Raw genomic sequence first — 55081 nt, 5'->3', positions numbered from 1 at the left:
ACAGCTTGATTTTCAATGCATGCTCAAGGATCTGGATCTGCTCGGTCAGCGGCGGTTGCGACATGCCCAGGCGCTTGGCCGCACGGCTAAAGCTCTGCTCCTCGGCTACCGCGAGGAACAGCCAGAGATGCCGGATCAGGCGGAAATTGATCATGGTTTTTCCATAGGTTGGACGTATGAAAGCCTTAGGTTAATAGGAATATACCTATGGAAATCCCCTGTCGATACTCGGGCCTCCAAACCACCAGGTCCGCTTCCCATGAATGCATCCACTCCCTTGAATCGCTTGTCCGCGCTGGACACCAATACGGTGTCCGACGCGCTGGATTTCCTCGGCCTGCCCGGTGCCACCGTCGGCCTGCGGCCGCTGTGGAACTGCCCGAAGATTGTCGGCCGCGCCAGCACCGTACAGCTGGCCCGCAAGCAGGACGCAGCGCCCACGGTGCATCTGATCACCCCGGTGGTGGCGCGTATCGAGACCGTTGACCGCGTGCTGGTGATCGCCGGAGGCGTGGATGGCATCTCCAGCTGGGGCGACATCCTCGCCAACGCCTCGCGCCAGAAGGGTATCCGCGGCTCGGTGATCGACGGTTTCAGCCGTGACATCAAGGGCAGCGAAGACATCGGTTACCCGGTATTCGGTCGCGGCATCACCATGATCAGCGCGCGCAATCGCCTGGTGCAGGTGGATGCCGGCTGCGCCGTGAGCATGGCTGGGGTAACGGTCAAAGAAGGCGACTACGTGATCGCCGATGAGTGCGGCACTGTTTTCGTGCCGGCCGGGGCCATCGACAAGGTCCTCGATCTGGCCGAGCGCATCGACCGTCGCCAGGCAGGGATGGTTGAAGCCGTCCGGGCCGGACGCTCGGTGGAGAGCGTGATGCATGACAGCCAGTTCGAAGCCATCAAAGCGGAGCAAGCCTGATGAATATTGAAGACAGAGATCTGGTCGCCCTGTTCGCGGGCCTGGATACCCCGGCCGTGTCCGATGCCATGGACAAGCTGGGCCTGCCCGGGCAGTGCCTGGATATCGCGCCGCTGACCGATTACCCGCAGGTCACCGTGGGCCCGGCATTCACCGTGCAGTACGTCAGCGCCAGCACCCCGCCCGGCACCGTAGGCGACTTTATTGATGAGGTGGCACCCGGCGACCTGGTGCTGATCGCCAACGGCGGGCGCAGCGACTGCACCGTATGGGGCGACATCATGACCCAGTACGCCCTGGCACGCGGCATTGCCGGCACCGTGATCGACGGTGTCTGCCGCGACGTGAACAAGGCCCTCGGCGAGGGATATCCGCTGTTCACCAAGGGCCGTTTTATGCGCACCGGCAAGGACCGCGTCGAGGTGGTGGCGGTGAACCAGCCGGTGAGCATCGGCGGCGCGCGTGCCTGCCCCCGCGACATCGTGGTCGCCGACGCCAACGGCGTGGTGGTGGTGCCGCGCCAGCGGGCTCGCGAGGTGGCCGAATGCGCCCACCAGATCGAGCAGGTGGAAGCGCAGATCCGCGAGCAGATCGCTGGCGGCAAGACCTTGAAAGAAGCCCGGGCCGCGCTCGGTTATCACGACCTGCAGAGGAAAGCTCAATGAGCCTCTACAACATCGAGGCTGTAGCCCCGCGCGCCAAGGCGCTTGGCAGCTCCACCCTGTACGAGGCCTCCGGCCTACCGACCGCCGTGGACCCGGCGATCCGTCCGATCTGGCGTGGTGCCTTTATCGCCGCGCCGGCCTACCCTTTGGAGTGTTCGCCGGGCGACAACCTGGCCCTGCATCTGGCCCTGGAGCGAGCGCCGCGAGGCAGCGTGCTGGTGGTGAGCACCGGCAACTTTATCGCCGGCTATTGGGGCGAAGTGCTGACCGTCGCCGCTCAGGCCGCAGGCGTGGTCGGTCTGGTGATCGACGGCGGAGTGCGCGATATCCAGGCCATCGAGAAACTGGGCTTTCCGGTGTTCTCCCGTGGCGTATCGGTGAAGGGCACGATCAAGGCCACAGCACCCTCGGTTGGTGAGCCCATCCCCTTCCACGGTGCCCAGGTTGTTGCTGGCGATCTGCTGGTGGCCGACGACGACGGTATCGTGATCATTCCCCAGGCCGAAGTGGAGCGCACCCTGGCCGATGGCATGGCTCGCTTCGACAAGGAGGCACGGATGATGGACGCCCTGCGCGAGGGCCGCACTACGGTCGAACTGATGGGCCTCAAGCGCCAGGAGGTGGCTCAATGAGCCGCGACTTTCAGAGCCTTAATCGCTGCCTTGCGGCTGCTCAGCCCTCAGCAACTTATCGAATCATTGATCGTGTCGCCGCACGCCGCGCAGAGGGAGCAAGGATCATCTCACTGTGTGCCGGAGAGCCCGACTTCGACACCCCGCAGCACATCCGCCAAGCCGCCATCGCCGCAATAGAGGCCGGCCACACCCGCTACACCCAGGTAGCCGGGCTGCGCGCCCTGCGCGAGGCCGTCGCCGCCAAGTACCGCGACGAAAATGGCCTGGCAGTGAGCTGGGAAGACACCCAGGTCAGCAGCGGTGGCAAACAGGTGATCTACAACGCCCTGGCCGCCACCCTGAACGAGGGCGACGAGGTCATCATCCCCGCGCCTTACTGGGTCAGCTATCCGGAGATGGTGCAGCTCTGCGGCGGCCGTTCGCGCATTGTCAGCTGCGGAGCCGACAGCGGCTTCAAGCTGACGGCAGAGGCATTGCGCGAAGCCATCGGCCCGGATACCCGTTGGCTGATCCTCAACTCACCGTCCAACCCCACCGGTGCGGTGTACAGCCGCGAGGAGCTGCGCGCCCTGGCCGGGGTGCTGCTGGAGCATCCTCAGGTGCTGATTCTCTCCGACGACATCTACGAGCACCTGATCTTCGACGGTCAGCAATTCCACACCCTGGCTCAGGTCGAACCACGCTTGGCCGAGCGCACCCTGACCATGAACGGGGTGTCCAAGGCCTACGCAATGACCGGCTGGCGCATCGGCTTCGCTACCGGCCCGCGCTGGCTGCTGGAGGCCATGGAGAAGCTGCAGGGCCAACAGACCTCCGGTGCCTGCTCCATTTCCCAGCATGCGGCGGTGGCCGCCCTGAGCGGGCCGAAGGACTTTCTTCATGAGAGCCGCGCGGTGTTCCAACGCCGCCGCGACTTTATGGTGGCCATGCTCAACGACACCCCCGGCCTGCACTGCGCACAGCCTGAAGGCGCGTTCTACGCCTTCGCCGACTGCTCAGCGTTGCTCGGCAAGGTATCGCCAGGCGGCCGTAGCCTGAACAGCGACGAGGACGTGGCCCACGCCCTGCTGGATGAAGCCAGTGTGGCGGTGGTGCCGGGTAGCGCTTTCGGCCTGGCGGGCTATATACGTATCGCCTATGCGCTGGATGATGCGTCGCTCAGAAGCGCCTGCGTGGCGATCCAGCAGTTCTGTCACGCCGCTCGATAGAGGGTAAGGGGCATCTCCGCACTTCAGAATGCATGGGGTGCCCCTTAAATGATGTGGATCGTAATGGCCTCTTGAACCACTTCAGATTCAGCAGGGAGCCCTGAATGTCCACGTCTGGCCGGTTTCTGCCAGTTGGCAACTGGTCGCTTCGGGTCGCCCCTTACCCTACGGATAAATCAACTCATCCCGCAGAATTTGAATCGTCCTCGGCGCATCAATCGAGACACGTACATTGCCATGCTCCACGCGATTGATCTCGACAGTGATGCCATCACGCAGGAGCTGATGCAGGGCTTGTTCGGGATCAGCACCTGGAGCGACGTTGATCACAATGGATTGGCCGACACGACGAGTGAGTATTAGATGGGACATGGCATTACCTTCCTTGGTGGTGAAATCCATTTCAGCAGGGTCAAGACCTCACGAGGCCTCCGCTTCCCGATGCACTCGAACTGAAGAGATATCCAACTCCTCCACAAGTGCTTCTTGGTCCCGCTGGCCGGTTAGTTGACCTACCAGCTCCCACTGCTGATCGAGCTCTTCATTGATAGCCTGCATGCGCTCGATCATGCGTTTGGCTGAACTCTGCAGTATTGCATCCTGGCTTCGAAGCTGTTCGAAGGCCATAGCGGTAATGGATGCGGTCATGTGGGTCATGCTGCGAGCCATGAGGCCCAGCAACTGTAGCAACTGCTCTTCCTTGGCAGACATGGCGTACTCCTCCAGAGCCTCATTACCAGCGTAGCTGATGGTTTCGCTGATTAGGGAGGCAAGGCTGTAAGCCAATAGCCATAGATGGAGTGAGACCTCTACCCAACTACCCCATAAACCGCAAGATTGAGGTGCTCGACACCTCACCAACTACGCCACAGTAGGTTGCCATCCTGAAACCCTCGGGCTAGAGTGCGCCCGTCGTGGTAAATCCCACGGCCGGGTGTAGCAACCTGATTCGTTCGAGGCGCGGTAGCGCCATAGTTTGAGTAGCCAGCGCTTGATGTGCTTGGTTGCTTAACTTCTATGGCGGACCGTGTGGGGCAGGCTTTTGCCTGGCCGGTTCCCTCGGACGCCGGTTTGCTACCCCCGCACGGTCCGCCTCCATTACCGTGTAGCAACGGCGGTAGGCGGCTCCTTAATCGTCTGAGGAGCATAAGGAAAATGCGCTACCCCCTTTTTACCCGAGAGCTCCGCCTTGGGCTTCAGGTCTTGTTGTTCACCTCTGATCTGGAGGTGCGCCATGGCTGAGTTCGAATCCTGCGTTGTACCTTTCCCGTTGCAGCGAAGCCCGCTGCATGAATCCGAACGCTCTCCCCTACCCTCTGAAGCTGCCGCTGAACTGCGTGGCGTCATGCTCGGCAATCTGCTTGATCAGCTGGCTGAACCTGAAGGCTTGCAGCCCGCGGATCTGCGCGTGCGCATCGCTGCTTATTCAGCGCTGGCTCTGCTCGATGAAATGGTCGTGCTCTATCGCCGCGCCCTCTCTGATGTTCGAGGAGGTGCCAGATGAGCAAGGGTGTCATGACCTACCTACCGCCTCACGACGGCCATCCAGGTATGGAGATCACCTGGGCTGCAGATTGCAGAGAGGCATTCGACCAGGGCGTGAAGCTGGCACAGACCTGGCTCGACAACGCCCGCAGTGGATGGCTCTGGGCAGTGATGATCGCGGAGCGCGATCTGCTGCCCTGCGCTATTGAAAGGCGAGCTTTTGAGGTGGGTTTCCTGAGTCGCATCCACCAGCGTATGTGCTCGCATCTTCGCTGCGGTGAGCAGGCCGAGATCTATACCGCGGGTGATTGTTTTGGCCACAGAAAGACCCTGACGCTCGCCGAAGCGAGCTGTCAGGGCTGACCTGAGCCATGGCAAATGCCAATGAAGTGGTCTGTTTACACAGACCAGGAAGGAAGGTTCTGAGCTAACGGGGTGCAGGGTCAGAGTACTGACTGTTTGCACTTCGTTAGCCCAGAGACCGGAGAATATTTCGGTAGCGGCCGTCTGCCAATCGTTTTGATGGGGCACTGGCTATAAGTGGCGTCCAGCCTCGTTCCTTTCTCGTTGCTGGTGTAGGCCATATCTGCAGTTCTACTGCTCGCCCACAGCACCTACGTGCATCTGTCGCTCGGACAGCAGAGCCTGCGCGCTGCGCTTGCTGGTGGCGTCTGTGAGATCGGTGGAATGGCGGTCTTGCTGTTTCCTCTCACCCTATCACGGCGTTCTCGCCGTCAAGGGCTGCACGCGCTTCGCGCATTTGCGGCAAGGCCGGCTATCGCCCCCTGACTGCTGCGCTGCGCCGTGCTTGGCCGGTTCCGGGCAATTCCGCCCGAGCAACTGGAGCACGATCATGTCGCAGCTTTCTTTCGCCTTTGACGCTTCTCTGATGATTCGCGACGAGCAAGGTCGCTATCTGCCTGCCACTGCAGAACAGATCCTGGACGCTGCTCGCAAGGTGATCGATCAGAAGGTTCAGCGAGGCTCAGCCTTCACGTCTTCGGAGCTGGTCAAGGAGTACCTGATCGCGAAGCTGGGTGGCTTTGAGCACGAGGTTTTCGCAGCGCTGTTTCTGGATGCCAAGCATCGCCTCATCCAGTACGTCGAGATGTTCCGCGGCACCATCGACAGTGCATCTGTTTACCCGCGCGAGGTGGTCAAGGAAGCACTGCGCCTGAATGCTGCGGCAGTGATCTTCGCACACAACCATCCAAGCGGAAATCCAGAGCCAAGCCAGGCTGACAAGGTGCTAACACAACGCTTGAAGGAAGCATTGGCGCTGGTCGATGTTCGCTCGCTGGATCACGTCATCGTGGCAGGCCAACGCACCGTATCTTTCGCTGAGCTTGGGTTGCTGTGAATCAAGGGGGCTGAGCCCCCTTTTTGCTGCGCCCTTCAGGCGTGCGCAGCATGTTCAGCTGGTTCCTCTTCCTTGGCTGCCAGCCCCACCGTCCAGTGCCCGCCATTCTCTTGAATCAGATGCAGCAGGTCGTAGGTTCTGATCATGTCGAGCAAACCAGAGTGGCCGTAGGCGTTTGGCGAAAATGCCGGATCGGTACGCTTGAGGTACTGCCCAAGGGCGCTCAGGGTGACCTTGCCTTCGCTGGTTCCGCCTGCAAGCAGGGATACGGCATCCACCACGAACCGGGGCCGCCGTTTAACGACCGGCTTGCTGGGTTCAGGCTTACTGGTTTCCTGCTTGCAGCTCGACTCAGCCTTGGTCGCAGGCTTCTCGGTATGCTCCGCAACAGGTTCCTGGAAATGCTCCTCACGGCGCCACTCAAAGAACTGGTCACTGGCGTTGCGCAGTGCATCGGGGGTCTTGGGTTCACCGACGATGCAGACGGTAGCGCCGCGCTCCCTGAGCTTGCGGCACAGGTAGGCGAAATCAGAATCGCTGGTCACCAGGCAGAACGTATCCGCACGGTGATCGAAGAGCGCCTCCATTGCATCCAGGGCCAAGGCGATATCGGAGGTATTCTTGCCGGCTGCATACTGGTACTGCAGGCATGGCGTGAAGGCCAGTCGAACCAGAGCCTCCTGCCACTTGTTCGCCAAGGTGCCGTGATTGCCATACCCCCTTCTCAGGACGACACGTCCGAACTGGGCCACAACGCGCAATGCGTGCTCCAGAATCTCGGGCGATACGTTGTCGCAATCCACCAGAACAGCTACACGCGTTTCTCCAGCCGGAGTGAAAACTCCCATCCCTGCTCCTATCGATTGATCCCAGGTGAGCCAATAGCATCACGGCTACTGCCGGCACGGCAATCAAAGATTACATTGAACACTAGGTACGTGCCGCCAGCGAGGCTGGTGCTTTGCTAGAACCACGATCAACAGGCAAACTGCCTTATCGATAGGGAGCTTGGTGGTTTTCATGGAAATAGCAAAAGTGTTCCAATCACTGCTTGCAGGGGGATTTGTCTCATACATAGCTGCAGCAGTGGCGCTGGGGAGTGTGTTTTTTAAAGTGCTAACTGCGCTGTCAAGGACGCTGGAGTTTCACGACAAACACTTCGTCAGAAAACCTATTGCACGCCTCAGAGCATTGCGGCAAGCGGTATCGAATACACCGGAACTGGTAGAGTTCTTCGATAGCGCGATTCAACAAGAGGCATTCCGTCTCGCCACTCGTATAGATACCAGCAGAGTGAAACGCGAGTACCTGCTTGAGCTTGATAGCAGAGGAATCTGGAGCCGCAATCAGCTGCGTAGTGTCTCTAAATTTCTGCTGATGCCCCCGAATCAAAAAGCCCCTGTGATAACCATTACCCGCCTCGACACAGCAGGCGCTTGGTTCAGCGTCTTTGCCGTATTCGGAACCATTCTTGTCGGGGGCGCCCATAGCCTCCTGCTGATTTTTACTGGTGATCCGTTCTACGTGTTAGCAGGCGTACTTACCGCCTGCATGTTCCTTTTGGCCGTAAGATTCTTCGCAACAGACTTTACCGACTGGTTGATCGCCAAACGCGTACAAGCGTTCCTTGCCTCGGAAGCAGTCAGCGTGCGATAGAAGTAGCCTCGGTCAGCCACCACGGAAAGTTTCTGCGCTAACGACGTCTGGGTGGATATCGTTGACCTCGGGTTCGACGCGGGCGTGCGATTAAGAAATGCGGTTCCCGCTGACATGATCGCGGTCCCTCTCAGCCCGCCAGTACGCTTCCTCACAGTGGCCTCCCCCTCCTATCTGGCCAAGCGGCCACCGGAATCTCTACGGGATCACGATTGTATTCGTCACCGGCTTCCCAGCGGTAAGCGCTACCGATGGGAATTCGAACGGAGCGGCGTCGACGTGGCAATCGACGTGCCAGGGCAACTTACTCTCAACAGCAATCGGCTTATGGTGAAGGCAGCAATCCAAGGTATGGGCATCGCCTATGTTCCAGATTTTTATGCTGAAGCAGCTATCAAAGACGGACTACTTGAAACCATCCTGGGGGATTGGTGCCCAGCAGAGCCGGGGCTAGCGCTTTACTATTCTGGTCATAGGCAGGTGCCAGCCGTACTTCGGGCATTCATAGATTTGCTGAAAGAAACCCAACGCTCACCCGTTGAAATCCAAGAGCAGTAACGACAGGCCGCAAGGTACGCCAGCGGCTACCCATCCCGAACACTGTTATTCAGCGTGCTCGACGACAGCCAAACGCCGAATGGCTATCAGCGGCCTTCATCAACTATCCCTAATGCGCGCGCCCTGCGCCGGAGAAAATAATCGCTGTTGCGCAACCGTAACGCATACCCATCGACCGCGCTTTGCCGGAATCATCCAAATAGGTCTCAATCATGAAAGCGACGGTTGTCCCGGAACAGTTTGCCCGCTCGTCGGCATCTGGCCCGCTCAGCTCCAAATGGAACTGCCCTCCAGGCAACGAACACACTGGCGCTTGGTACCCCAGCTTATGCCTTCATACCGGCTTTCGTCATAGCTAGGTGGCATCTGGGCTGACATCCAATCGGAGCTCCATAAAACACTGCTTGAGTCTACTGCCCGCCATTCTTTTAGCACTGGCGGCCGTCGCCATCGCCTGCAGCCTACTCTCGCTGGTTCTGATTCACCTGGTTCCTGAAATCGTCCCGCTGCCCCCTGTCTAGCACCAAGCCTTGGCGGTATCGAAATCATCAAACAAGGTGCCGAAATTCAGCATCGCTGGATCAACAAACGCGACCATACCCCCAAGCTCACCATACCGCATTCTTAGCGCACCGCCGCCCCCATCTCTCGTACCAGTTGCCAGAACCGAGGTGGCAACTGATCGGGGTCAAGACCGTCAAGCAGGTTCTTTACACCCAGGCCCAGGTCAGTGTCGCCCTCAATCACCAGACGTCGACGGAAGAACAGAGTGTCAGGATCTTCCTGACGGCTCGCCAACAGCAAAAAGTCTCGCCACTGCCCGCGGATACACACGTCCACTGCATCGCACCGGCCCACGCGCAGCTGCGAGTCCTGACAACTCAAGCACCAGGTCAGCCCAAGATCGCTGACCTCCAGGCGTAGCCAACGACCGTGCAGAAGGTCGAAGGCCCCCTCGGCCAGCGGCACGGCAAATAGCCGGCTGGCCGCCCGCTCGATGACCAGGCGCTGCATGACGAAGGGTACGTGCCGTCCATACGGCAGCAACGGCTCGCCGAATTTCACCAGCCACCGCGCCATACTCATAGGCCCACAGCCTCGATCGTCAGCATGCCAGGTCGGCCATGCCAGTAGCCATTGCAGCCACTGACCGCCAGTGGTGGTAGCGCCCCGTCACGCACCGCGGCGAAGTCGTCGATCACCTGCCCCATACCCTCGCTGCGCGGGCTCAGGCGCAGCACATCCACGCCACACGTGGCAATGGCCTGATAGTCGGCCAACAGGTTTCCGACCTCGGCGGACATGGTCTGGATGCCGTTGAGGGTAAACAGCGCCTGCCCCTCCTGACTGAGCAGCGGAATGCCCTCAGGGTAGTTCTGGCAGCAAAACTGGCAGTCGTCCTTTGGCCGGTTCTCAGCCCGCGCGGTGAAGCAACGCGCCGAGTAGGCCAACGGCAAATGGCCATAGGCGAACAGTTCCACTTCAGGCCGACCGACCTGCAGGGCATCGAGTTGCTGCAGGCAGTCCTGCAGCAGGAGACCGGAACACTCCACCGGTGGCACCCAGCGCTGCAAACCACACTCCAGCAGCTCGTGCAGGGCATGGGCGTTGTACAAGTTAAGCGCCGGTCCGGCGACGAAAGGCCGGCCGCGCTCGGCGAGCAGTTGTACCGCGCCCATGTCGTTGGCCTCCACCAGCAAATCGCCGTTGTCGCACAGGCGGCGAAGGCTGGACAGCTCGGAAGCAGCCTCGACCAGCGCCAGTCCGGACAGCACCAGCTCGGCGCGGCTGCACTCGCGCAGCTCGCGGGCAAGTCCGAGCCAGTCGTCCAGCGACAGGGCACGGCGCTTGGAACAGACGGTTTCGCCCAGGTAGATGATGTCAAGCGGTTGAGCGGCCATCTCGGCGTAGAAATCCAGCAGCTTGCTGCGGCTCCAGTAGAACAACACGGGTCCCAGGCTCAGTTTCATAGGCTCCTCACTGCCAGGATCGGTGATATGCACCGAGGGTCGTCTGGCTGCCTTCAGACAGCCCTGCCAGGTCCTTGCGCCAGCGCTCCTGCACGGCAAAACGACCGCTGGCATGGGCATCCAACGCTTCGCGCCAGACCCTCGTGACCTGCTCGACATAGGCTGGGCTGCGCTGGCGCCCCTCAATCTTCACTGCGGCGATGCCTATCTCGGCCAACTGCGGAACCAAGTCGATGGTGTTGAGGCTTGTCGGCTCCTCCAGCGCGTGGAAGCGCTGGCCGTCCACCAAAAAACGGCCCTTGCACAGGGTCGGATAGCCGGCCGGTTCGTCTGGCGCGTAGCGGTCGATCAGTACGCCGCCCAGACGCGAGCTGAGGCCCTGGGCTTCCTCCTGCCAGCGCACCGCCTTAGCCGGCGAACACACCCCGCAGAGGTTGGGCGACTCGCCGGTAACATAGGACGACAGGTGACAACGCCCCTCGGCCATGATGCAAAGGCTGCCAAAGGCGAATACCTCCAGCGGCACCGTGCTTTTCTCGGCCACCTGGCGCACCTGAGCCAGCGACAACACCCTAGGCAACACGGCGCGCCGGATGTTGTAACGCTGCTGATAGAACGCCAGGGCAGCGACGTTGGTGGCCGAGCCCTGCACCGAGAGGTGCAGGTTGAGATCGGGATGCCGCCGGCTGGCGTAGGCCAGCACGCCGGGATCGGCAGCGATCAGAGCATCCACCCCTAGTGCGGCGGCTTGGTCCACCGCGCGCTGCCAGCGCGCCCAGCCCTGGGGCTGGGCATAGGTGTTGACGGCAACATAAAGCTGTCGGCCACGCTTACGGATCAGGTGCAGCCCCGTCTCCAGCTGCCGCTCGTCCAAATTGAGCCCGGCGAAATGACGGGCATTGGTGTCATCGCGAAAGCCAACGTAGATGGCGTCCGCGCCTTGCTGCAGGGCAGCCTTGAGGGCGGGTAGACTGCCCGCCGGACAGACCAGATGCATGAATCGACTCCTACTTCAACGACGATGCGCCACTCTAGGCGTCGTGAACCTGAACGCCTTGATTGTGGTCAAGCCACTCATGCCAGCAGGCTGTCGAGCGCCAGAAACCCCACGGGCTCGCCAGCGCGCAGGGTACGCCCCGCCTCCACCACGGCCAGGCCCTCGGCCCAGCTCATGGCACTTAGCATGGCCGAGCCCTGCTGGGCATGTGGCACCACACGCAGCTCACCATCCCTGACCTCGAGACGGGCGCGCAGGTACTGGCGCCGCGCATTGGCCCTGGGCCAGTCGAAACCGGCGGGCAATGGCAGTGCGCGTGACGACACGTCGCTGCGCCCCTGTGCCGCCAGCAGGAAGGGCCGCGCCACCACCAGAGTGGTAAGCAGCGCCGCCACCGGGTTGCCGGGCAGGCCGATCCACGGCGTACCACACACCCTGCCGAAGGCGAAGGGCTTGCCCGGCTGGATGGCCAGGCGCCACAGGTGCAGCTCGCCAAGCTCGCGCACCGCCTGCTTAAGGTGATCCTCCTCACCGACCGAGACGCCGCCGGAGCTGATCAGTACATCCCATTCGGACGCTGCGAGGCTTAGGGCGTCGCGACTGGCGCTCAGCTCGTCCTCCAGGACACCGCAGTCGTCCACTTCCAGTCCCCAGCCGCGCAGCGCGGCGCGCAGGCTGTAGCGATTGGCGTCGTAGATCTGTCCGGGATGCAGCGGTTCTCCCGGTTCGCGCAGTTCGTTGCCGCTGCTCAGCAGGCCTACGCGCAGACGCCGGTGCACCGCCACCTCGGCAATACCTAGGCTGGCCAGCAGGCCCAGCTGCGGCGCGCGCAGGCAGATGCCTGCCGACAGCACACAGGTACCGCGCTCGAACTCCTCGCCGCGCCGACGCACATGGTCGCCGCGGGTACAGACGGGCAGCCAGACGCCCTCGCCCTCCAGCCGCACCAGCTCCTGCGGCACAACGCTGTCAGCCCCAGGTGGCAGCGGCGCGCCGGTGAAGATGCGCACCGCATGCCCTGACGGCAGCTCCTCCAGCGCCGCATCGCCGGCGGCGATACGCCCGGCCAGCGGCAGGTAGCCCGGCCCGCCCTGCAGATCGGCGGCACGCAGCGCATAACCGTCCATGGCGCTGTTGTCCCAGGCCGGCATCGACCGTAGGGCATGTACCGGCTCGGCCAGGGTGCGACCCAAGGCCTGCTCCAGGGCTACCCATTCGACCGCCGGCGGCGTCGGCACTTGGGCCAGTAGGTCAACGATGGCTTCATCGACCGGGCATAGCCCGGGCTGGTCGCAAGCGCAGCCGTTCATGCGCGCGACCCGCACAGCACCGTGGCCTGCTCGGGCAGGCGCTTGAGGTGGGGCACGAAATTGCACGGCCGCGTACGGCAGTCCAACTGCTCACGGAGGATCCCGTTCCAGGCTGTGCTGCAGGCACCGGGCGAACCGGGAAGGCAGCACACCAGGGTGCCGTTGCTGATGCCGGCCAGGGCGCGCGACTGTACGGTAGAGGTGCCGATCTCGGTCAGGGAAATCTGCCGGAACAGTTCGCCGAAGCCATCCACCATCTTGTCCAGCAGCGGCGCCACGGCCTGCGGCGTGTTGTCCCGCGCGGTGAAGCCGGTCCCGCCAGTGATCAGCACCACCTGCACCAGCGGGTCGGCAACCCAGGCACACAGGCGTGCACGAATCTGCCAGATGTCGTCGGGCACCAGCGCCCGCTCGACCAAAGCGTGCCCGGCGCTCTCCAGCGCCTCGATCAGGGTCTGGCCCGAGCCATCGCTGGCCAGGTTGCGGGTATCACTGACGGTCAGCACGGCGATGCACAGTGCCTGGAACTCGGGGTTAGACAAGTGAGCCATTTTGGCGCCTCCATAGTATGACTGGACGCAGCCTGAGCCCGCGGGAGCGTCCCGCCCATTCCCCAATGGAGGTATCACCAAGGACCAACGCGACAAACCTTGACCACGGTCAAGGCTGCCACGTACCTGGGTATTAGCCTGAACGCGAAACCAAGGCCGGGAGGCGTTTCGCATGGCCAAGAAATTCCCTCTGCACCCGAGTCATCCCGAACGCATCTGCTGGGGGTGCGACCGTTACTGCCCGTCGGACTCGCTGGCATGCGGCAATGGTGCGGACCGCACTATGCATCCGGCCGAGATGATCGGCGATGACTGGTACCTGCACGGTGACTGGGGCATCGAGGTGCCTGAGCCGGTGGCGGATGCCGAGCAACCGCAGCACCGGTCGCGCTGAGGGCTACCAGCGTCGTGCGGCGATCGCATCACTAGCGCGCGCATCCACCCACTGAGCGCCCTGCGCGCACATTTCCTTCTTCCAGAATGGCGCCCGTGTTTTCAACTGATCCATGAGATAGGCGCAGGCCTCGAAGGCTGCCTGCCGATGGGCACTGCCAACACCAACGAAGACGATCGGCTCGGCCGCCTGCAGCAGGCCGTGACGATGCACGATTAGCACCTCGTGCAGCGGCCAGCGGACTCTGGCTTCGGCCTCGATGCCGGCCAGGGCCCGCTCGGTCATGCCAGGATAGTGTTCAAGGAACATCGCCCGCACCTCCCCCGCATCGCCATAGTCGCGTACCAAGCCGACGAAGCTAGCCAGCGCACCGACACCAGCGCAGCGCTCCTGCAACTGGTCGAGCAGCTGCGCCGCGGAAAAGCTATGCGCCTGAACCTGCACGCTCATCTTAGCCTCCGGTGACGGGCGGGAAGAAAGCGATCTCGTCGCCGTCCTGCAGCACCTGATCGAGCCCGCAGAGTTCCTGATTACACGCGCACATCAAATTTTGCGCGGCCAGTGCCGACCAGGCACCGCCACGCGCCACCAGGTTCTGGCGCAGTTGATCTACGCTGGTCAGCTGCGGCTGCCAGTCCAGGCACTCGCGGTCCAGCCCAAGTTGCTCGCGATACCCCGCGAAATAATGGACTTCCAACATACTTCTCTCCTCAGTTTTCAGGGGGCCAAACGCACGTGGCGCCGCCCTCTACAGTCAATTGGTAACGCAGGCGGCCATGCAGACAATCCGGGCGCCCTGCCCAGAATTCCATGCTGACGGGATCCCCGCCTGGACGACGGACCTGCTGAGTAAGCGAGCAGAGCCAGCGGCGCATGGGAGCCTGCCGTTCTAGCCGACTGTAGCCATGCTACTGGTGGCACATGCCACTCAGTTGATCGCTTCTCCACATGAGGCCGCTCCAGTCTGCTGGCACGCGTTGGCGCCCACCTTGCGTTGGATCAAGGCACCCGGTAAGTCCCCGAAGCGCCTCCGCTCTTCTCCAACAGGCGCACGGCCTCGATACACATGCCGCGATCCACCGCCTTGCACATGTCGTAAATGGTCAGCGCGGCGACACTTGCAGCAGTCAGCGCCTCCATCTCCACGCCCGTCTGCCCTGCCAGTTTGCAGCGCGCGACGATATGCACGCAGTCCTCGCCCTCGGCCTCAAGCTCGACCTTGACGCTTGTGAGCATGAGCGGATGGCACAGGGGAATGAGGTCGGAAGTCTTCTTCGCCGCCTGGATACCGGCGATGCGCGCCACGGCGAACACGTCGCCTTTGGGATGACGGCCATCGGCGATCATCGTCAGGGTGGCGGGCAGCATGCACACACGGGCTTCGGCCACGGCCTCGCGGCAGGTCACCGTCTTGTCGGTGACATCCACCATGCTGGCACGGCCGTGGGCATCGAGATGGGTCAGCATAGGTTTCTCCATAGTCAGATTAAGTCGAGCCGCCGTGCCAGCTTACGCAGATTGCTCGGGTCGATTGCCAGCGCCCGTGCGGCGGTGGCCCATTTGCCGCCATGCTGCGCCAGAGTGTTCTGGATCAGTTCGCGCTGATAGCGGTCCACAGCCTGATGCAGGCTTTCGCTGGGTACCAGCGGCACAGCCGACGGGACGCTGCTCGGCACCGGCGCCGGGCCATCCAGCCCAAGCCAAGGTGCCTCGATACTGAGCAATGCGGTGCGCGACTCAGCCTGGCTGAGCACCTTGAGCGCGGCGCGGCTGATCACATGCTCCAGCTCACGCACGTTGCCCGGCCAGGAGTAGGTCAGCAAGGCGCGCTCAGCATCGGCGGACAGGCGCAGGCAGCGCAGGCCCAGGCGGGCACGGTTGAGTTCGAGGAAATGCCCGGCCAGCACCAGCACGTCCCGGCCGCGCTCGCGCAACGGCGGTATGTGCACCGGGTAGACAGAAAGGCGGTGGTAGAGGTCGGCGCGGAAACGTCCTTCACGCACCTCCTCGTGCAAGCGCCGGTTGGTCGCGGTGATCACTCGTACGTCGACATGCCTTGGGCGGTCAGCGCCCAGGCGCTGAATCTCGCCGTTCTGCAGGGCGCGCAACAGCTTGGCCTGGATTGACAGCGGCAGCTCACCTATCTCGTCGAGAAACAGGGTGCCACCATTGGCCGCCTCAAAGCGTCCGGCGCGCTCTTGCGCGGCACCAGAAAACGCCCCCTTCACATGGCCGAATAGCTCACTCTCAGCCAGGGTCTCCGGGAGTGCGGCGCAGTTGACGTAAACCAGCGGCTTGCGCGCGCGCGGCGAGTGGGCATGCAGCCAGCGGGCAAACAGCTCCTTGCCTACGCCGGTCTCACCTTGCAGCAGTACCGGCAGCTCGGAGTCCGCTACGACGCCCAGCTCGTCGAGTAACTGGCATAACACCGGGCTGTCGCCGAGGATGGTGCCGCCAGTCTCGTCACCAACCTCACCCTCCTCCCGTCGGGCCAGGCGCAGGCTGCGAATTTCGTTTTCCAAGCGACACATCCGCAGTGCTGCCTCGATCAACAGGGCATAACGCTGCAGGCGCTGGGTGGCGTTGCGGTCAAAGGTACCGCGGCGCAGGGCATCCAAGGTCACAGCCCCCCATAGGCGGCCGTCGAGAAACAGGCTCATGCCCATGCAGTCGTGCACCGGTAGCGGCTCATCTGGACTATCCTGCAACAGGCCGTCGTAAGGGTCGGGCAACTCGCTGTAGGCGGCGAATTGCAATGGCTCGCGCTGTGCCAAGATCTGCGCCAAGCGCGGATGCCGGGCGATTACGAAACTGCGCCCCAGCGCTTCGTGGGCCAAGCCGACTGCAGCCTGCGGCCGCAGGCTTTCGCCATCCAGACGCAACAGCACCACCGCACTGCAAGCGAATATTTCGCGCAGGCTGACAACCAGACGCTGCAGGCGTACAGCAGATGGTAGCTCGCTGGCCAGATCGGCGAGCAAGGCGTTCTGCAGAGGGGTGAAATCTACCATTTCGGGTATCCGCTACCTGATTTCTTCCGGGTAGATTAGACCCTGGCGGCACGCAAACCCTTGATTTCCGTCAAGTTGGAAAGCGGCACGGGGCTTGCGATGGAGCATGCAGACCAATATGTCTGATAGGAGAACTCCATGGCCAGCCAACTGCTTGACAGCACCCTAGGCAATATTGCCTGCAGCATCCCCGGTGCGACCCGGGTGTTCCACGAATTCCACCTTGACTTCTGCTGCGGCGGTCAGAAGAGCCTACGCCAGGCCGCGCAGGAGCACGGCATCGATGCCGGCCAGATACAGGAACGCTTGCTCTCACTCAGCGACGAAGCCCAAGATGCGGAGGATTGGCGTACAGTCCCGGACGAGCAGTTGATTGAACACATACTGCAGCGCTACCACGACGTGCACCGTCAGCAACTGCCGGAGTTGATTCGTCTCGCGGCGAGAGTCGAGCAGGTGCATGGCGGCCGCGAGCACTGCCCAGTGGGACTGACAGATCTGCTGATCGACATGCAGCAGGAGCTGGAAAGCCACATGCAGAAGGAAGAGCAGATTCTCTTCCCGATGATCCTGCGTGGTGGCGGCACGATGGCTGGTGGTCCGATCTCGGTGATGCGGTACGAGCACGACCAGCACGGCGATGCGCTGGAGCGTGTCGTCGAATTGACCGATGACATGCAGCCACCGGCCAATGCCTGCAACACCTGGCGCGCGTTGTACCGCGGACTTGACGAGCTGCGCTGCGACCTGATGCAGCACATCCACCTGGAAAACAATCTGCTGTTCCCGCGTGCCCTCGGTAAGGAGGTACAGCATGGGTGAGTACCGCAAACTCTGGTGGGCATTGATCGCCGTACTCGGCGTGACTTTCTGCGTACTCGGCTGGTTCGGCCGCGAGGTGTATCGTCAGGCGCCGCCAATCCCAGAACAGGTGCAGAGCACCGACGGCAGCCTGCTATTTACCAACGTGGACATACTAGACGGGCAGACCGCATGGCAGAGCGTCGGCGGTATGCAGCTCGGCTCGATCTGGGGCCACGGCGCCTACCAGGCACCGGACTGGACTGCCGACTGGCTGCATCGCGAACTGACGGCGTGGCTCGACCTGGCCGCGCAGCACACCTACGGTGTGCCCTATGCCCAGGTGGACGAAGACCACCAGGCCCTGCTGCGCCAGCAACTCAAGCGCGAATACCGTGGCAACCAGGTGCAAGGCGAGGTGCTGGTGCTCAGCGAACGCCGCGTCGCCGCTGTCGAACAGACTGCGGCCTACTATGAGGCGCTGTTCGGCAAAGACCCGGCCCTGCAAGGCAGTCGCAAGAGCTTCGCCATGAAGGAGAACACCCTGCCCGACGCCGCCCGGCGCGAGCAGCTGACCCGCTTCTTCTTCTGGACAGCCTGGGTCGCCGCAACCGAGCGCCCAGGGCATGACGCCACCTACACCAACAACTGGCCCCACGAACCGCTGATCGACAACAAGCCCACTGCGGAGAACCTGATCTGGTCCATCGTCAGTGTGATACTCCTGATTGCCGGTATCGGCTTCCTGGTCTGGGCCTGGGCCTTCCTGCGCGATCACGAGGAGGATGAACCGACTGCACCGGCCCACGACCCGCTCAGCCTAGTGGCCCTGACGCCATCGCAGAAAGCGCTGGGCAAGTACCTGCTGCTGGTGGTCGGACTGTTCGCCTTTCAGGTCGTGATCGGCGGTGCTACTGCGCACTACACGGTGGAGGGCCAGGACTTCTATGGCTTCCCGCTATCGCAGTGGTTCCCCTACTCGCTGCTGCGCACCTGGCACATTCAGAGCGCTCTGTTCTGGATCGCCACCGGCTTCCTCGCTGCGGGTCTGTTCCTCGCACCCATCATCAGCGGCGGCAAGGATCCGAAGTTCCAGAAACTTGGCGTCGACGTGCTGTTCTGGGCACTGGTGGTCGTGGTGCTCGGCTCCTTCGTTGGCAACTACCTGGCCATCGCCCAGATCATGCCGGCCGAGTGGAATTTCTGGCTCGGTCATCAGGGCTACGAGTACGTCGACCTCGGTCGCCTGTGGCAGATCGGCAAGTTCACCGGCGTGGCCTTCTGGCTGCTGTTGATGCTGCGCGGCATCTTGCCGGCCTTCCGCCAGCCCGGCGACAAGAACCTGCTGGCCCTGCTGTCGGCCTCGGTGATCGCCATCGGCCTGTTCTACGGCGCCGGCTTCGCCTACGGCGAGCGCACCCACCTGTCGGTGATGGAGTACTGGCGCTGGTGGGTGGTGCATCTGTGGGTGGAGGGCTTCTTCGAGGTCTTCGCCACCACCGCGCTGGCCTTTATCTTCTCCAGCATGGGCCTGGTCTCCAAGCGCATGGCCACCACCGCCAGCCTGGCCTCGGCCTCGCTGTTCATGCTCGGCGGTGTACCGGGCACCTTCCACCATCTGTACTTCTCCGGCACCACCACCCCAGTGATGGCAGTGGGCGCCACCTTCAGTGCCCTCGAAGTGGTGCCGCTGATCGTGCTCGGCTATGAGGCCTGGGAGAACTGGCGCCTGAAGAGCCGTGCGGCCTGGATGGAGCGGGTCAAGTGGCCGCTGATGTGCTTCGTCGCCGTGGCCTTCTGGAACATGCTCGGCGCTGGGGTGTTCGGCTTCATGATCAACCCGCCGATCTCTCTGTACTACGTGCAGGGCCTCAACACCACACCAGTGCATGCCCATGCCGCGTTGTTCGGGGTCTACGGCTTCCTCGCCCTGGGCTTCACGCTGCTGGTGCTGCGCTATATCCGCCCGCAGATGCAGTTCAACCAGGGACTGATGAAGGTCGCCTTCTGGTGGCTCAACGCAGGCCTGGTGCTGATGATTGCCACCAGCCTGCTGCCCATCGGCATCATCCAGTTCCACGCCAGCGTCAGCGAGGGCCTGTGGTACGCCCGCAGCGAGGCCTTCATGCAGCAGGATCTGCTGCAGACCCTGCGCTGGGTGCGTACTTTCGGCGACGTGGTGTTCATCGTCGGCGCCCTGGCCATGGCCTGGCAGGTGGTCATTGGCTTCTTCTCACCTGTCCCCAGGAGCGTGCCGCTGCGCGCGCAAGGAGGTGCCCGAACGATTAATTAAATACGTTGGATGTGTATTGGCTAGGCTCGGCCCGCGATACGCGGGTCGAGTCGTTGTTGGCCTCGCCTAGACTGAAACATGAAGTTTCCCGAACGGAGTCGCACCATGCATACACACAAGATTCTCACGTACCTCGACACTCCCGGCAGTCGCCCGCTATGGCAAGTGTTCTGGCTGCAGGGCGTGCTGCTCAGCCACCTGCTGTTTGGCGCCATCCTGCTGCTCTACCGGCAAGTCGACAGCGTAACGCTGGCCCTGCTGCTGGCGGCCTTCGTCAGCTACACCGCCTGGGTGCTGAACGCGGTCTGGCGCAACGCCGGCAACGTGCGCGAGCCCATCTACGGCGAGATCGCCCGCTTCCTGACCGTGGCCTGGTCGATCAATGCCGTGCTGGCCTCGTTCTTCCTGCTGCTTGCCCACCTGCAGCCGTTCGGCCACGGCCTGCCGTTCTGAGGCTCAACCCGGCGGCGTGAGATAGGCCGCCGTCTACCCGCGCTGCTGGGCGCTGGCCTCCAGCTCCCAGCTCGCCAGGCTGCGCAGATGTACCTCATCGGGGCTGTCGGCGAAGCGCAGCGCGCGACCCTAGGTGTAGAAGTCCGCCAGCGGCGTATCCGGACTCAGGCCCGTGGCACCGAACACCTGCATGGCGCGGTCGACCACCCGGCAGAGCATACGCGGCACCTACGCCTTGATCATGGCGATCTCCCGGCGCGCCGCCCTGGCGCCTACTTCATCCAGCATCCAGGCGGTCTTCGGCACCAGCAGACGCGCCTGCTCGATAGCCAGTCTCGACTCGCCGATCCAGTCGCCGATATTGGCATACTGCGCCAGATAGCGGCCGAATGTGCGGCGCTCCTGGCAGCGCTCCAGCAGCAGCTGCAGGGCCAGTTCGGCCATGCCGATGGCGCGCATGCAGTGGTGCACTCGCCCCGGTCCTAGGCGCACCTGGGCCATCATGAAGCCGTCGCCCTCCTGGCCGAGCAGGTGATCGCACGGCACCCGCACATCGCGCAACAAAATCTCCGCATGACCTTCTGCCGAAACATGGTTGAGCACCGGAATATTGCGCAGCACCTGCACGCCAGGGGTATCGAAGGACACCAGCAGCATGCTCTGCTGACGATGGGGCGCGGCCTCGGGATCAGTCTTGCCCATCACGATCAGCAGACGACACTGCGGGTGACAGGCATTGGCGATGAACCATTTGCACCCGTTGAGGACGTAATGCTCGCCGTCACGACGGATCAGCGTCTGCACGTTGCCGGCGTCCGAGCTGGCCACATCCGGCTCGCTCATGGCAAAGGCCGAACGGATCTTGCCTTCCAGTAGCGGCAGCAGCCAGCGCTGGTGCTGCGCGGGGCTGGCAGAAACAGGCTCCACAGCCCTTCGCTGCGCGCCAGGGCCTTGAGGTCGTTCATGAAGGAAACCGGCAGGCATCAGGCCTGCACCTCCGCCAGCCACTGGGCATGACGCGGCACCACATGGGTATCCATGAAATCCTGCAGCTGCCGGCGTAGTGTTTCCACTCTGGTGCTGAAGGCAAAGTCCATCGCATCCACCTCGGGGGGGGGGGGCGGTGAGACCAGCCGAAGTCAGCACCGGCCCGACTCGAAGAATGCTGGGCGGCATGGATGAGCAGGTATCACGGCGCCGCGAAGCCGAGCCGAGCCGAGCCGAGCCGAGGTTGACCAGCGTTATGGCGCGTGTTCGTCACCCGCTCTAGAAGCGGTAGTCCATCCCCACGCTCAGGCTGCGTTCGTTGCCGCTGAGGAATGTCGGTTGGCTGGCGTCGGCGCGATTGCGGATCACATAACTGCTGGCATAGACCTCGTCGCTCAGGTTGTCACCTTGCAGATACAACGACAGCCCTTCATTGACCTTGTAGCTGGCCTTGAATCCCCAGAGGGCATAGGAGTCCTGATAGTTGTTACGGGTGTTGGCATGGTCGGTCGGGGTGTCCTGCGGCAACCAGCGCAGGTTCGGGCCGATGCTCCACGGGCCGCGGCGATAAAGCAGCTCGCCCGCCCACAGCTGGCGTGGTACACCTGCGATCTGATTGCCCTCGAACTCGCCGCCACGGAAGGTGAAGTCACTGAAGGTCCAGGCCAGGCGATAGGCCAGGTCCCCGCCAAGCGTGGCGGAGGTCGGCAGCAGGCCCTTGATTCCCGCCTCGACGCCGCGATGGCGTGTGCGCGATGCGTAATTGTAGGTACCTACCCTGACGCCCAGACTGTCGGAGGTGGAGATCAGCTCGTCATCCACGTCACTGTGGTACAGCGACAAGCTCCACTCGTTGCTGCCAATACGCCCCTGGCCGCCGATTTCGTAGGTGGTCGCGCGCTGCACATTGAGCTCAGTCAGCGACGCCGTGGCCTGCGCCGGCGCAGTAGGTGGCACCTGCCCGACGACAATCTCCCAGAAGGTTGGCGCCTCGTGACTACGGCTGATGTTGGCGTACCAGCGCTGGTTTTCACTGGGCGTCCAGTTCAAGCCGATCTTCGGCGTGGCGAAGTCCCAGCTCTGATCCAGGCTGGCGTTGCTGTTACGCGAACTGGCATCCCGGCTGACATCACTCCATTTCAGCTCGGTGACCAGGGTCCAGTCCTGCGCCAGATGCCAGTCCAGCCCAGCCAGCAGATCGACGTTACGCGCTTCGAGGTCGAAGTCGCCGAAGCGCTGCAGGCGACTGCCGTCCTGGCCGCTGTTGGCATAGAGCTCACGGGTTATGTCGCTGTAGGACCAGCCAGCACCGAAGCGATAGTCGAACAGGCGCTGCTCGCCTTCCAGGCTCCACTGGGCTCCGAGCGTGTCGCTGTCGGTCAGGGTATGGCTGAGCGGGTCGGTGAAGTCGTCCACCGTATTCTGCCCGTAGACACCGAAGCTCTGTTGCCAGCCAGTGCCCTGCCACTGGGTGCGGTTGGCCAGGCGCAACTGCTGGGTATCACGATGCGGATCGCGCCGATATACATTGAGCAGGTGATCCTGCGCCGTATTGCCGTCTCCAAGTACGCTACGCGGATCATCTTCCAGACGCGCCTTAGTGATGACGTTAGGAATCTCGAAGGTGAGATCGCTCCAGGACAGGTAGCTGCGATTCTCCACGCCATCCCCCAAGTCCAGGCCAAAGTTGCTATGCACCAAGGTGCGGTGCGAAGCAGAGTGATGACGATAACCGTCGTACTGATCTTGACTGATGCTCACCCGCGCATCGTGCCCGGCCTCCGCCAGGCCGGCAGCGACCTGCACGGCCTGGCGACCGAAACTGCCACTTTCCAGGCGCAAACGCCCGGCCTCGTCGGCACCGGTAAGCGAATTGAATTCCAGCTCGCCACCCAGCGTGGTGGCACCCGGGCTGCCGGCGTTGGCACCGCGTCGGGCACTGATCCAAGAAGCATTACGCGGCTCCAGCAGGCCCATGACGAAGGAGCCATCGGCCTCGTTGAGCGGTAACCCGTCTTGTAGCAGTAGTACGCCACGATTGACCGGATTGCTCTGAATACCCGAGCCGCGGATGTTCAGGCGCGGCTGATCGGTGCCTCCGAAAAAGTCCTGAATCACCAAACCGGGCTGATAGTCCAACGCATCACGCAAGGTCGCCAAACGCGTTTCGCTCTGCGGCGTGGCCAGGTTGGTACCGCCAGGCACTCGGGACAGCTCTTCGCGCTCAGCTTCAACCGACTGATTTGCTGGAGCCTGGCGTTGACCGCTGATTGCCAGTGGCTCCAACTCGACCGGATCGGCAGCACAATCCATCAGTGGCAGAGCGCCCAGAAGTGTCAATGAAAGATACTTCAGGTAAAAGGTTCGACGCATGACACTCTCCTTCACGAACAGAAATAAGCTCACCAGCTCAGGTAAAACATGCCCTTGGCCAGCAACACGATGCCGACCATGTGGGTAAACACGCTCAGGTGAATACGGCGGAAATAGGTGGAATTCATGCGCCCGCTGATCACCAGGAACATGGCCGTGCAGAAGTGTCCGAGCACACTCAGCGCCAGGCAGATCTTCAGGGTCAGCAGGGTGCCGAAGGAGGAAGCCAGCGGGTCGGCCAGTTGTGGCAGGTAACGCAGCCAGACCATGCCCAGGCCGGCGCTGAACAGCACCAGTAGTACCCAAGGCATCAGGCGGCGCCCGCGTTTGCCAATGCCCTGCTCCACCTGGCGCATCACCGCGGGCGGCACGTGCTTGCGCACACCTTCAAGAATCAACACTTCAAAGAACACCGCGCCGATGAAGATCAGAGCGGCGAACAGATGCAGGGTCAGCAGAATGGGATAGCTCACGGTAGCGAAGTCTCCAGGGTCATCAGGGTCTGGTGGAGCGCCTCAGCCAGCACCTCCGGTGCGCGGTCGGCGGCGTCGAACGTCTGCAGCCCGCCCGCATTGAGCAGCACGAAGCGTTCAACCAGGCCGACCAGTTCGCCCGGGTGATGGCTGACGCACAGCAGAGCCGCCGCGGATTGCTCGAGCCAGTCGCGGCAGATATCGATCAGGGTCTTGCGCAAAGCCGGGTCCAGCGCACTGAACGGCTCGTCGAGCAGCAGCAGGTCAGGCTCCACCGCCAGCGCCCTGGCCAGCGCCACGCGCTGCGCCATGCCCCCAGACAGCTGATTCGGCCAAGACCGTGCGTACTCACTGAGGCCTACCCGCTCCAGCCACTCGGCAGCCACACATCGCGCCGTCGCCGGGTCACGACCGGCCGCGCGCAAGGGAATTTCGAGGTTCTCGGCCACTCGGCACCAAGGCAGCAGGCGCGGCTCCTGGAAGGCCAGCACGGCGTGGCGGAAGCTGCTCTGCTGGTTACCGCGCTGCGCCTTCAGGATTCCAGCCGCCAATCTCAGCAGGCTGCTCTTGCCGGCACCGCTCGGGCCGAGGATCCCGACCCGCTCGCCACTTCGTAGCCGAAAGTCGACCTGCCGGAGCACCGTGCGCCCGCCCAACTCGAGGTCGATTGAGTACCAATCAAGCATGGGCGGCCTCCTGCCAACGCCCCATGCGCCGCTGCAACGGCTGTAGCAGCACGAATTCCAGCGCCGCCACCAGCAGCAGTATCAGCAGGGTCCAGGCGTACAGCCCGGCGCTGTCGAAGGTGCTGCGTGCATTGGCCAGAGCAAACCCGGCGCCGCTTTCAGCCCCCAGCACCTCGGCCATCACCACCAGGCGCACACCACTGCAGGTGGCAATCAGCAATGCCGCACCGAGCGGCGCCGCCAGGGCCGGCACGTACAGATAACGCAGTTTCTGCCACGGGCCGAAACGGTAGACGCGAACCATCTCCAACAGGCCGCGATCGACCATGAGCATGCCCTTGACGGTATTCACGTACATGCCCGGCGCCAGCATCAGCACACTGATGAACACCACCATCGCCGAGCCCAGGCCGAACCAGAGCATGGCCAGCACCACGACCACCACCGGCGGGGTCGCCATCAGCAACCAGCGCAAGGGCTCCAGCAGGCCGCGCAGACGGGCATCCAGGCCAGCCAGCAGCCCCAGGCAAAAGCCCAAGAGACAGCCAAGGCCAACCCCGAGGCCGATGCGCAACAAGCTGGCGCCGGCATGCACACGAAAGTCAGCTTCAAACGGCAGCTGCCACATGGCTTTGAGGGTCTGCAGCGGAGTAGCCATCAGCAACGGCCCCAGGTTCAGTGCCAGCAACTGCCAGCCCAGCACGATCAGCACGGCGCCCAACAACGCCCAGCGCCAGGAGGTGGGACGGATATCGTTCATGCTCATGGCCCGTAGAATTCGGCGTTCGGCAGCGAACCACCGATGGCCTGTGGATGGCGCTCGGCGAGCAGCCGATAAAGCGCTTCCAGCTGCTCGCGAGCCTCGCTGGCCGGACGGGACTCCAGACGCGTCACGCGAATCGACTCCTCGACGGCAGCCACCGGCAGGTGCGGCAAATGCCGATGGACCAATTCCGCACACTCACGCGGCTGAGCACTGCACCAACGCGCCGATTGCGCATAGGCCTGCTCCACGGCACGCGCCAGTTCGTGCTGCTCGGCAATGCGCGCGCTGGCCATGATTCCCGCCTGGGGCAGCTCGGGGTTCGCGGGAAATGCCTGGTTCCAGGCATTCTCCAGGCTCTGCACGCGTCGCAACGGCGCGCCGTTCTGCTGCTGGTTGCGCCACAACAACAGGGAAACCGCTGGTTCCACCAGTAGCGCGTGCTTGGCGCGCCCGGCCAGCAGCAGGGCCTGGGCATCCTGGCCATCGCGTACAGGACGCAGGGTCAGGTCCTTGCCCGCTTCCAGGCCGTGGCTGCGCAACAGCTCATCAACCAGCACCGCAGGCAGGTCGCGCTGAAAGGGCATCACCAGTTCCTCACCCCTGAGGTCAGCAAAGCCCTGGATCGCCGGATCACGGCTGACCAGCCAGATGATCCCCCACACCGAGACGTTCAGCAGGCGCACCGGCAGGCCGCGTCCGGCCACCAGAGCCGGCAGATTGACCGGTACCGCGCTGTAGTCGATCTCGTCGTTGGCCAGCAACACGCGCAACTGGTCCGGGTTCTGCCACAGACGGAACTCGACGCGTTTGGCGTGCGCCTTGAGCGCCCCGCTTTCGACCATGTGCAGCAACGGGAAACTGACCACAGCGCTAGGGCCGGCCAGGCGCAGGACCTCCTGCTGGGCTTGCGTTGCTGGCGCGAGCAACGCTGCACAAGCGGCTAGACAGAAGGAAGCCAACCGAGTGCAGGCTGGCCGATTGAATGATACGAGAATAAGTCTTATCTTCATTCGCACATCATTACAGCCGGCACAGCAGCTACAAATGACAATTGTTAAGTTTCCCGCAGATCGCAGCGCTTGCCTGCAACTGCTCTCGTCAGTCCCCCTGTTCGCCGATCTGCCCGGCGAGCTGCTGGCGATGCTCGTCCGCTCAGCCACGCAGTTACGTGTCGAAGCGGGTGAATTGCTGTTTCGCGAAGGCGAGGCCGCCGAGCACTTTCTGCTGGTGCGCCACGGCAGCGTGGAGATGATGCGTTTTACCTGCGAGGGCGAGGAACGGGTCTTTCACCTGTTCCACAGCGGTCAGTTGATCGCCGAGGCCGCCATGTTCATGCCCCATGGCCGTTACCCGATGAACGCCAGAGCACAGTGCGACAGCGAGCTCTATCGCCTGAACCGGGCGGCACTGCGCAAGGCCTGCGAAAACGATTCGGTATTGGCCATGCGCATGCTGGAAAACCTCAGCCTGCGCCTGTATCGCCAAGTCAACGAAGTCGACTGGCTCACCGCCAGCTCGGCCTCACAGCGCTTGGCGGCTTACCTGCTCAAACTGCACCAGCGCCAGGGCGAGCAGCTCAACCTGCCGATTAGCCAGCGCCAGCTGGCCACTCACCTGGGAATCCGTCCGGAGTCTCTCAGTCGTCTGCTGTCCGACTGGCAGCAGGCTGGCCGCCTTCGCGGCCGCCTGCGCCAGTGGGTGCTGTGTGACCTGAGCTACCTCAAGCAACTTGCCAGCGCAGCCACCCGTACCTTCTAGGCAGTCTCAGTCCACAGCACGCGGCCTGCGCCTACCAGTTCAGCACGAACATCGCTTTGGCCAGGAACAGAATGCCGAGCATCTGTATCAGCACGCTGAGATGGATCAGGCGAGAACGCGCTGGCGTCATGCGCCCGGTACGCATGAGGAAAACCACGAAGAGAAAGTGGCAAAGGATGCTCAGCGCCAGGCAGATCTTCAGCGTCAACAGGGTGCCGAAGCTGCTGGACAAGGGATCGGCCAGCGCAGCGCGATAGTGCCAAGCCAGGCCGATACCCGCGCCATACAACGCCAGCACCACCCAGTGCATGACCTGGCGTGCGCGCTGACCGAGGGCCTTGGACAGCCGCTCGCGGGGCTCGACGTCCAGCTGTCTGGCCGCTCGGCTGAGGATCATCACCTCAAAGAACACCCCGCCGATGAAGAATGCTGCAGCCGTCAGGTGAGCGAATTTCAGTAACAGATAAAGCACACATCCTCCCTAGCCCGGATGACCGTCGGCGCGTGTGCGACACAGCATCGGGCCGTAGCAGTAGAGAAACTGTGCGAAAGCCAAACACCAGCACCCCGCCGCCAGCCAGAGCGCCGGCTGATAGGCAAAGGACACGCCAAGGACACGCAGCAAGGCGGCCAGGTTGAGCATCAGGAACGCCACCGCGAAGCCACGTGGCAGTTGCAACGGACGACCGGTGTGCCCCAACGAGACTCGCGCCAGCATGGCCAGGATAAGTCCGGCCATGGAGCCGACCGTCAGGCCATGCAACGCCTGGCTGAACGGCACCGGGCCACCAACATGCCACAGCGCCAGTCCCAGACAGGCCACCACCAACCAGGCGTAAGCCAGGTGCAGCGACCACAGCAGCGGCACCTGCAGCAGCGCGCGATCAAACCAGCGCCACAGGCGGATACCATGTCCTAGGCCGAGCACCAGCATCAGCACCGCGCCAAACCAACTCGGCAGCAACAGCAGGCCGATCGCGCTCAACAGGGCCGCCAGGACACTACCTACCAGCAACAGCCAATCCAACCAGGGCCATGGCTGAACGGCCTCCACCCTTCCCAAGCCGCGCTGAGTGAAGAATGGAATCACCCGCCCGCCGATTAGCGTCATCATCGCCGCCACCAGCCAGATGGCGGCCAGGCTGCCCTGACGCTGCCAGCCATCATGTTGCTGCAAGATGCCCAGAAGGTTCAGTAGATCCGCTGCTGCCAATAACGAGAGAACCAGCACGATCGGATAGTTGCGTCGTTGCCGCACTGCCCAAAGCAGACGAGCCATGACGCCGGCAACCGCCAGCAGGAAAGCCAGGTTGACCAGCAACAATAGCCATGTAGAAGGTAGCCACCAGGCGGCTCGCCCCACTAGCCAGAGACCAGCCAGCACCGCCAGCGGTCGGCCTGACAGGCTTGGCTGGCCAGTCCAGGTCTGTACTGCGGTTAACAGGAAACCGGCGATGATGGCTCCGGCAAAGCCAAATACCAGCTCATGCCGATGCCAGGCCAGCCAACCTCCCGTCGGCGCGGGGAGCGACCAGCCCTGTAAAGCAGCGACCCAGAGCGGAATGGCCAGCGCCGCCATGAGTGCACCGAGCAGAAAGAATGGACGAAAGCCCAAGCGCAGAATCGGCGCGATGGCCATGGCCTTACGCTTATCGATGATCAACATAGATTTTCCACTCACGTTGAGGCGACTGGCGAGCAACCAGTAAAACCTCGGGACAGTTGAAATTGAGTAGACGCGGATCATCCTCCCGGCACGCTAGCTCGCAGATGCCCAGACGCTGCCATAGGCGACATGGACTGCGCTCTCCAGTTACCCAGGCCCGGTCGATGTCGACTAGCAGCGTGCGTGGCAGCACGCAAAGCAGTGGTTGCAGGCGTTCGCCCTGGCGCACCACGGCGATTTGCCCAGGCCGAGCCAGAGCCAACTGCTGCAACTCTTCCAGCAGTTCCGATTCGACAGCGGGCAGATCACAAGGCGCCACCAGCAGATGCGTTCCACGCATGCTGCGTAGCCCAGCCAGGATTCCAGCCAAAGGCCCTGGGTAGCCCGCCTGATCATCACTCAGGGCTCGATCACAGAGCGCGGCATAGCGCGTCACGTTACGGTTACAGGAAATAATCAGCTCACCAACCAGTGGGCGCATCTGCCTGACAACCCACTCTGCCATAGGCCTGCCGCACCACGGCACCAGTCCTTTGTCCACCCCCCCCAGCCGGGAGCCCTGTCCACCGCTCAGCACCAGCCCAGTAAACCACTCCCGCATCGGTACCTCTTCAAAGCCATTCAGCACCGGCGGTTGCCAATGCACATCTTGCATGACCCAAGACAAACCCAGTGCAGGTAGCTAGCAAGAGAGGCCTGTCTGACTATTCAAGCCCCTCAAGCAGCTTATTGATGTGCAGGGCGTTGTTCACCACCTGCTCCATATGCACCTGCAATGCTTCGGTTACATGTGACAGCCCGTTCTGCTGGAACCAGCGAGAAATCAACTGCACCGACTCAACTAGAGCAACCTGGTTGCGATGAGTCAACAGTATGGCTGTTAACAATGGATTCTGGTCCTCCACGTCCCGCTCCTAGGTTATGGCTCGCTTGGCAAAATCGCTTATAGAGCTTTACAGAACCATACCTCTATCTGGGTATCTCCAATGCTCCAGATAAAATTGACGAGAATCATTATTGATTGAACTCAAGCTTTCTAAGCTGCTGCCAACACTCCCAGCTATGGAAGCAAACAGCATGAAGTTACTCCCACTGCTCCCCCTCGCCGCCATGTTCGCCATCCCTTTTGCCTCTGCCCGCGAATACCCCATCGGCGAGCCACAACACTGTGCCGGCATGGAGGTCGGGGCTGTATATCTGCAGCCAATCGAGATGGACCCGCCGGGGATGATGAAACCCGCCGCCGAATCTGACGTACACATGGAGGCTGACATCAGTGCTCTGGAGAACAACCATCACGGTTTCCAGGAAGGCAGCTTCGTGCCCTACCTTGAGATTTCCTACCGCCTACAGCGCGCTGGCAGCGACAAGCTGATCGAAGGTGACTTCCACGCCATGGTCGCCAGCGACGGCCCGCACTACGGTGACAACATCAAACTAGACGGCCCTGGTCAGTACCAGCTGACCTACACCGTGTCACCACCGGGTGGTCACCATCACGCCTTCGGCCGCCATACCGACAAGGAAACGGGCGTGGCACCTTGGTTCAAGCCCTGCGAGCTGAACTACAGCTTCACCTACGCTGGCATCGGTAAGAAAGGCGGCTACTGAGTCCGTAACGTATTCAGCTCACAGGAAACGCCTATGAGATGTCTTGCTGTCTTTACCTTCGCGCTGGCGTTGCCAGCGTGGAGTGCCTCGCTGCCCAGCTACGAGCTGGAGATACGTGATGGGCATTTCACCCCGCCCCACCTGACGGTTCCAGCCAAGCAACGTTTCAAGATCATCGTGCATAACCGCGGCGCGGGCCCGGTCGAGTTCGAAAGCCTGCCTTTGCGGGTAGAAAAGGTACTTGGCCCAGGCGTCAGCTCATTCGTGGTGATCCATCCACTCAAGCCCGGTCGCTACACCTTCTTCGACGAGTTTCATCTCGATTTGCCCGGCGGCTACATCGAGGCTCAATAAGGAGTTCCCATGGAACAGGCACTATTGATCGTCTGGCGCGAGAGCGTGGAGGCACTGTTGGTCATTGGTCTGCTGCATGCCTGGTTGAGCCGCCAATACAATGCACGCCAGCTTTTGCGCAAGCTCTGGGAGGGCGTCGCTGCAGGCATCGCCCTGGCTGCCCTGCTGGCCCTGTTGATGGTCGTGGCTGGCAGTTGGATGAGCGGCACTCCCGGTGAGTGGTTTCAAGCCGCGATGAGCGCTCTGGCCAGTTTGCTGATTCTGCAAATGGTGGTGTGGATGTCGCAAAACGCCGGCAATCTTCGCAATGCGCTTGAGAGCCGAGCCCAACAGGCCCTTGCGCACAGCCGACACAGTGGGCTGACACTGCTCGCGACACTGGCTGTAGCCCGAGAAGGCAGCGAGATCGCGATTTTTCTCTATGGTGCAGTCGGCTCCGCCAGCGCCATACAAACCATCGCAGGCGCCCTCCTCGGTGGAGCGCTCGGCGCGCTAAGCTTTGTGCTGTTGCAACGAGGCAGCCGGTTTCTCGACTGGCGACGGTTCTTCACCATCAGTGAAACCCTGTTGCTGCTGCTAGGCGGCTCAATGCTGATGAATGCACTGGATCGCACCACCGGTCAGCTGATGGGGATGGATCTTCCTGAGGCGCTATATGGCTGGCTGGGCGACCCACTCTGGGATACCTCGGCCTGGCTGGATGACGGTGCGCGCATTGGCGGGCTGATTGCCGGGATGACCGGCTACCGGGCCATGCCATCAGCGGTTGCTGTAGCCGTACTTGTTTCATACTGGCTGCTGGCCTGGTGGCTAAGGCGACCCAGGGCAAACTCACCCAGCATTCGCGCCGCAACATGAAACTGCTATTCAGCCGTTGCCTAATGGGCATAGGCAACGGTCTGCGCCGCCATTCCGTTGCTGTACAGCGAGCGCAATGGATTGTGGTCTTGTTCTACGTCGTGCTACTGGTCACTCCTGCACTCCTGCCTCTGCCCGACAACCAGGCACGCATGCTCGATAACCTCACACTGCTCGCCCAGTTCGTGTTCTGGGGCATCTGGTGGCCCTTTGTGCTGCTCTCGGTGGTGCTGTTCGGGCGCATGTGGTGCGGCCTACTTTGCCCGGAGGGTGCTCTCAGTGAATGGGCCAGCCAGCACGGTATGGGGCGTGGCATCCCGCGCTGGATGCGCTGGGCTGGCTGGCCCTCGGTAGGCTTCCTGGCCACCACCCTGTACGGCCAACTGATCAGCGTCTATGACTACGCCCAGGCTGCGCTGCTTATTCTCGGCGGATCGACCATCGCCGCCATGCTGGTCGGTTTCTTCTATGGCCGCGGCAAGCGCGTCTGGTGCCGTTATCTGTGTCCGGTCAGCGGTGTTTTTGCTCTGCTGGCCAAGCTCGCGCCCATGCATTATCGGGTCAGTGAAGAACGCTGGCAGGCCAACCTGCCGCCGCATCTGCCCGCCCCCAACTGCGCACCGTTGCTGGACATCCGCCGCATGCGTGGCGCTTCGGCCTGCCACGCCTGCGGCCGCTGCAGCGGACAACGCGACGCCGTACGGCTAATTGCCCGCTCCAGTAATGAGGAGATCGTGCATCTGGGGGAGCACGGCAATCTGTGGGAGGCCCGCCTGCTGTTGTACGGAGTGATCGGCCTGGCCATGGCTGCCTTCCAGTGGACGATCAGCCCCTGGTTCATCGCGCTCAAGCAGAGTATGGCCGAATGGCTGGTCGCACATGATCAACTGTGGCCTCTGCAGACTGATGCGCCCTGGTGGGTACTGACCCACTACCCACAGGTCAACGATGCCTTCACCTGGCTGGATGGCCTGAGCATCTGCCTATATCTGGTACTCGGCGCCCTGCTCCTGGGCGGCGGGATTCACCTGCTTCTGATTGCCGGCAGTGTGCTGGCAGGCAAGCCGCTCGCCTTTGCCCGTCATCTGGCCCTCTGCCTGGTGCCGACTGGCGCTGCTGGTCTGTTTCTCGGTCTGTCGTCGACCACCGTCAAACTGCTGCGCTATGAAGGCCTGCAACTGCTCTGGGTAAACCAGGCCAGAGCAGTGCTGATAGTTGCCGCGGGTCTGTGGAGCCTGTACCTGGGCTGGCGTGTCTGTACCCAGTTACCCTGGCAGAGCCGCCAGGCTCCGATGCTGGCCCTGTTGCTGAGCAATACGCTGCTCGGCTATGGCTGGTGGTTACAGTTCTGGGGCTGGTGAATCAACTTGCGCGAAGCTCGAAACGCTCGAATAGCTGCTCGAAATAGGGCCAGAGTTCAGCCGCCTGGGCCGGCGTGGCAGCACTGCCCAAGTCGCTGTCGAGCATCTGCTGGGGGCGCGCCAGTTGTACTGCGAAACGCCGTACGCCAAGCCCCGCCAGACGCTCTCCAAGACGCTGCAGGCGCCGACAGTCGGACAGGTTCCAATGCACCGTGGTACGGCACTCGTAGTCCACACCGCTCTCAAGCAGCAGCTCCAGACTGCGCCAATTGGCCTGGCCGCTGGCGCTGACACCAGTAATTAACGCAACCTCCTCCTCCAGCGCCTTGACGTCGAAACCGACCCAGTCGCAGTGCGCCAGCGCGCGACCGAAGGAAGCCGGCTTGATCCCGGCACTGTGCAGGCCGACCTTGAAGCCCAGCTCGCGCACCCGGCGCATGGCGGACGGCAGCGCCGGCTGCAGGGTCGCCTCGCCGCCGGAGAACACCACCGCCTGCAGCAGCCCCTGGCGCTGGCGCAGGAAGCCCAGCACCTTGTTCCAGCTCCACTCGGTGGGGCCGCCGCAGCGGATCAGCTCGGGGTTGTGGCAGTAGCGGCAGCGCCAGGCGCAGCCCTGGCAGAACAGTACGCAGGCCAGATGATCGGGGTAGTCGAGGGTGGTCATGGCTTGCAGCCCGCCGATGCGCAGCGGGCGAAAGGCATGACGCGAAGGCACTGAAGGCATGCTCGTGGCTCCAATGGCGGACGTGGCGAAGCCCGGGCCATCACCGATGGCCCGGGCTTCGGGCGGACTCAGCGCGGCTCGGCGAAATGCTGGCGCTCGCGATGCTCGGACTGCTTGCCGAGATTGAAGGCCGCCACCGGACGGTGGTAACCCATCACGCGGGTCCAGACCTCGCAGCGCTGGCGCTGGGCTTCGGGAAGTTGCACGGGTGCATTCATGGTGTCGCTCCTTGCTGTGGATGGAATCGTGGTTCAGCCGCCGCAGGCGCCGCAGCACTGCTGTTTCTGCAGCAGCGCCTCGTCGCACTTCGGACAAAACTCGTGCTCACCGGCCAGGTAGCCATGCACCGGGCAGATGGAGAAGGTCGGGGTGATGGTCAGGTACGGCAGGCGGAAGCGCGACAGCGCGGTGCGCACCAGCTGCTTGCAGGCCTGCGCCGAGGAAACCCGCTCGGCCATGTACAGGTGCAGCACGGTGCCGCCGGTGTACTTGCACTGCAGCTCGTCCTGCAACGCCAGCGCCTCGAAGGGGTCGTCGGTGAAGCCCACCGGTAGCTGCGAGGAGTTGGTGTAGTACGGCGCCTCGGGCGTGCCGGCCTGGAGGATGTCGGGGAAGCGCTTGCGGTCCTCCTTGGCGAAGCGGTAGGTGGTGCCTTCGGCCGGGGTGGCCTCCAGGTTGTACAGGTGGCCGCTCTGCTCCTGGAACTGCACCAGGCGCGCGCGCACGTGATCCAGCACCTGCAGCGCCAGCTGGCGGCCGTCCTCGGTGTGCATGCCCTCGCGGTCGCCGCTGAAGTTGCGCAGCATCTCGTGCAGGCCGTTGACCCCGATGGTGGAGAAGTGATTGCGCAGGGTGCCCAGGTAGCGTCGGGTGTAGGGATAGAGGCCGGCATCCATGTGGTGCTGGATCACCTTGCGCTTCACCTCCAGGCTCTCGAAGGCCATGTCCAGCAGCGCGTCGAGGCGCTGCATCAGGCCGTCCAGATCGTCCCGGTACAGGTAGCCGAGGCGCGCGCAGTTGAGGGTCACCACGCCGAGCGAACCGGTCTGCTCGGCCGAGCCAAACAGGCCGTTGCCGCGCTTGAGCAGCTCGCGCACGTCCAGCTGCAGGCGGCAGCACATCGAGCGCACCTGGTTGGGCTGCATGTCCGAGTTGAGGAAGTTCTGGAAGTACGGCAGGCCGTAGCGCGCGGTCATGTCGAACAGGCGCGTGGCGTTGTCGCTGTCCCAGGGGAAGTCGTGGGTGATGTTGTAGGTCGGGATCGGGAAGGTGAACACCCGGCCCTTGGCGTCGCCGGCCATCATCACCTCGATGTAGGCGCGGTTGATCAGCTCCATCTCGGCCTGCAGCTCGCCGTAGCAGAACGGCATCTCCTGGCCGCCGATCACCGGCACCTGCTCGCGCAGGTCTTCCGGGCAGACCCAGTCGAAGGTCAGGTTAGTGAAGGGCGTCTGGGTGCCCCAGCGTGACGGCACGTTGAGGTTGTAGATGAACTCCTGCAGCGACTGGCGCACCTGCGCGTAGCTGAGGCTGTCCTTGCGCACGTAGGGCGCGAGATAGGTATCGAAGGAGCTGAAGGCCTGGGCCCCGGCCCACTCGTTCTGCAGGGTGCCGAGAAAGTTGACCATCTGCCCCAGGGCGCTGGACAGGTGCCTGGGCGGGCCGGCCTCGACCCGCCCGGGGATGCCGTTGAGGCCCTCGTGCAGCAGGGTGCGCAACGACCAGCCGGCGCAGTAGCCGGCGAGCATGTCGAGGTCGTGGATGTGCAGGTCGGCCTCGCGGTGGGCCAGGCCGATGTCTTCGCTGTAGACCTCGTCCAGCCAGTAGTTGGCGGTGACCTTGCCGGACACGTTGAGGATCAGCCCGCCCAGCGAGTAGCCCTGGTTGGCGTTGGCCTGCACGCGCCAGTCCTGGCGCGACAGGTATTCGTTCATCGACGCGGCCACGTCGATCAGCTGCTTGCGCTCGCGGCGCAGGCGGCCATGCCGTTCACGGTAGACGATGTAGGCGCGTGCGGTCTGGTAGTAGCCGGCCTCCATCAGCACCCGCTCGACCCGGTCCTGCACCTGCTCCACGCCCACGCAGTGGAACTCCAGCAGGCGCGCCAGCACCGCGTCGGCCAGGGCACTGGCCTCATGCGCCTCGAACTCGCCCGTGGCCTGCCCGGCGGCGGCAATCGCACGCTCGATCTTGGCCGCCTCGAAGGGCACTTCCTGGCCATCGCGCTTGAACAGCGCCTGCGGTCGATAGGGGACCTGATCCGCACACATCCATCACCTCCTGACACATCATCTAGCTGTTGTTAACAACAAAAAACACAAGATGCTGTGCAATCTACGTCAGGAGGACGGATGCAACTTGACCGTGATCAAGTTTGCCCGCAAACCTGCGCTCAGGTGTTCGCGCCGACCGGCGCCAGGGGGTATCCTGCGGTGCATCAGGCCGCTCAGGAATCACTTGCGATGACCAGTCCACTGCGCTTCGACCGCTCGCTGGTAGAGAAATACGACCGTCCGGGGCCACGCTACACCTCCTACCCCACCGCGCCCCAGTTCCGCCAGGCCTTCGCCGAGGACGACTACCGGCAAGCCGCCGAGCGCAGCAACCGGACGCCCGCCAAGGCCTTGTCGGCCTATATCCATATCCCCTTCTGCCAGAGCCTCTGCTACTACTGCGCCTGCAACAAGATCATCACCCAGAAGACCCACCGCGCCGTCGAGTACCTGGATTACCTCAAGCGCGAAATCGCCCTGCAGGCGGCGCTGTTCAGCCCGTCGCGACGCCTGACCCAGCTGCACCTCGGCGGCGGCACGCCGACCTACCTGAGCAGCGCACAGCTCGCCGAACTGATGGACTGCCTGCGCCAGCACTTCCGCTTCGACGAAAGCGACAATCACGAGTTTTCCATCGAGGTCGACCCGCGCACCATCAGCCGCGAACGCATCGCCGAGCTGCGCGCGCTGGGCTTCAACCGTCTGAGCTTCGGCGTGCAGGACTTCGACCAGCAGGTGCAGGCCGCCGTCAATCGCCTGCAGAGCGAAGAGCAGACCTACGAGCTGGTCGCCGCCGCCCGCGAGGCCGCCTTCAAGTCGGTCTCGGTGGACCTGATCTATGGCCTGCCGCTGCAGACCGTTGTCAGCTTCGACACCACCCTGGACAAGATCATCGCCCTGCGCCCGGATCGCATCGCCGCCTACAGCTATGCGCACCTGCCGGAAATGGTGCGCGCCCAGCGGCTGATTCGCCGCGAGGACATGCCGCCACCGGAGCGCAAGCTGGAGCTGCTGGAGCTGACCATCCAGCGCCTGACCGCGGCCGGCTACGTGTATATCGGCATGGATCACTTCGCCCTGCCCGACGACGAGCTGTGCCTGGCCCGCGAGGCCGGTACGCTGCAGCGCAACTTCCAGGGCTACTCGACCCACGCCGACTGCGACCTGATCGGCCTCGGGGTGTCGTCGATCGGCAAGGTGAGCGACAGCTACAGCCAGAACGTCAAGGAACTCTCGCAGTACTACGCGCGCATCGACCAGGGCCTGTTGCCGGTGCACCGCGGCTACCGCCTGAGCGACGACGACCTGCTGCGGCGCGAGGTGATCACCGCACTGATGTGCCATGGCCGGGTCGAGTTCGCGGAACTGGAGGCGCGCCACGGCATCCACTTCCTCGACTACTTCGCCGAGTCGCTGGCCAGCCTCGACGAGCACCTGGCCGACGACCTGGTGCAGATCCACGCCGATGCGCTGGTGCTGCTGCCGCGCGGGCAGCTGATGATGCGCAGCGTGGCGATGGCGTTCGACGCCTACCTGGGCGAAGGCCAGAGCGGGCGTTTCTCGCGTACCGTGTAATAAAAAACCACCGGCCATGGCGGAGCAACGCCGCCTGGCAGGTGGTAACGGCCCAAGCGTGGGCCAGCGGGAGTTGATCAGCCGCCGGTGGCGTTCATGAAGCGCAGGATCTGCACGTCCCCGGTGTCGAATTCGTGGCGCAGCGGTTTGCGCAGCAGCCCCTGACGGATGGCCGCCAGCACCGGGGCGTCGTCGCATGGGTGACGGCGCAGCAGGCCGCGCAGGTCGAGCGAATGTTCGTGGCCCAGGCACAGCAGCAGACGCCCCTCGACCGTGACCCGCACGCGGTTACAGGTCGCACAGAAGTTGTGGCTGTGCGGCGAGATGAAGCCGATGCGCCGGTCCGGAAAATCCTGCAAGCGCACGTAACGCGCCGGCCCGCCACTGTGCTCGGCGCTGTCGAGCAGGCTGTAGCGCTCGGCAATGCGCGCGCGCACCCAGTCGCTGGAACAGTAGCTCTCGCCGCGCTCGCGCCCCACCTGCCCCAGCGGCATCTCCTCGATGAAGCTGATATCCAGGCCGCGGTTCAGGGCGAAGTCGACCAGGTCCGTCACCTCGTCGGCATTGCGCCCGTGCATCACCACCACGTTCAGCTTGAGGTTGGCGAAGCCGGCCGCCTGCGCGGCCTCGATACCGGCCAGCACCTGGCCCAGTTCGCCGGTACGGGTGATGGCGCGAAAGCGTTCGGGGCGCAGGCTGTCCAGGCTGATGTTGAGGCGCTTGACCCCCGCCTCGGCCAGCGGCCTGGCCAGCTTGTGTAGCTGCGAGCCGTTGCTGGTCATCACCAGCTCGCGCAGGCCCGGCAGCGCGGCGATGCGCTGGCACAGACCGACCACACCGGGACGCACCAGCGGCTCGCCGCCGGTGAGGCGGATCTTGCGCACGCCCTGGGCGACGAAGATCCGCGCCGTACGCTCCAGCTCCTCCAGCGTCAGCACCTGCTGGCGTGGCAGGAAAGTCATGTCCTCGGCCATGCAGTAGACGCAGCGGAAATCGCAGCGGTCGGTGACCGACAGGCGCAGGTAATCGATGTTGCGGCCGAAGCCGTCCTGCAGCAGGCTGCTCATGGTACTCCCCAGGCCCTGGGCCGGTTTACTGCAACAGCGGGCTGTCGGCGCCTTCGAGCAGGATGCCCTGGATGTCCGCCTCGCCGATCAGGTTCTTCAGGTACTGCGCCACGGCCACCTGCCACACACGCTGGTCCAGCTCGGCGCAGATGCTCTTGTGCACCGCCTCGAACGGCAGTGGCTGGCCCTCGAGACGCTGCTCCACCAGCACCACATGGAAGCCATAGCGGCTTTCCAGCGGCTGCCCGGCCAGGCCGAGCGGCAGGCGGAACAACTGGCGCTCGAACTCCGGCACCGTCTGCCCCTGGCTGATCTGCCCCAGCGCCCCGCCCTGCTCCTTGGAGGGGCAGGCGGAATGCGCCATGGCCAGCTCGGCGAAGCGCTCGGGCTGTGCCTGCAGCTCGGCGATCAGCGCCTGAGCCTGGTCACGGGCCTGGCTGCGCTCCTCGGCATCGTCGGCCGGGCAGGCCAGCAGGATGTGCCGGGCCGCCAGCAGCGGCGCGCTGGCATAGCGCGAGCGATTGCGCTCGAAGTAGGCGCGGCAGGTCGCCTCGTCGGCATGCGGCAGCGCCACCTCACGCTCGATCAGCGTGCGGGTGGCAGCCTCCTCCTCGCTCTCGCCCGCGGCCGCGCGGACCCGGATATCCAGCGCGCTGATGCGCTGCTGCAGCAGCTCGCGGATCACCAGTGCCTGGCTGGCCAGGAAGATGGCTTCCTGGCGGGTGTTCGCCGGGTGGTACTGCAGCTCCTGGGCGATTGCCTCGGGCGCGATGGCGACACCATTGACCTTGATCCGCGGCCACTCCTGCTCGCTGCTGGCGATCAGTTCCAGCGAGGGCTCATCCTCGCTTTGGTCGTCCGCGGCCCGCGCCTGCTCGACCACCGGCTCGAACGCCTGCACACCGGCCTGCGCCGGCTCGGGCACCACGACCTGGCTGGCACCACCGGCGCAGCCACCACCACCGTTGCCGCTACCTCCGCATCCACAACCCATGTCACACCTCCACGCATTCGTTTGGCGGTGGGTGACGCCACCCACCTTGCTGGTCCCGGATGACGCTGGCGCCTGTCCGGGCTACACGACTCAAGATTCATCCGGTCTGGACCGGCCGGCCGACGCGCAGCCGATCCAGACGTTGCCTCAGGCCTTCTGGCGCACGATCTGGTAGCGCCGCCCCAGGTACCACACCGGCGCGCTGACGATGTGCACCAGGCGGGTGAAGGGGAACAGCACAAACAGGCTCAGGCCGAGGAACACGTGCAGCTTGTACACCAGGCTCACCGGGGCGATGGCCGCGGCGGCCAGCTGCGGCTGCAGGGTCACGGTGTACTGCGCCCAGTCGGCCAGCATCACCATCACCGAGCCGTCCATGTGGTGGGTCGAGGCATAGATGGTGCCCAGGCCCAGCAGCAGCTGCACCAGCAGCACGACCAGCACCAGGATGTCCGAGCAGCTGGAGCTGGCGCGCACCCGGGCGTCGCTCAGGCGGCGCTTGAGCAGCATCAGCAGGCCGATCAGGCACAGGCCGCCGAACAGGCCGCCGGAGACCATCGCCAGCAGCTGCTTGTTCTCGGTACTGATCACATGGTGATAGACCGAGGCCGGGGTCAGCAGGCCGACGAAGTGGCCGGCCAGCACGAACAGCACGCCGACATGGAACAGGTTGCTGGCGATACGCATGTAGCGGTGTTCGGCCGGGGTGCGGTTGAAGATCTGGCTGGAACCGGCCTTCCAGCTGTACTGCGACAGATCGAAACGCGCCCAGCTGCCGATCAGGCAGACCGCCAGGGCGATATAGGGATACACGCCGAAGGCGAGGAAGTTCAGATTAGCCATTGTGCACCTCCTGGGCCGGCACGCTGGCCGCCCCGTCCTGCTTGAAATCGATCCAGTGCAGCGGCACCGGCACCTCTTCGCGAGCCTTGCCCGGCATCGTGGTCTGGCTCGGGCAGCGGTCCTGCTGCTCGGCCTTGAGGAAGTCCACGGCCTCCTCCTCCCACAACTTGTCCAGCGCTTCCAGGCTGTCGTCGCGCACCTCGCCGGCCACCTGCTCGCGCACCTCGGCCACCGCCACCGCCGGCTGTTCGCCGGCGATCTGCAGCAGCGCGCGGAAACACGCGGCGTAAGGGCTCTCGCGCTCCTCCAGGCGCGCCGCCAGCAGGGCCAGCAGGTGCGCCACGTCGGCCAGGCCCTCGCGGGCCTCGAGGTCTTCGCGGCTGGCCAGGTACTCCAGGTACAACGGGATGTAGTCGGGCAGCTCGCGCACGCCGATGGCGAACCCGGCGGCCTCGTACTGCGCCATCAGGTCGACCATGGCCTGGCCGCGGTCGCGCGACTCGCCATGCACGTGCTCGAACAGCAGCAGCGACAGGGCGCGGCCGCGGTCGAACAGCTCGGTGTAGCGCTCCTGCACGTCCATCAGCTCGTCACCGGCCAGCTCGTCGAGCAGGCGCAGCAGCGAGCCGCGCTGGTCCGGGCTGATCTCGCGGGCACTGCAGATGGCCTCGTCCAGCTCCTTGTGGGCGCTGCGCAGCGCCTCCTCCGGGTAGTCGAGCAACAAGGAAATCACCTTGAGAATCTGCATGGTCATTCCTCCCAGATCTGCACGGTCTTGAGGATGTCGCGCTTGTTGGCCTTCTTGGCGCCGAACATGTTGGTGTCCGACGAGCCACTGCAGCCGCTGCCGAAGCTGAAGCCACAGCCGGAACGCTCGGCGAAGGCATCGCTCATGGCTTCCTCGCGGTGCGCCGACGGAATCACGTAGCGATCCTCGTAGTTGGCGATGGCCAGGTAGCGGTACATGTCCTCGCACTGCGCCACGGAGAGACCGACCGACTCCAGCACCTTGAGGTCCTGCACGCCGTCGACCTGCTCGGCGCGCTTGTAGGCACGCATCGCCAGCAGGCGCTTGAGGGCCAGCTTGACCGGCTGCTCGTCACCGGCGGTGAGCAGGTTGGCCAGGTAGCGTACCGGGATGCGCAGGCTGTCCACGTCCGGCAGCACGCCATCCATGCTCACGCTGCCCTTGGCGGCGGCGTTCTGGATCGGCGACAGCGGCGGCACGTACCAGACCATCGGCAGGGTGCGGTATTCCGGGTGCAGCGGCAGGGCCAGCTGCCAGTCCACCGCCAGCTTGTACACCGGCGACTTCTGCGCGGCCTCGATCACCGACAGCGGCACGCCGTCCTTCAGCGCCTGCTCGATCACCTTGGGATCGTTCGGGTCGAGGAAGATCTCCAGCTGCTTCTGATACAGGTCCTGCTCGCTCGGGGTGCTGGCCACCTCGTGGATGCGGTCAGCGTCATACAGCAGCACGCCGAGGTAGCGGATGCGGCCCACGCAGGTTTCCGAGCACACGGTCGGCATGCCGGCCTCGATGCGCGGGTAGCAGAAGATGCACTTCTCGGATTTGCCGCTCTTCCAGTTGAAGTAGATCTTCTTGTACGGGCAGCCGCTGATGCACATGCGCCAGCCGCGGCACTTCTCCTGGTCGATGAGGACGATGCCGTCCTCCTCGCGCTTGTAGATCGCGCCGCTCGGGCAGGAGGCCGCGCACGCCGGGTTGAGGCAGTGCTCGCACAGGCGCGGCAGGTACATCATGAAGGTGTTTTCGTACTCGCCGTAGATGTCGGCCTGCACCTTGTCGAAGTTCTTGTCCTTACGGCGCTTGGCGAACTCGGTGCCGAGAATCTCCTCCCAGTTCGGACCCCACTCGATCTTCTCCATGCGCTGGCCGGAGATCACCGAACGCGGGCGGGCCACCGGCTGGTGCTTACCCAGCGGCGCGGTATGCAGGTGCTGGTAGTCGAAGTCGAACGGCTCGTAGTAGTCGTCGATGCTCGGCAGATCCGGGTTGGAGAAGATGTTCGCCAGCACGCGGAACTTGCCGCCGATCTTCGGGTTGATCGAACCATCCTTGTTGCGCACCCAGCCGCCTTTCCACTTCTCCTGGTTTTCCCACTCTTTCGGGTAGCCGATACCGGGCTTGGTCTCGACGTTGTTGAACCAGGCGTATTCCATGCCTTCTCGGCTGGTCCAGACGTTTTTGCAGGTGATCGAGCAGGTGTGGCAGCCGATGCACTTGTCCAGGTTCAGGACCATGCCCACTTGTGAACGAATTTTCATGTCGGCTCTCCTCACTCGATCTCGGTCGGCAGCGGTTGTGGCAGGGCGTCGCCGTTAGGCCCGTCCAGCCAGTCCACCTTGTTCATCTTGCGCACCACGACGAACTCGTCGCGGTTGCAGCCCACGGTGCCGTAGTAGTTGAAGCCGTAGGCCAGCTGGGCGTAGCCACCGATCATATGGGTGGGTTTCAGGACCACGCGGGTCACCGAGTTGTGGTGGCCACCGCGGGTCTGGGTGCTCTCGGCGCCGGGCACGTTCACTATGCGTTCCTGGGCGTGGTACATCATCACCATGCCTTCCTTGACCCGCTGGCTGACCACCGCGCGGGCGGTCAGGGCGCCGTTGGCGTTGAAGCACTCGATCCAGTCGTTGTCCTCGATGCCGACCTTCTTGGCGTCGATCTCGCTCATCCACACGATCGGACCGCCACGGCTCAGGGTGAGCATGATCAGGTTGTCGGTGTAGGTGCTGTGGATGCCCCACTTCTGGTGCGGGGTGATCCAGTTCAGGCAGATCTCCGGGTTGCCGTTGGACATCTTGCCCTTCACGTAGCCTGTCGAGCGGGTGTTGATCGGCGGCCGGTAGCTCATCAGGCCCTCGCCGAAGGCCAGCATCCAGGGGTGATCCTGGTAGAACTGCTGGCGACCGGTGATGGTGCGCCACGGGATCAGCTCGTGGACGTTGGTGTAGCCGGCGTTGTAGGACACGTGCTCGTCTTCCAGGCCGGACCAAGTCGGGCTGGAGATGATCTTGCGCGGCTGCGCCTGGATATCGCGGAAGCGGATCGCCTCATGCTCCTTGGGCAGCGCCAGGTGCCTGTGATCGCGACCGGTGAACTCCGACAGCGCCGCCCAGGCCTTCACGGCGACATGGCCGTTGGTTTCCGGGGCCAGCGAGAGGATGACCTCCGCCGCGTCGATGGCCGACTCGATCTTCGGCCGTCCCTGGCTGACGCCCTCCTCACGCACCTTGTAGTTCAGCTCGCCGAGGAACTCGACCTCGTGCTCGGTGTTCCAGTTGATGCCCTTGCCGCCGTTGCCCAGCTTGTCCAGCAGCGGGCCGAGCGAGGTGAACTTCTTGTAGGTGTTCGGGTAGTCGCGCTCGACCACCGTGATGTTCGGGCAGTTCTTGCCCGGCTGCGGCGCCACGCCCGCGGTCTTCCAGTCGCTGCCACCGAAGGGCTGCGCCAGTTCGCCGGGGGTGTCGTGCAGCAGCGGCACGGTGACCAGGTCCTGCTCGACGCCCAGGTGCCCCTTGGCCATCTCGGAGAAGGACTTGGCGATGCCCTTGTAGATCTCCCAGTCCGAACGCGCTTCCCAGGCCGGATCGATGGCGGCCGACAGCGGGTGGATGAAGGGGTGCATGTCCGAGGTGTTCATGTCGTCCTTCTCGTACCAGGTCGCGGTCGGCAGGACGATGTCGGAGTACACGCAGGTCGAGGACATGCGGAAGTCCAGGGTAGTCACCAGGTCGAGCTTGCCGATGGCGCCCTCGTCCACCCACTCGGCCTCGTTCGGCTTGAAGCCGCCGCGCTTGCCGAGGTCCTCGTTCATCACGCCGTTCTTGGTACCCAGCAGGTACTTGAGCATGTACTCGTGGCCCTTGCCCGAAGAACCGAGCAAGTTCGAGCGCCAGATGAACATGTTGCGCGGGAAGTTGACCGGGTTGTCCGGCTGCTCGCAGGCGAAGCGCAGCGAGCCGTCGGCCAGCGACTTGGTCACGTAGTCCACCGGCGACAGGCCGGCGGCCTGGGCGTCGCGGCAGATCTGCAGCGGGTTGCGGTTCAGCTGCGGGGCGCTCGGCAGCCAGCCGGCGCGCTCGGCGCGGATGTTGTAGTCGAGCATGTGCTCGGGGAACTGCGACTTGTCGGCCAGCGGCGAGAGCACCTCGTGAATGCTCATCTTCTCGTGGCGCCACTGCGAGCTGTGGTTGTAGAAGAAGCTGGTGCCGTTCATCTGGCGCGGCGGACGGCTCCAGTCCAGGCCGAAAGCCAGCGGCAGCCAGCCGCACTGCGGACGCAGCTTCTCCTGGCCGACGTAGTGGGCCCAGCCGCCACCGGTCTGCCCGACGCAGCCGCACAACATCAGCATGTTGATCAGGCCACGGTAGTTCATGTCCATGTGGTACCAGTGGTTCATCGCCGCACCGACGATGATCATGGAACGGCCCTTGGTCTTGTCGGCGTTGTCGGCGAACTCGCGGGCGATCTGGATGGCCTTCTCGCGGCTGACGCCGGTGATCTTCTCCTGCCAGGCCGGGGTGCCCGGCACGCGGTCGTCGTCATAGTGGTTGGCGACGTTGGCGCCGCCCAGTCCACGGTCGATGCCGAGGTTGGCGGCCATCAGGTCGAACACGCTGGCGACCCGCGCCTGGCTGCCGTCGGACAGGATCACGGTACGCACCGGTACGCGGCGCAGCTGGATCTCCTCGCCCGGCACGGCAGTGAAGTACTCGTGGGTCTGCCCGCCGAAATAAGGGAAGGCGACTTCCGCCACTTCGCCACTGTCGATCTGGCTCAGCTTGAGATCGATCTCGCGCCCGGCGCCGCCCTCGCGGGCCTCGATGTTCCACTTGCCCTTCTCGCCCCAGCGATAGCCGATGGAGCCCTGCGGCGACACCAGCTCGCCCGAGGCGTCGACGGCGATGGTCTTCCACTCGGGGTTGTTGCCCTGGCCGAGGCTGTCGGTCAGGTCGCTGGCACGCAGGAAGCGCTCGGCACGGTAGCTGCCGTCCTGCTCATTGAGTAGCACCAGCATCGGCAGGTCGGTGTAGCGCTTGGCGTAGTCGGTGAAGTAGGCGCTGGGCTTCTCCAGGTGGAATTCCTTGAAGATGACGTGGGCGAAGGCCTGCGCCAGCGCCGCGTCGGTACCCTGCTTGGGGTTGAGCCAGAGGTCGGTGAGTTTGGCCACCTCGGCGTAGTCCGGGGTGATGGCCACGGTCTTGGTGCCCTTGTAGCGCACCTCGGTGAAGAAGTGCGCGTCCGGGGTACGGGTCTGCGGAACGTTGGAGCCCCAGGCGATGATGTAGTTAGAGTTGTACCAGTCGGCCGATTCCGGCACGTCGGTCTGCTCGCCCCACACCTGCGGCGAGGACGGCGGCAGGTCGCAGTACCAGTCGTAGAAGGACAGGCACACGCCGCCGATCAGCGACAGGTAACGGCTACCGGCGGCATAGCTGACCATCGACATGGCCGGGATCGGCGAGAAGCCGACCACGCGGTCCGGGCCGAACTGCTTGACGGTGTAGACGTTGGCCGCGGCGATGATCTCGTTGACCTCGTTCCAGCTGGAACGGATGAAACCGCCCATGCCACGCTTGCTCTTGTAGCTCTCGGCCTTGATCGGGTCGCTGACGATGCTGGCCCAGGCCTCGACCGGAGCCAGGGTCTTGCGCGCGTCGCGCCACAGCTTGAGCAGCGGCTTTCGCACCTTGGGGTACTTCAGGCGGTTGGCGCTGTAGATGTACCAGCTGTAGCTGGCGCCGCGCGGGCAGCCACGCGGTTCGTGGTTGGGCAGGTCGTTGCGCGTGCGCGGGTAGTCGGTCTGCTGGGTTTCCCAGGTGATCAGGCCGTTCTTCACGTAGATCTTCCAGGAGCACGAACCGGTGCAGTTCACCCCGTGGGTGGAGCGCACGATCTTGTCGTACTGCCAGCGCGAGCGGTAGACGTTCTCCCAGTCACGCGATTCCTTGCGGGTCTCGCCATGACCGTCGGCGAACTCCCCCTGCTTGCGATTGAAGAAGCGCAGCTGGTCGAGTATGTGGCTCATTTTCTCTTCCTCTCAGGCTGAGTGCGGGCGGCCCCGCGCTCGTCATTTCTTGGGTTGTGGCGGACTAGCAGGGGGTCTCTGCGCCCTTGCGCGAGTACCACCACCAGGTGACCAGGATGCAGCTGACGTAGTAGCCAACGAACACGTACAGGGCGACCTCGGGCCCGCCGGTGAGGGCGATGGAGCTGCCGAAGGACTTGGGAATGAAGAAGGCGCCGAAGGCCCCGATGGCCGAGCTGAAGCCGAGCACCGCGGCCGATTCCTTGCCGGCCGCCTTGATCGCCTGTTCCTTCTCGGCGGCGCCCTTACCGGCGCTGAGGCGCTCGTGCAGGGTGCGGAAGATCACCGGGATCATGCGGAAGGTCGAACCGTTGCCGATGCCGGTAGTGACAAACAGCAGCATGAACATGGCCAGGAAACCGTAGAAGTTACCGCCCTGGCCGTGCTGCGGCAGGAAGGCGATCACCCCGAACACGGCGGCGATCATCAGCACGAAGTTCCACAGGGTCACCCGCGCGCCACCCAGCTTGTCTGCCACCCAGCCGCCCAGCGGACGCACCAGGGCGCCGACCAGCGGGCCGAGGAAGGCGAACTTGAGCGCGTTGACCTCGGGGAAGGAATGCTTGATCAGCAGCGGGAAGGCCGCGGCGAAGCCGATGAACGAACCAAAGGTGGCCAGGTACAGCCAGCACATCAGCCAGTTGTGCTTGCGCCTGAAGATCACCGCCTGCTCGGCGAAGGACGCCTTGGCGCTGGCCAGGTCGTTCATGCCGAACCAGGCCGCCAGGGTCACCGCCGCGATCAGCGGCACCCACACCAGGCCGGCGTTCTGCAGCCACAGCTGGCTGCCGTCAGCCAGTTCCTGCGGCTTGCCGCCGACCGCGCCGAACAGGCCGAAGCCGATGACCAGCGGCACCAGGAACTGCATGGCCGACACGCCCAGGTTGCCCAGGCCGGCGTTCAGGCCCAGGGCGGTGCCCTGCTGCGCCTTGGGGTAGAAGAAGCTGATGTTGGACATCGAGGAGGCGAAGTTGCCGCCGCCGAAACCGCACAGCAGCGCGATGATCACGAACACGCTGTAGGGCGTGCCCGGGTCCTGCACGGCGAAGCCCATCCAGATCGACGGAATCAGCAGCGAGGCGGTGCTCAGGGCGGTCCAGCGGCGCCCGCCGAATACCGGCACCATAAACGAATAGAAGATGCGGAAGGTCGCCCCGGACAGCCCCGGCAGTGCCGCCAGCCAGAACAGCTGATCGGTGCTGAAGCTGAAACCGATGGCATTGAGGCGCACGATCACCGTACTCCACACCATCCATACGGCAAAGGCGAGAAACAGCGCAGGAATCGAGATCCACAGGTTACGGGTGGCGATGGCCTTGCCGGTGGAACCCCAGAAATGTGGGTCCTCCGGGCGCCAGTCCTCGATCACAGGCCCTTGCCGGGGCGGCTGCCCCATGGCCGGATTCTTGGTTGCGGACATGCTGAATCTCCTTGTCAGGAAGCAGAATTCATGGAAGCGGTGGAACCCGAACCCATGACTGGGGTTTTGCGAACCTCGCTGAAGTACATCCAGATCAGAGAAACCCAGACCACGCCGTACAACAGCATGAAGGCGGAAGAGCGCACTCCAGTGAGGTCGACCAGCACGCCGAACATGATCGGCAGGACGAAGCCGCCCAGGCCGCCGGCGAGGCCGACGATGCCGGACACCGCGCCCATGCGATCGGGAAAGTCGTTGGCGATGTACTTGAACACCGAGGCCTTGCCGAACGCCCAGGCGATGCCCATGACGAACATCAGCGCGGTGAACACCCAGACGTTGAGGCCGATGTGGAACGTCTGCGGGCCGTTGACCGTGTGCACGGTGAAGTCGGTCTGCGGGTAGGAGAGGATGAACAGGCACACCCAGCTCACCCACATCACCCACCAGGTCACGCTGTGCGCGCCCCACTTGTCCGACATCCAGCCACCGATGGCGCGCAGCACGCCGCCCGGCAGGGAGAAGCAGGCGGCCAGCAGCGCCGCGCTCTGCAGGCTGAAGCCGTATTCCTGCACGTAGTACTTGGTCATCCACAGGGCCAGCGCGACGTAGCCGCCGAAGACGATCGAGTAGTACTGGCAGTAGCGCCAGACGCGCGGGTCCTTCAGGGTCTTCAGCTGCTCACCCAGCGACACGCTGCTCGGTACCCGGTGCGCCTTGTTCTCGTAGGTGAGGAACCAGAACAGCAGCGCGGTGATGAACATGATCGCCGAGTAGACCTTCGGCACCATCTGCCAGCTGGCGGCGGCGATGATCGCCGGGGCGATGAACTTGGTCAGCGCCGAGCCGGCGTTGCCCGCGCCGAAGATGCCCATGGCCAGGCCCTGGCTGGACTTGTCGAACCACTTGGCGACGTAGGCGATGCCTACCGAGAAGGAGCCGCCGGCCAGGCCGACGAACAACCCGAGGACGAGGAACTGCCAGTACTGGGTGGCCTCGCTGATCAGGTAGATCGGCAGCACGCAGACCAGCATCAGCACGAAAAACACGATGCGTCCGCCGAAGCGGTCGGTGAGCATGCCCAGCGGCAGGCGGATCAGCGAACCGGTCAGGACCGGCGTCGAGGCCAGCAGGCCGAACTGGGTCTCGTTGAGCTGCAGCAGTTCCTTGATGGGTACACCGAGTACCGCGAACATCATCCACACCATGAAGCAGATGGTGAACGCGGCGGTACTCATCCCCAGCACCAACCCCTGTTGCATTTTCTGGCTCACCATGAACGCTCTCCCAAGCTGTTTCATGGCTGCAGGCTATTGCCAGGGGGGCCGTCGTTTCTTGATCTGGATCAAGGAGCACCGGCGCCCTTACGACCTACCATTGCCCCAACTACCACCAAAGTGATAGTGGCAAAAATCAAGAATAAATCCTTTTAAATCATTGATTTATCGCAACAACAGAGCCTCGGCCGGTGGATCGCGGAGCGCTCCGAACTCTTTGGAGGTAGCGCGATGCTGGACTGGTTCAAGGGCTCGTTGCCGGCCCGCGCCGGGCTGGCGGTGATACTGATCGCCACCCTGGCCTTCTGCAGCGCGATCAGTGCCGTGCTGATCGCCATGGTCAGCGAGGACGACGCCGCCGCCATCAACACCGCCGGCTCGCTGCGCATGGCCACCTACCGCCTGAACTGGCGCCTGGAAGCCAATGACGACGCCACCACCATCGCCGCCCTGCGCGACGACATGCAGCGGCGCCTGGACAGCAACTCGCTCAGGCACATGATCGGCGACGAGCCCGACGATCCGGTCGGCCATGCCTTCGCCAACATCCAGCGTCAGTGGCGCGAGCAGCTGCTGCCAGCCCTGGAGCGTGGCGACCGGGTTACCTTCCAGCAACAGTCGGAGATCTTCGTCGGCCAGCTGGAAAACTTCGTCATGCAGCTGCAGAAGCAGAGCGAGAAGCGCCAGAGCTGGCAGCAGAGCATCCAGGGCGCGGCCCTGCTGATGACCGTGGTGATCCTGCTGGTGGGCATGTTCGAGCTGCAGAACAGCGTGATCACCCCGTTGCAGGAGCTGGTCGGCGCCACCGAGCGCTTCCGTGCCGGCGACCTCGACGCGCGCATCGAGTACCGTTCCATCGATGAACTGGGGCAGATGGCGTTGAGCTTCAACGCCATGGCCGACGCCATCGAGGAATCGCACCGCACCCTCGAATCGCGGGTGGCGGAAAAGACGCAGAACCTGGCGCAGAGCAATGCCGCCCTGGAGCTGCTGTACCAGAGCAGCCGCAGCATCGCCAGCAGCCCGGCCAACGCCGAGCAGCTGGACGAGCTGATCGACAGCTTCCAGCAGCGCCTGCCCGGCCTGCGCCTGACCCTGTGCCTGAAAGGCGATACCCAGGCGCCGGTGGAGCACCTGATCGCCCTGCACGGCAACGAGTCGCGGGAAATCTGCGCGCGCAGCGACTGCGCCAGCTGCCAGCGCCATACCCAGCCCAACGGCCTGGACTTCATCATCAGCTCGCAGGGCAACAGCCTGGGCGAGCTGTGCGCCCACTACGAGGACGGCCACACCCCGCGCCAGTGGGAGCAGGAGTTGATCCAGGCGCTGGCCAACCTGATCGGCACGTCGCTGTCGCTGGAGCGCCAGCGCGAGCAGGACAACCGCCTGCTGCTGCTCGACGAGCGCACTACCATCGCCCGCGAGCTGCATGATTCGCTGGCCCAGGCGCTGTCCTACATGAAACTGCAGGTCAGCCGCCTGCAGACCCTGATCCGCCGCGGCGAAAGCAGCGAGGTGCTGCTGCAGGTCAGCGACGAGCTGCGCGAGGGTCTGAACAGCGCCTATCGCCAGTTGCGCGAACTGCTCACCACCTTCCGCCTGCAGATCCAGGACGGCGGCATCGAGCAGGCCCTCGACGACACCGCCCGCGAGTTCGCCGAGCGCGGCAACCTGCGCGTGCTGCTGCACGCCGAACCGCTGGCCTTCACCCTGTCGGCCACCGAGCAGATCCACCTGCTGCAGATCGCCCGCGAGGCGCTCTCCAACTGCGCGCGCCATGCCCAGGCCAGCCAGGCCTGGGTGCACCTGCGTCAGTGCGGCGAGAATGTCGAGCTGCTGGTCGAAGACGACGGCATCGGCATCGATCCCGCTTACGACAGCCGTCACCACCATGGCCTGAACATCATGCAGGAGCGCGCCCGCAGCCTGGGCGGCAGCCTCGCATTGACTCCCCGCGAGCCCCTGGGCACCCGCGTGCGTCTGCTGTTCTGTCCGGAATTCCTGCGTCAACCGACTCCCGAGGCTCTTTCATGAACGCCACCCTGCCCCACACCCTGCTGCTGGTCGACGACCATCCGATGATGCGTCGCGGCCTGCGCCAGCTGATCGAGCTGGAAGGCGACCTGACCGTGGTGGGCGAAGCCAACAACGGCCTCGAGGCCTGCGAGCTTGTACAGCGCCTGACTCCCGACCTGGTGGTGCTGGACAACAACATGCCGCAGCTCAATGGCGTGGAGACGCTCAAGCGCCTGCGCGAGCAGGGCTTCGCCGGCAAGATCCTGCTGTTCACCGTGTCCGACGCCGAGCACGACGTGCGCGACGCCATGCGCTTCGGCGCCGACGGCTACCTGCTCAAGGACATGGAACCCGAACACCTGATCGCCCGCCTGCGCGAAGTACTGCGCGGCACCCTGGTGATCAGCCCGTCGCTGACCACCGTGCTGGCCCAAGCCTTGCGTACCCCGCAGGGTGCCAGCTCTCTGGACCTGACCGAGCGCGAACGCCAGGTGCTGAAAATGATAGCCGCCGGACTGAGCAACAAGATGATCGGCAATAAGCTCGGTATCACCGAGGGAACGGTCAAGGTGCATGTGAAGAACCTGCTGCACAAGCTCGGCCTGCGCTCGCGAGTCGAGGCGGCCGTATGGGCACTGGAGAATCTCTAGCAACAACTTGTCTGCACGCTGGCATTGACTCACCTCCCGAAACTCACCTCGGTAACGGTTCTCTCGCTGTAACTCAATGCCTCGAACTCCACCTCAGTGGGTTGAGATGCCCTAGTCCAGCGTTCAGCCTAGGAACTGACAAGAAGGTCATGAGCTGTGTCAGGAACCGCACCGTCACTGCGTAACGGAACTTGATTCCCGTCAAGGGGCCATCCGCCGTATGCACTAGGGTAGGACCGTCACAACCTATAGAGACAACTCATGACCCACACAATCAGGCTCGTCCGAACGGTCACCCCGCACCCACTCCGGAGAAAGCCTTGAGATCCCTACTGCGCACCCTACTACTGCCCGGGCTGCCCACTTTCGAGGCACCGCTGAACGCCAATCAGCGCCGTTTTAAGGCCCTGCATCTCGCCAATCGGCAGGCCTTCCTAGGCCAGCAGGCCCTGCTCTACTGTCTGCTCGACGATCACGACATGGCCCGGCGTCATTGCCAGGCTTGCCTGGACGAGCTCAACAAGTGTTGCAGCCGCCTGCAAGCGCTCATGGAAGGGAGCGCCGAACAGCAACGCGTCGACACCCTGGCCCGGCTCTCGCAGGGCTACGCCCTGATGCTCGGCGCCAGCGAGGATGATGAATTGCGGCATGCGACACTCGCTGTCGGCGAGCTACTAATGCTGCGTTCTCTAGAAGTGGCCAAGCGACTCGCCGCCGGCTGTGACTCGCCCACTGCAAAGTGGCTGACGCAGTGCGGCCGGATCTATGCCTACAGTCAACGTACCCTGTGCGTACTGGCACTGAGCGAGTCGCTGTCCTTGCGCCTAGATCGAGCATCGCTACTGCTAACCTGCCACGAACACTGTCATCAGGCACTGGTCGAACTCGACCGGCTGGCCGCCTGCCACACCGAGGCAAACCAGTTGCTGCGCGAACTCGAGCAGTTGCATCAATGCTCATCCCGAGAGCCTGACGCCCCCTGGCTGCATCAGATCAGCACCAGCCTGCTGTTCAGCTTAAAGCGTCTGGAAGACTTCCACGCCTGAGTCTGCCTCTTTGGAGGTAACGCCTCGGAGGAATGGGCCACGCATGCGCGACCACCTAACATGCAGGACATGGAGGTGGACCATGCTTACCGATTCCACGACCCAATCTGCACTACGCAAGCATTACCTGTTCGACCGCCTGCCGCAGCCTCTCTTTCAGGAGATCTGTTGCCTGGCCATCCGAAGACGCTTGGAGGTCGGCGGCGTACTTTTCCACCAAGGCGATGCGGCAGACCGTTTCTACCTACTGCTCGATGGACGTATTACCCTGACCCGTGTGCTGCCAGAAGGCCAAGAAAAGCTAGTGGAGGTGATCTCGTCAGGGCAGAGCTTCGCTGAGGCGTTGATGTTCAGCGGCACCCGTTACTATCCTGTGACAGCCAGCGCGCTCAAGCCGAGCAGCCTGATTAGCATTGACGCAGGGCACTACCGGCACCTTCTTGAGGAGCAGCCCAAGACCTGTCTAGAGCTGCTCGGCCACCTGAGCGCACGCCTGCACCAGCGCCTCAACGAGATCGACACCCTGGCCCTGGGCAACGCCAGTCGGCGCGTGGCGCGCTACCTGTGCCAGGAACAGGAGGCTCGCAATGGCATCATCCAGCTCAGCGCACCCAAACGCCTGATCGCCACTCAGTTGGGCATCCAACCGGAAACATTCTCGCGCATCCTGCACCGCCTGATCGACGACGGCCTTATCGCCATGGAACGGCGAGTTATTCGTGTACTCGACCAGCCGCGATTGGCCAACTACCACGACTGAATGCAGCCCGCGAGGAGGTCAAATGCGCGATCCCAAGCTACCCCTGGTCTACTCCTGCTCCGGCTGCTCCAATGTCGCGCAGTTGGCCAACACTCTGGCGGTGCGCCTTGATCGCGCTGGTCTGGCGGAAATGTCCTGCATTGCCGGAGTCGGCGGACGAGTTGCCTCGCTAGTCAGCAAGGCAAATAGCGGTCGGCCGATCCTTGCCATCGACGGCTGCCGCCTGCAATGCGTACGCGGCTGCCTCGACCAGCATGGCGTACGCGCCAGCGAACACTTGGTGCTCAGCGAACAGGGCCTGAAGAAACGCTACGGTGAGGATTTCAGCGGCGAGACGGTCGAACAGATCTACCTCGAAGTGGTCGACCTACTGGCCGGCGAACGTATGCAGAAGCGTTTCCGGAGGCCGCAGTTGGTTGAGTGAGTCTGCGAGCCCCCAGCAATACTGCGCTGGAAGGAAGCTTAGCGGCGCCAAAATCTAAACGATAGATGCTGGCAGCACCTGAGGTGAAACTTTCCTTGCTTCTTCCAAAGCAGGGGCTCTTGCCCCCTCAAAATCAAGAAAAATAGACGGTTTCCACCCGGCCGCTGCGCTGGGTGGAGCCTCCGCGATTTTTCCTGATTTTTTCACGACCGCCTTAGTCGCCCTAGTCGGCAGGGGTTCATGCGCAGCGCAAGCGCAGAACCCTGAAGACGAAGGAGCGAAAGCCATGAGCGAACACATCAGGATCTACGTTGCCGACCTGGCCGCCTACAACGCCGGTCACCTGCATGGCGTCTGGATCGACGCCACCCAGGAGCTGGACGATATCCAGGAACAGGTCGACGCCATGCTGGCGGCTTCGCCGGTCGAGGGGGCGGAGGAATACGCCATTCACGACTTCGAGGGCTTCGACGGCTACCGCCTCGGCGAGTATGAGGGCCTCGAAAGCGCCCACGAGGTCGCCTGCTTCATCGAAGATTACCCCGAGTTTGGCGGCGCCCTGCTCGCTCATTTCAACGACCTGGAGCAAGCGCGCAAGGCGGCCGAGGAGGATTACTGCGGCTGCTACACCTCGCTGGCTGACTACGTCCAGGAGCTGACCGAGGAAACCAGCAGCATTCCGCAGCACCTGGTCATGTACATCGATTACCGCGCTATGGCCCGTGACATGG

The 55081-nt window shown here is 63.5% G+C and carries 57 protein-coding genes and 2 pseudogenes (1 of these 59 cut by a window edge); 25 read left to right on the top strand and 34 right to left on the bottom strand.

Annotated features, from left to right (window positions below):
• Positions 1-154, bottom strand: the start of a protein-coding gene (locus tag DXK50_RS22540; protein ID WP_212631794.1) for a LysR family transcriptional regulator. 743 nt of this gene lie to the left of the window's left edge; only the first 154 of its 897 coding nucleotides appear in the window; the start codon lies at positions 152-154; its stop codon lies beyond the left edge, outside the window.
• Between the two features lie 105 nt (positions 155-259).
• Here DXK50_RS22540 and DXK50_RS22535 point away from each other — a divergent pair, with 105 nt between their 5' ends.
• Genes DXK50_RS22535 through DXK50_RS22520 form a run of 4 tightly spaced genes read left to right on the top strand, consistent with a single transcriptional unit; the run spans position 260 to position 3433 of the window.
• Complete coding sequence (locus DXK50_RS22535) at positions 260-925, top strand: RraA family protein (protein ID WP_212631793.1); 666 nt, start codon at positions 260-262, stop codon at positions 923-925.
• The gene (locus DXK50_RS22530; protein WP_212631792.1) at positions 925-1590 is read left to right on the top strand and encodes an RraA family protein; all 666 of its coding nucleotides are present in this window, start codon (positions 925-927) and stop codon (positions 1588-1590) included. The genes DXK50_RS22535 and DXK50_RS22530 overlap by 1 nt, the downstream gene beginning before the upstream one ends.
• Entirely contained in the window at positions 1587-2222 is a 636-nt protein-coding gene (locus DXK50_RS22525) for an RraA family protein (RefSeq protein ID WP_179554338.1), read from the top strand. The genes DXK50_RS22530 and DXK50_RS22525 overlap by 4 nt, the downstream gene beginning before the upstream one ends.
• Complete coding sequence (locus DXK50_RS22520; protein ID WP_212631791.1) at positions 2219-3433, top strand: pyridoxal phosphate-dependent aminotransferase; 1215 nt, start codon at positions 2219-2221, stop codon at positions 3431-3433. The genes DXK50_RS22525 and DXK50_RS22520 overlap by 4 nt, the downstream gene beginning before the upstream one ends.
• Before the next feature lie 165 nt (positions 3434-3598).
• On the opposite strand, the gene DXK50_RS22515 is transcribed toward DXK50_RS22520, so the two are convergent.
• Both DXK50_RS22515 and DXK50_RS22510 read right to left on the bottom strand, forming a co-directional pair.
• Complete coding sequence (locus DXK50_RS22515) at positions 3599-3835, bottom strand: carbon storage regulator (protein ID WP_461818888.1); 237 nt, start codon at positions 3833-3835, stop codon at positions 3599-3601.
• Positions 3836-3853: 18 nt separating this feature from the next.
• Positions 3854-4144 (bottom strand): hypothetical protein, encoded by a 291-nt coding sequence (locus DXK50_RS22510; protein ID WP_212631790.1) that lies wholly within the window; start codon positions 4142-4144, stop codon positions 3854-3856.
• Positions 4145-4667: 523 nt separating this feature from the next.
• On the opposite strand from DXK50_RS22510, the gene DXK50_RS22505 reads away from it, so the two are divergent.
• From DXK50_RS22505 to radC, 3 genes are all read left to right on the top strand, one after another.
• Positions 4668-4937, top strand: coding sequence for a hypothetical protein (locus tag DXK50_RS22505; protein ID WP_023106401.1), 270 nt, complete (start codon positions 4668-4670; stop codon positions 4935-4937).
• Complete coding sequence (locus DXK50_RS22500; protein ID WP_100549408.1) at positions 4934-5281, top strand: LasR-specific antiactivator QslA; 348 nt, start codon at positions 4934-4936, stop codon at positions 5279-5281. Before DXK50_RS22505 ends, DXK50_RS22500 begins: the two co-directional genes overlap by 4 nt.
• A gap of 490 nt (positions 5282-5771) precedes the next feature.
• Positions 5772-6278: a RadC family protein gene (gene radC, locus DXK50_RS22495; protein WP_212631789.1), complete on the top strand. Its 507-nt coding sequence runs from the start codon at positions 5772-5774 to the stop codon at positions 6276-6278.
• Positions 6279-6313: 35 nt separating this feature from the next.
• Here the strand turns inward: radC and DXK50_RS22490 are convergent, their stop codons facing one another.
• Positions 6314-7126 (bottom strand): NYN domain-containing protein, encoded by an 813-nt coding sequence (locus tag DXK50_RS22490; RefSeq protein ID WP_047585340.1) that lies wholly within the window; start codon positions 7124-7126, stop codon positions 6314-6316.
• 172 nt (positions 7127-7298) lie between these two features.
• Here DXK50_RS22490 and DXK50_RS22485 point away from each other — a divergent pair, with 172 nt between their 5' ends.
• Together DXK50_RS22485 and DXK50_RS22480 are read left to right on the top strand one after the other, a co-directional pair.
• Positions 7299-7934 (top strand): hypothetical protein, encoded by a 636-nt coding sequence (locus DXK50_RS22485; protein ID WP_047585348.1) that lies wholly within the window; start codon positions 7299-7301, stop codon positions 7932-7934.
• A gap of 51 nt (positions 7935-7985) precedes the next feature.
• A complete protein-coding gene (locus tag DXK50_RS22480) occupies positions 7986-8492 on the top strand; it encodes a LysR substrate-binding domain-containing protein (RefSeq protein WP_080756961.1) in 507 nt (168 codons plus the stop codon).
• 624 nt (positions 8493-9116) lie between these two features.
• Here DXK50_RS22480 and ubiT read toward each other — a convergent pair.
• The 5 genes from ubiT to moaB all read right to left on the bottom strand — a co-directional run bounded on the left by ubiT (position 9117) and on the right by moaB (position 13320).
• Positions 9117-9578 (bottom strand): ubiquinone anaerobic biosynthesis accessory factor UbiT, encoded by a 462-nt coding sequence (gene ubiT, locus DXK50_RS22475; RefSeq protein WP_047585337.1) that lies wholly within the window; start codon positions 9576-9578, stop codon positions 9117-9119.
• On the bottom strand, positions 9575-10462 hold the full coding sequence (locus tag DXK50_RS22470) for a U32 family peptidase (protein ID WP_047585335.1): 888 nt from the start codon (positions 10460-10462) through the stop codon (positions 9575-9577). Before DXK50_RS22470 ends, ubiT begins: the two co-directional genes overlap by 4 nt.
• A 7-nt stretch (positions 10463-10469) precedes the next feature.
• A complete protein-coding gene (gene ubiU / locus DXK50_RS22465) occupies positions 10470-11459 on the bottom strand; it encodes a ubiquinone anaerobic biosynthesis protein UbiU (protein WP_047585333.1) in 990 nt (329 codons plus the stop codon).
• A 77-nt stretch (positions 11460-11536) separates the two neighbouring features.
• Positions 11537-12769: a molybdopterin molybdotransferase MoeA gene (locus tag DXK50_RS22460; protein WP_047585331.1), complete on the bottom strand. Its 1233-nt coding sequence runs from the start codon at positions 12767-12769 to the stop codon at positions 11537-11539.
• A complete protein-coding gene (gene moaB / locus DXK50_RS22455) occupies positions 12766-13320 on the bottom strand; it encodes a molybdenum cofactor biosynthesis protein B (RefSeq protein ID WP_123084432.1) in 555 nt (184 codons plus the stop codon). The genes DXK50_RS22460 and moaB overlap by 4 nt, the downstream gene beginning before the upstream one ends.
• 172 nt (positions 13321-13492) lie before the next feature.
• Between moaB and DXK50_RS22450 the strand changes: the two genes are divergently transcribed.
• Complete coding sequence (locus DXK50_RS22450; protein ID WP_047585327.1) at positions 13493-13714, top strand: DUF3079 domain-containing protein; 222 nt, start codon at positions 13493-13495, stop codon at positions 13712-13714.
• A 3-nt stretch (positions 13715-13717) separates the two neighbouring features.
• Here the strand turns inward: DXK50_RS22450 and DXK50_RS22445 are convergent, their stop codons facing one another.
• From DXK50_RS22445 to norR, 5 genes are all read right to left on the bottom strand, one after another.
• Positions 13718-14164 (bottom strand): molybdenum cofactor biosynthesis protein MoaE, encoded by a 447-nt coding sequence (locus DXK50_RS22445; protein ID WP_212631788.1) that lies wholly within the window; start codon positions 14162-14164, stop codon positions 13718-13720.
• 1 nt (position 14165) lies between these two features.
• A complete protein-coding gene (gene moaD, locus DXK50_RS22440; RefSeq protein ID WP_047585323.1) occupies positions 14166-14414 on the bottom strand; it encodes a molybdopterin converting factor subunit 1 in 249 nt (82 codons plus the stop codon).
• A gap of 10 nt (positions 14415-14424) precedes the next feature.
• A complete protein-coding gene (locus DXK50_RS25585) occupies positions 14425-14526 on the bottom strand; it encodes a pyridoxine 5'-phosphate oxidase C-terminal domain-containing protein (RefSeq protein ID WP_198712330.1) in 102 nt (33 codons plus the stop codon).
• A gap of 187 nt (positions 14527-14713) precedes the next feature.
• Positions 14714-15181, bottom strand: a complete 468-nt coding sequence (gene moaC / locus DXK50_RS22430; RefSeq protein WP_047585321.1) for a cyclic pyranopterin monophosphate synthase MoaC — start codon at positions 15179-15181, stop codon at positions 14714-14716.
• A gap of 14 nt (positions 15182-15195) precedes the next feature.
• A complete protein-coding gene (norR, locus tag DXK50_RS22425) occupies positions 15196-16725 on the bottom strand; it encodes a nitric oxide reductase transcriptional regulator NorR (protein WP_047585318.1) in 1530 nt (509 codons plus the stop codon).
• 138 nt (positions 16726-16863) lie between these two features.
• Here norR and ytfE point away from each other — a divergent pair, with 138 nt between their 5' ends.
• The 3 genes from ytfE to DXK50_RS22410 all read left to right on the top strand — a co-directional run bounded on the left by ytfE (position 16864) and on the right by DXK50_RS22410 (position 20272).
• Complete coding sequence (gene ytfE / locus DXK50_RS22420) at positions 16864-17547, top strand: iron-sulfur cluster repair protein YtfE (protein WP_212631787.1); 684 nt, start codon at positions 16864-16866, stop codon at positions 17545-17547.
• Positions 17540-19819 (top strand): nitric-oxide reductase large subunit, encoded by a 2280-nt coding sequence (locus tag DXK50_RS22415; RefSeq protein ID WP_047585314.1) that lies wholly within the window; start codon positions 17540-17542, stop codon positions 19817-19819. The genes ytfE and DXK50_RS22415 overlap by 8 nt, the downstream gene beginning before the upstream one ends.
• 105 nt (positions 19820-19924) lie before the next feature.
• The gene (locus DXK50_RS22410) at positions 19925-20272 is read left to right on the top strand and encodes a hypothetical protein (protein ID WP_047585311.1); all 348 of its coding nucleotides are present in this window, start codon (positions 19925-19927) and stop codon (positions 20270-20272) included.
• Between the two features lie 33 nt (positions 20273-20305).
• Here DXK50_RS22410 and DXK50_RS22405 read toward each other — a convergent pair.
• From DXK50_RS22405 to DXK50_RS22380, 6 genes and pseudogenes are all read right to left on the bottom strand, one after another.
• Positions 20306-21369 (bottom strand): annotated as a pseudogene (locus tag DXK50_RS22405) (acyl-CoA dehydrogenase family protein).
• Between the two features lie 169 nt (positions 21370-21538).
• The gene (locus DXK50_RS22400; RefSeq protein ID WP_047585309.1) at positions 21539-23632 is read right to left on the bottom strand and encodes a TonB-dependent receptor family protein; all 2094 of its coding nucleotides are present in this window, start codon (positions 23630-23632) and stop codon (positions 21539-21541) included.
• Positions 23633-23661: 29 nt separating this feature from the next.
• Positions 23662-24105: a CopD family copper resistance protein gene (locus DXK50_RS22395; protein ID WP_047585307.1), complete on the bottom strand. Its 444-nt coding sequence runs from the start codon at positions 24103-24105 to the stop codon at positions 23662-23664.
• A complete protein-coding gene (locus DXK50_RS22390) occupies positions 24102-24791 on the bottom strand; it encodes an ABC transporter ATP-binding protein (RefSeq protein WP_152488967.1) in 690 nt (229 codons plus the stop codon). The genes DXK50_RS22395 and DXK50_RS22390 overlap by 4 nt, the downstream gene beginning before the upstream one ends.
• Positions 24784-25551: an ABC transporter permease gene (locus DXK50_RS22385; protein ID WP_047585346.1), complete on the bottom strand. Its 768-nt coding sequence runs from the start codon at positions 25549-25551 to the stop codon at positions 24784-24786. Before DXK50_RS22385 ends, DXK50_RS22390 begins: the two co-directional genes overlap by 8 nt.
• A gap of 2 nt (positions 25552-25553) precedes the next feature.
• Positions 25554-26483, bottom strand: coding sequence for an ABC transporter substrate-binding protein (locus tag DXK50_RS22380; protein WP_249186977.1), 930 nt, complete (start codon positions 26481-26483; stop codon positions 25554-25556).
• A 118-nt stretch (positions 26484-26601) separates the two neighbouring features.
• Between DXK50_RS22380 and DXK50_RS22375 the strand changes: the two genes are divergently transcribed.
• Entirely contained in the window at positions 26602-27315 is a 714-nt protein-coding gene (locus DXK50_RS22375) for a Crp/Fnr family transcriptional regulator (protein WP_123084440.1), read from the top strand.
• A gap of 31 nt (positions 27316-27346) precedes the next feature.
• On the opposite strand, the gene DXK50_RS22370 is transcribed toward DXK50_RS22375, so the two are convergent.
• Genes DXK50_RS22370 through DXK50_RS22355 form a run of 4 tightly spaced genes read right to left on the bottom strand, consistent with a single transcriptional unit; the run spans position 27347 to position 29886 of the window.
• Entirely contained in the window at positions 27347-27787 is a 441-nt protein-coding gene (locus DXK50_RS22370) for a CopD family copper resistance protein (RefSeq protein ID WP_047589276.1), read from the bottom strand.
• Between the two features lie 9 nt (positions 27788-27796).
• A complete protein-coding gene (locus DXK50_RS22365) occupies positions 27797-28981 on the bottom strand; it encodes an NnrS family protein (RefSeq protein ID WP_123084441.1) in 1185 nt (394 codons plus the stop codon).
• Complete coding sequence (mobA, locus tag DXK50_RS22360) at positions 28965-29636, bottom strand: molybdenum cofactor guanylyltransferase MobA (RefSeq protein ID WP_249186976.1); 672 nt, start codon at positions 29634-29636, stop codon at positions 28965-28967. The genes DXK50_RS22365 and mobA overlap by 17 nt, the downstream gene beginning before the upstream one ends.
• Positions 29637-29685: 49 nt before the next feature.
• Positions 29686-29886: a hypothetical protein gene (locus tag DXK50_RS22355; protein WP_047589282.1), complete on the bottom strand. Its 201-nt coding sequence runs from the start codon at positions 29884-29886 to the stop codon at positions 29686-29688.
• Between the two features lie 172 nt (positions 29887-30058).
• Between DXK50_RS22355 and DXK50_RS22350 the strand changes: the two genes are divergently transcribed.
• Genes DXK50_RS22350 through DXK50_RS22335 form a run of 4 tightly spaced genes read left to right on the top strand, consistent with a single transcriptional unit; the run spans position 30059 to position 33165 of the window.
• Positions 30059-30592, top strand: coding sequence for an iron transporter (locus tag DXK50_RS22350; RefSeq protein ID WP_047589285.1), 534 nt, complete (start codon positions 30059-30061; stop codon positions 30590-30592).
• A 33-nt stretch (positions 30593-30625) separates the two neighbouring features.
• Entirely contained in the window at positions 30626-30946 is a 321-nt protein-coding gene (locus DXK50_RS22345) for a cupredoxin domain-containing protein (protein ID WP_047589287.1), read from the top strand.
• A gap of 9 nt (positions 30947-30955) precedes the next feature.
• Positions 30956-31804, top strand: a complete 849-nt coding sequence (locus DXK50_RS22340) for an FTR1 family iron permease (protein WP_047589290.1) — start codon at positions 30956-30958, stop codon at positions 31802-31804.
• A complete protein-coding gene (locus tag DXK50_RS22335; protein WP_212631786.1) occupies positions 31801-33165 on the top strand; it encodes a 4Fe-4S binding protein in 1365 nt (454 codons plus the stop codon). The genes DXK50_RS22340 and DXK50_RS22335 overlap by 4 nt, the downstream gene beginning before the upstream one ends.
• Before the next feature lies 1 nt (position 33166).
• Here the strand turns inward: DXK50_RS22335 and DXK50_RS22330 are convergent, their stop codons facing one another.
• Positions 33167-33889: an anaerobic ribonucleoside-triphosphate reductase activating protein gene (locus DXK50_RS22330; protein WP_052178328.1), complete on the bottom strand. Its 723-nt coding sequence runs from the start codon at positions 33887-33889 to the stop codon at positions 33167-33169.
• A 68-nt stretch (positions 33890-33957) separates the two neighbouring features.
• Positions 33958-36159 (bottom strand): annotated as a pseudogene (locus DXK50_RS22320) (ribonucleoside triphosphate reductase).
• 192 nt (positions 36160-36351) lie between these two features.
• Between DXK50_RS22320 and hemN the strand changes: the two are divergent.
• A complete protein-coding gene (hemN, locus tag DXK50_RS22315; RefSeq protein ID WP_212631784.1) occupies positions 36352-37737 on the top strand; it encodes an oxygen-independent coproporphyrinogen III oxidase in 1386 nt (461 codons plus the stop codon).
• A gap of 77 nt (positions 37738-37814) precedes the next feature.
• Here hemN and moaA read toward each other — a convergent pair whose 3' ends face one another.
• From moaA to DXK50_RS22275, 8 genes are all read right to left on the bottom strand, one after another.
• Positions 37815-38804 (bottom strand): GTP 3',8-cyclase MoaA, encoded by a 990-nt coding sequence (gene moaA, locus DXK50_RS22310; RefSeq protein ID WP_212631783.1) that lies wholly within the window; start codon positions 38802-38804, stop codon positions 37815-37817.
• 25 nt (positions 38805-38829) lie between these two features.
• Positions 38830-39798, bottom strand: coding sequence for a peptidylprolyl isomerase (locus DXK50_RS22305; RefSeq protein WP_212631782.1), 969 nt, complete (start codon positions 39796-39798; stop codon positions 38830-38832).
• A 147-nt stretch (positions 39799-39945) separates the two neighbouring features.
• Positions 39946-40641 carry a respiratory nitrate reductase subunit gamma gene (narI, locus tag DXK50_RS22300; RefSeq protein WP_047588166.1) on the bottom strand — a complete coding sequence of 232 codons (696 nt, stop codon included), beginning with the start codon at positions 40639-40641 and terminating at the stop codon, positions 39946-39948.
• The gene (gene narJ / locus DXK50_RS22295; RefSeq protein ID WP_047588164.1) at positions 40634-41389 is read right to left on the bottom strand and encodes a nitrate reductase molybdenum cofactor assembly chaperone; all 756 of its coding nucleotides are present in this window, start codon (positions 41387-41389) and stop codon (positions 40634-40636) included. The genes narI and narJ overlap by 8 nt, the downstream gene beginning before the upstream one ends.
• A gap of 2 nt (positions 41390-41391) precedes the next feature.
• Positions 41392-42930 carry a nitrate reductase subunit beta gene (narH, locus tag DXK50_RS22290; RefSeq protein WP_212631781.1) on the bottom strand — a complete coding sequence of 513 codons (1539 nt, stop codon included), beginning with the start codon at positions 42928-42930 and terminating at the stop codon, positions 41392-41394.
• Positions 42931-42941: 11 nt separating this feature from the next.
• Positions 42942-46697 (bottom strand): nitrate reductase subunit alpha, encoded by a 3756-nt coding sequence (locus tag DXK50_RS22285; RefSeq protein WP_047588161.1) that lies wholly within the window; start codon positions 46695-46697, stop codon positions 42942-42944.
• Positions 46698-46761: 64 nt separating this feature from the next.
• Entirely contained in the window at positions 46762-48153 is a 1392-nt protein-coding gene (locus tag DXK50_RS22280; protein WP_212631852.1) for a NarK family nitrate/nitrite MFS transporter, read from the bottom strand.
• Between the two features lie 38 nt (positions 48154-48191).
• The gene (locus tag DXK50_RS22275) at positions 48192-49454 is read right to left on the bottom strand and encodes an MFS transporter (RefSeq protein WP_047588157.1); all 1263 of its coding nucleotides are present in this window, start codon (positions 49452-49454) and stop codon (positions 48192-48194) included.
• Between the two features lie 231 nt (positions 49455-49685).
• Between DXK50_RS22275 and DXK50_RS22270 the strand changes: the two genes are divergently transcribed.
• From DXK50_RS22270 to DXK50_RS22245, 6 genes are all read left to right on the top strand, one after another.
• Entirely contained in the window at positions 49686-51488 is a 1803-nt protein-coding gene (locus DXK50_RS22270) for a HAMP domain-containing protein (RefSeq protein WP_047588154.1), read from the top strand.
• Positions 51485-52120: a two-component system response regulator NarL gene (gene narL, locus DXK50_RS22265; protein ID WP_047588152.1), complete on the top strand. Its 636-nt coding sequence runs from the start codon at positions 51485-51487 to the stop codon at positions 52118-52120. Before DXK50_RS22270 ends, narL begins: the two co-directional genes overlap by 4 nt.
• Positions 52121-52440: 320 nt before the next feature.
• Positions 52441-53166, top strand: a complete 726-nt coding sequence (locus tag DXK50_RS22260) for a hypothetical protein (protein ID WP_047588151.1) — start codon at positions 52441-52443, stop codon at positions 53164-53166.
• 82 nt (positions 53167-53248) lie between these two features.
• Positions 53249-53926: a Crp/Fnr family transcriptional regulator gene (locus DXK50_RS22255; protein WP_047588149.1), complete on the top strand. Its 678-nt coding sequence runs from the start codon at positions 53249-53251 to the stop codon at positions 53924-53926.
• A 22-nt stretch (positions 53927-53948) separates the two neighbouring features.
• Positions 53949-54350, top strand: a complete 402-nt coding sequence (locus tag DXK50_RS22250; RefSeq protein ID WP_047588146.1) for a putative zinc-binding protein — start codon at positions 53949-53951, stop codon at positions 54348-54350.
• A gap of 286 nt (positions 54351-54636) precedes the next feature.
• Positions 54637-55081, top strand: a 445-nt coding sequence (locus DXK50_RS22245) for an antirestriction protein ArdA (protein ID WP_212631780.1), incomplete at its 3' end; no start/stop codon positions are given.

Origin of the sequence: Pseudomonas sp. KB-10 (assembly GCF_018221585.1) — a bacterium.
GTDB lineage: Bacteria > Pseudomonadota > Gammaproteobacteria > Pseudomonadales > Pseudomonadaceae > Aquipseudomonas > Aquipseudomonas yangonensis.
The sequence above is the reverse complement of the archived record's forward strand: the minus strand, read 5'-3'. Positions and strand labels throughout refer to the sequence as shown.

What these genes read in the sequence shown, in the direction of transcription:
- norR (WP_047585318.1), bottom strand. Translation starts at nt 16,725, where the DNA reads ATGGTAGATTTCACCCCTCTGCAGAACGCCTTGCTCGCCGATCTGGCC.
- DXK50_RS22400 (WP_047585309.1), bottom strand. Translation starts at nt 23,632, where the DNA reads ATGCGTCGAACCTTTTACCTGAAGTATCTTTCATTGACACTTCTGGGC.
- moaC (WP_047585321.1), bottom strand. Translation starts at nt 15,181, where the DNA reads ATGCTGACCCATCTCGATGCCCACGGCCGTGCCAGCATGGTGGATGTC.
- narJ (WP_047588164.1), bottom strand. Translation starts at nt 41,389, where the DNA reads ATGCAGATTCTCAAGGTGATTTCCTTGTTGCTCGACTACCCGGAGGAG.
- DXK50_RS22340 (WP_047589290.1), top strand. Translation starts at nt 30,956, where the DNA reads ATGGAACAGGCACTATTGATCGTCTGGCGCGAGAGCGTGGAGGCACTG.
- DXK50_RS22270 (WP_047588154.1), top strand. Translation starts at nt 49,686, where the DNA reads ATGCTGGACTGGTTCAAGGGCTCGTTGCCGGCCCGCGCCGGGCTGGCG.
- DXK50_RS22375 (WP_123084440.1), top strand. Translation starts at nt 26,602, where the DNA reads ATGACAATTGTTAAGTTTCCCGCAGATCGCAGCGCTTGCCTGCAACTG.
- narH (WP_212631781.1), bottom strand. Translation starts at nt 42,930, where the DNA reads ATGAAAATTCGTTCACAAGTGGGCATGGTCCTGAACCTGGACAAGTGC.
- DXK50_RS22515 (WP_461818888.1), bottom strand. Translation starts at nt 3,835, where the DNA reads ATGGATTTCACCACCAAGGAAGGTAATGCCATGTCCCATCTAATACTC.
- DXK50_RS22390 (WP_152488967.1), bottom strand. Translation starts at nt 24,791, where the DNA reads ATGCTTGATTGGTACTCAATCGACCTCGAGTTGGGCGGGCGCACGGTG.
- DXK50_RS22535 (WP_212631793.1), top strand. Translation starts at nt 260, where the DNA reads ATGAATGCATCCACTCCCTTGAATCGCTTGTCCGCGCTGGACACCAAT.
- ytfE (WP_212631787.1), top strand. Translation starts at nt 16,864, where the DNA reads ATGGCCAGCCAACTGCTTGACAGCACCCTAGGCAATATTGCCTGCAGC.
- DXK50_RS22410 (WP_047585311.1), top strand. Translation starts at nt 19,925, where the DNA reads ATGCATACACACAAGATTCTCACGTACCTCGACACTCCCGGCAGTCGC.
- DXK50_RS22520 (WP_212631791.1), top strand. Translation starts at nt 2,219, where the DNA reads ATGAGCCGCGACTTTCAGAGCCTTAATCGCTGCCTTGCGGCTGCTCAG.
- ubiT (WP_047585337.1), bottom strand. Translation starts at nt 9,578, where the DNA reads ATGAGTATGGCGCGGTGGCTGGTGAAATTCGGCGAGCCGTTGCTGCCG.
- DXK50_RS22415 (WP_047585314.1), top strand. Translation starts at nt 17,540, where the DNA reads ATGGGTGAGTACCGCAAACTCTGGTGGGCATTGATCGCCGTACTCGGC.
- DXK50_RS22285 (WP_047588161.1), bottom strand. Translation starts at nt 46,697, where the DNA reads ATGAGCCACATACTCGACCAGCTGCGCTTCTTCAATCGCAAGCAGGGG.
- moaD (WP_047585323.1), bottom strand. Translation starts at nt 14,414, where the DNA reads ATGTTGGAAGTCCATTATTTCGCGGGGTATCGCGAGCAACTTGGGCTG.
- DXK50_RS25585 (WP_198712330.1), bottom strand. Translation starts at nt 14,526, where the DNA reads ATGGAATTCTGGGCAGGGCGCCCGGATTGTCTGCATGGCCGCCTGCGT.
- DXK50_RS22255 (WP_047588149.1), top strand. Translation starts at nt 53,249, where the DNA reads ATGCTTACCGATTCCACGACCCAATCTGCACTACGCAAGCATTACCTG.
- DXK50_RS22530 (WP_212631792.1), top strand. Translation starts at nt 925, where the DNA reads ATGAATATTGAAGACAGAGATCTGGTCGCCCTGTTCGCGGGCCTGGAT.
- radC (WP_212631789.1), top strand. Translation starts at nt 5,772, where the DNA reads ATGTCGCAGCTTTCTTTCGCCTTTGACGCTTCTCTGATGATTCGCGAC.
- DXK50_RS22445 (WP_212631788.1), bottom strand. Translation starts at nt 14,164, where the DNA reads ATGAGCGTGCAGGTTCAGGCGCATAGCTTTTCCGCGGCGCAGCTGCTC.
- ubiU (WP_047585333.1), bottom strand. Translation starts at nt 11,459, where the DNA reads ATGCATCTGGTCTGTCCGGCGGGCAGTCTACCCGCCCTCAAGGCTGCC.
- DXK50_RS22330 (WP_052178328.1), bottom strand. Translation starts at nt 33,889, where the DNA reads ATGCCTTCAGTGCCTTCGCGTCATGCCTTTCGCCCGCTGCGCATCGGC.
- DXK50_RS22490 (WP_047585340.1), bottom strand. Translation starts at nt 7,126, where the DNA reads ATGGGAGTTTTCACTCCGGCTGGAGAAACGCGTGTAGCTGTTCTGGTG.
- DXK50_RS22365 (WP_123084441.1), bottom strand. Translation starts at nt 28,981, where the DNA reads ATGTTGATCATCGATAAGCGTAAGGCCATGGCCATCGCGCCGATTCTG.
- narL (WP_047588152.1), top strand. Translation starts at nt 51,485, where the DNA reads ATGAACGCCACCCTGCCCCACACCCTGCTGCTGGTCGACGACCATCCG.
- DXK50_RS22280 (WP_212631852.1), bottom strand. Translation starts at nt 48,153, where the DNA reads ATGGGGCAGCCGCCCCGGCAAGGGCCTGTGATCGAGGACTGGCGCCCG.
- DXK50_RS22350 (WP_047589285.1), top strand. Translation starts at nt 30,059, where the DNA reads ATGAAGTTACTCCCACTGCTCCCCCTCGCCGCCATGTTCGCCATCCCT.
- DXK50_RS22460 (WP_047585331.1), bottom strand. Translation starts at nt 12,769, where the DNA reads ATGAACGGCTGCGCTTGCGACCAGCCCGGGCTATGCCCGGTCGATGAA.
- DXK50_RS22485 (WP_047585348.1), top strand. Translation starts at nt 7,299, where the DNA reads ATGGAAATAGCAAAAGTGTTCCAATCACTGCTTGCAGGGGGATTTGTC.
- DXK50_RS22385 (WP_047585346.1), bottom strand. Translation starts at nt 25,551, where the DNA reads ATGAACGATATCCGTCCCACCTCCTGGCGCTGGGCGTTGTTGGGCGCC.
- DXK50_RS22500 (WP_100549408.1), top strand. Translation starts at nt 4,934, where the DNA reads ATGAGCAAGGGTGTCATGACCTACCTACCGCCTCACGACGGCCATCCA.
- moaB (WP_123084432.1), bottom strand. Translation starts at nt 13,320, where the DNA reads ATGGCTCACTTGTCTAACCCCGAGTTCCAGGCACTGTGCATCGCCGTG.
- mobA (WP_249186976.1), bottom strand. Translation starts at nt 29,636, where the DNA reads ATGCAAGATGTGCATTGGCAACCGCCGGTGCTGAATGGCTTTGAAGAG.
- DXK50_RS22510 (WP_212631790.1), bottom strand. Translation starts at nt 4,144, where the DNA reads ATGTCTGCCAAGGAAGAGCAGTTGCTACAGTTGCTGGGCCTCATGGCT.
- DXK50_RS22470 (WP_047585335.1), bottom strand. Translation starts at nt 10,462, where the DNA reads ATGAAACTGAGCCTGGGACCCGTGTTGTTCTACTGGAGCCGCAGCAAG.
- DXK50_RS22305 (WP_212631782.1), bottom strand. Translation starts at nt 39,798, where the DNA reads ATGGGTTGTGGATGCGGAGGTAGCGGCAACGGTGGTGGTGGCTGCGCC.
- DXK50_RS22525 (WP_179554338.1), top strand. Translation starts at nt 1,587, where the DNA reads ATGAGCCTCTACAACATCGAGGCTGTAGCCCCGCGCGCCAAGGCGCTT.
- narI (WP_047588166.1), bottom strand. Translation starts at nt 40,641, where the DNA reads ATGGCTAATCTGAACTTCCTCGCCTTCGGCGTGTATCCCTATATCGCC.
- DXK50_RS22345 (WP_047589287.1), top strand. Translation starts at nt 30,626, where the DNA reads ATGAGATGTCTTGCTGTCTTTACCTTCGCGCTGGCGTTGCCAGCGTGG.
- hemN (WP_212631784.1), top strand. Translation starts at nt 36,352, where the DNA reads ATGACCAGTCCACTGCGCTTCGACCGCTCGCTGGTAGAGAAATACGAC.
- DXK50_RS22505 (WP_023106401.1), top strand. Translation starts at nt 4,668, where the DNA reads ATGGCTGAGTTCGAATCCTGCGTTGTACCTTTCCCGTTGCAGCGAAGC.
- moaA (WP_212631783.1), bottom strand. Translation starts at nt 38,804, where the DNA reads ATGAGCAGCCTGCTGCAGGACGGCTTCGGCCGCAACATCGATTACCTG.
- DXK50_RS22450 (WP_047585327.1), top strand. Translation starts at nt 13,493, where the DNA reads ATGGCCAAGAAATTCCCTCTGCACCCGAGTCATCCCGAACGCATCTGC.
- DXK50_RS22335 (WP_212631786.1), top strand. Translation starts at nt 31,801, where the DNA reads ATGAAACTGCTATTCAGCCGTTGCCTAATGGGCATAGGCAACGGTCTG.
- DXK50_RS22250 (WP_047588146.1), top strand. Translation starts at nt 53,949, where the DNA reads ATGCGCGATCCCAAGCTACCCCTGGTCTACTCCTGCTCCGGCTGCTCC.
- DXK50_RS22275 (WP_047588157.1), bottom strand. Translation starts at nt 49,454, where the DNA reads ATGGTGAGCCAGAAAATGCAACAGGGGTTGGTGCTGGGGATGAGTACC.